The organism is Burkholderia multivorans ATCC BAA-247, from assembly GCF_000959525.1.
Classification (GTDB): domain Bacteria; phylum Pseudomonadota; class Gammaproteobacteria; order Burkholderiales; family Burkholderiaceae; genus Burkholderia; species Burkholderia multivorans.
In genome coordinates, this window is record NZ_CP009832.1 from 169,517 (window position 1) to 225,493 (window position 55,977).

55 protein-coding genes (1 of these 55 running past the window's edge) are annotated in these 55,977 nt (G+C 67.6%); 26 read left to right on the forward strand and 29 right to left on the reverse strand.

The genetic code is table 11. From position 1 onward, the window contains the following. Positions 1-13: 13 nt before the first annotated feature. The 9 genes from fliR to NP80_RS13270 all read right to left on the reverse strand — a co-directional run bounded on the left by fliR (position 14) and on the right by NP80_RS13270 (position 5,780). On the reverse strand, positions 14-796 hold the full coding sequence (fliR, locus tag NP80_RS13230; protein ID WP_006411157.1) for a flagellar biosynthetic protein FliR: 783 nt from the start codon (positions 794-796) through the stop codon (positions 14-16). 23 nt (positions 797-819) lie between these two features. After that, complete coding sequence (gene fliQ / locus NP80_RS13235; protein ID WP_006401718.1) at positions 820-1,092, reverse strand: flagellar biosynthesis protein FliQ; 273 nt, start codon at positions 1,090-1,092, stop codon at positions 820-822. A gap of 16 nt (positions 1,093-1,108) precedes the next feature. Next, positions 1,109-1,870, reverse strand: a complete 762-nt coding sequence (gene fliP / locus NP80_RS13240; protein ID WP_006411163.1) for a flagellar type III secretion system pore protein FliP — start codon at positions 1,868-1,870, stop codon at positions 1,109-1,111. Between the two features lie 41 nt (positions 1,871-1,911). After that, positions 1,912-2,487 carry a flagellar biosynthetic protein FliO gene (fliO, locus tag NP80_RS13245; protein ID WP_045593756.1) on the reverse strand — a complete coding sequence of 192 codons (576 nt, stop codon included), beginning with the start codon at positions 2,485-2,487 and terminating at the stop codon, positions 1,912-1,914. Continuing rightward, a complete protein-coding gene (gene fliN, locus NP80_RS13250) occupies positions 2,484-2,963 on the reverse strand; it encodes a flagellar motor switch protein FliN (RefSeq protein WP_006407291.1) in 480 nt (159 codons plus the stop codon). The genes fliO and fliN overlap by 4 nt, the downstream gene beginning before the upstream one ends. Further along, entirely contained in the window at positions 2,956-3,954 is a 999-nt protein-coding gene (gene fliM, locus NP80_RS13255) for a flagellar motor switch protein FliM (RefSeq protein WP_006401714.1), read from the reverse strand. Before fliM ends, fliN begins: the two co-directional genes overlap by 8 nt. 22 nt (positions 3,955-3,976) lie before the next feature. Then, the gene (fliL, locus tag NP80_RS13260) at positions 3,977-4,507 is read right to left on the reverse strand and encodes a flagellar basal body-associated protein FliL (protein WP_045593759.1); all 531 of its coding nucleotides are present in this window, start codon (positions 4,505-4,507) and stop codon (positions 3,977-3,979) included. A 78-nt stretch (positions 4,508-4,585) separates the two neighbouring features. After that, positions 4,586-5,308 (reverse strand): LrgB family protein, encoded by a 723-nt coding sequence (locus NP80_RS13265; RefSeq protein ID WP_006401712.1) that lies wholly within the window; start codon positions 5,306-5,308, stop codon positions 4,586-4,588. 25 nt (positions 5,309-5,333) lie between these two features. Next, complete coding sequence (locus NP80_RS13270; protein ID WP_006401711.1) at positions 5,334-5,780, reverse strand: CidA/LrgA family protein; 447 nt, start codon at positions 5,778-5,780, stop codon at positions 5,334-5,336. A gap of 139 nt (positions 5,781-5,919) precedes the next feature. Between NP80_RS13270 and NP80_RS13275 the strand changes: the two genes are divergently transcribed. Beyond that, positions 5,920-6,846, forward strand: coding sequence for a LysR family transcriptional regulator (locus NP80_RS13275; protein WP_006401710.1), 927 nt, complete (start codon positions 5,920-5,922; stop codon positions 6,844-6,846). Between the two features lie 88 nt (positions 6,847-6,934). Here NP80_RS13275 and NP80_RS13280 read toward each other — a convergent pair whose 3' ends face one another. Together NP80_RS13280 and NP80_RS13285 are read right to left on the reverse strand one after the other, a co-directional pair. Then, positions 6,935-8,497, reverse strand: a complete 1,563-nt coding sequence (locus NP80_RS13280) for a DHA2 family efflux MFS transporter permease subunit (RefSeq protein WP_006411160.1) — start codon at positions 8,495-8,497, stop codon at positions 6,935-6,937. Positions 8,498-8,657: 160 nt separating this feature from the next. Then, positions 8,658-9,146, reverse strand: coding sequence for a MarR family winged helix-turn-helix transcriptional regulator (locus NP80_RS13285; protein ID WP_006407293.1), 489 nt, complete (start codon positions 9,144-9,146; stop codon positions 8,658-8,660). Positions 9,147-9,309: 163 nt separating this feature from the next. Between NP80_RS13285 and NP80_RS13290 the strand changes: the two genes are divergently transcribed. Both NP80_RS13290 and NP80_RS13295 read left to right on the forward strand, forming a co-directional pair. Further along, on the forward strand, positions 9,310-9,594 hold the full coding sequence (locus tag NP80_RS13290; RefSeq protein WP_006407294.1) for a hypothetical protein: 285 nt from the start codon (positions 9,310-9,312) through the stop codon (positions 9,592-9,594). 195 nt (positions 9,595-9,789) lie between these two features. Beyond that, positions 9,790-11,373 carry an efflux transporter outer membrane subunit gene (locus NP80_RS13295; protein WP_006411159.1) on the forward strand — a complete coding sequence of 528 codons (1,584 nt, stop codon included), beginning with the start codon at positions 9,790-9,792 and terminating at the stop codon, positions 11,371-11,373. A gap of 45 nt (positions 11,374-11,418) precedes the next feature. On the opposite strand, the gene NP80_RS13300 is transcribed toward NP80_RS13295, so the two are convergent. The 8 genes from NP80_RS13300 to gspG are packed head-to-tail and all read right to left on the reverse strand — an operon-like array spanning position 11,419 to position 17,541. Then, positions 11,419-12,207 (reverse strand): type II secretion system protein N, encoded by a 789-nt coding sequence (locus NP80_RS13300; protein ID WP_035947673.1) that lies wholly within the window; start codon positions 12,205-12,207, stop codon positions 11,419-11,421. Positions 12,208-12,238: 31 nt separating this feature from the next. Further along, positions 12,239-12,745 (reverse strand): type II secretion system protein GspM, encoded by a 507-nt coding sequence (gene gspM / locus NP80_RS13305; protein ID WP_006411158.1) that lies wholly within the window; start codon positions 12,743-12,745, stop codon positions 12,239-12,241. Next, positions 12,742-14,148, reverse strand: a complete 1,407-nt coding sequence (gene gspL, locus NP80_RS13310; RefSeq protein WP_045593763.1) for a type II secretion system protein GspL — start codon at positions 14,146-14,148, stop codon at positions 12,742-12,744. Before gspL ends, gspM begins: the two co-directional genes overlap by 4 nt. 24 nt (positions 14,149-14,172) lie before the next feature. Beyond that, positions 14,173-15,297, reverse strand: a complete 1,125-nt coding sequence (gene gspK / locus NP80_RS13315) for a type II secretion system minor pseudopilin GspK (protein WP_035946965.1) — start codon at positions 15,295-15,297, stop codon at positions 14,173-14,175. A gap of 6 nt (positions 15,298-15,303) precedes the next feature. Further along, the gene (locus NP80_RS13320; RefSeq protein WP_088923770.1) at positions 15,304-15,999 is read right to left on the reverse strand and encodes a PulJ/GspJ family protein; all 696 of its coding nucleotides are present in this window, start codon (positions 15,997-15,999) and stop codon (positions 15,304-15,306) included. Next, complete coding sequence (gene gspI / locus NP80_RS13325; protein WP_006410300.1) at positions 15,977-16,420, reverse strand: type II secretion system minor pseudopilin GspI; 444 nt, start codon at positions 16,418-16,420, stop codon at positions 15,977-15,979. The genes NP80_RS13320 and gspI overlap by 23 nt, the downstream gene beginning before the upstream one ends. Then, positions 16,417-17,049: a GspH/FimT family pseudopilin gene (locus tag NP80_RS13330; protein ID WP_080596213.1), complete on the reverse strand. Its 633-nt coding sequence runs from the start codon at positions 17,047-17,049 to the stop codon at positions 16,417-16,419. The genes gspI and NP80_RS13330 overlap by 4 nt, the downstream gene beginning before the upstream one ends. Before the next feature lie 39 nt (positions 17,050-17,088). Then, the gene (gene gspG, locus NP80_RS13335) at positions 17,089-17,541 is read right to left on the reverse strand and encodes a type II secretion system major pseudopilin GspG (protein WP_035489561.1); all 453 of its coding nucleotides are present in this window, start codon (positions 17,539-17,541) and stop codon (positions 17,089-17,091) included. Positions 17,542-17,718: 177 nt separating this feature from the next. Between gspG and NP80_RS13340 the strand changes: the two genes are divergently transcribed. Next, positions 17,719-18,129 (forward strand): type II secretion system protein N, encoded by a 411-nt coding sequence (locus NP80_RS13340; protein ID WP_006401512.1) that lies wholly within the window; start codon positions 17,719-17,721, stop codon positions 18,127-18,129. Positions 18,130-18,157: 28 nt separating this feature from the next. On the opposite strand, the gene gspF is transcribed toward NP80_RS13340, so the two are convergent. From gspF to gspD, 3 genes are read right to left on the reverse strand one after another with little or no spacing between them, the layout of a single operon-like run. Next, positions 18,158-19,375 carry a type II secretion system inner membrane protein GspF gene (gspF, locus tag NP80_RS13345; protein ID WP_006401511.1) on the reverse strand — a complete coding sequence of 406 codons (1,218 nt, stop codon included), beginning with the start codon at positions 19,373-19,375 and terminating at the stop codon, positions 18,158-18,160. Between the two features lie 4 nt (positions 19,376-19,379). Continuing rightward, complete coding sequence (gene gspE, locus NP80_RS13350) at positions 19,380-20,867, reverse strand: type II secretion system ATPase GspE (protein WP_269756960.1); 1,488 nt, start codon at positions 20,865-20,867, stop codon at positions 19,380-19,382. A 5-nt stretch (positions 20,868-20,872) separates the two neighbouring features. Continuing rightward, positions 20,873-23,179 (reverse strand): type II secretion system secretin GspD, encoded by a 2,307-nt coding sequence (gene gspD / locus NP80_RS13355; RefSeq protein WP_006401509.1) that lies wholly within the window; start codon positions 23,177-23,179, stop codon positions 20,873-20,875. A gap of 377 nt (positions 23,180-23,556) precedes the next feature. Between gspD and NP80_RS13360 the strand changes: the two genes are divergently transcribed. Both NP80_RS13360 and NP80_RS13365 read left to right on the forward strand, forming a co-directional pair. Continuing rightward, positions 23,557-24,003, forward strand: coding sequence for a lytic transglycosylase domain-containing protein (locus NP80_RS13360; RefSeq protein WP_006401507.1), 447 nt, complete (start codon positions 23,557-23,559; stop codon positions 24,001-24,003). Between the two features lie 163 nt (positions 24,004-24,166). Beyond that, positions 24,167-25,468: a GTP-binding protein gene (locus NP80_RS13365; protein WP_012212456.1), complete on the forward strand. Its 1,302-nt coding sequence runs from the start codon at positions 24,167-24,169 to the stop codon at positions 25,466-25,468. Positions 25,469-25,583: 115 nt separating this feature from the next. Here NP80_RS13365 and NP80_RS13370 read toward each other — a convergent pair whose 3' ends face one another. Then, the gene (locus tag NP80_RS13370; RefSeq protein WP_006401505.1) at positions 25,584-25,862 is read right to left on the reverse strand and encodes an HU family DNA-binding protein; all 279 of its coding nucleotides are present in this window, start codon (positions 25,860-25,862) and stop codon (positions 25,584-25,586) included. Positions 25,863-26,251: 389 nt separating this feature from the next. Here NP80_RS13370 and mnmC point away from each other — a divergent pair, with 389 nt between their 5' ends. From mnmC to NP80_RS13405, 7 genes are all read left to right on the forward strand, one after another. Beyond that, positions 26,252-28,225, forward strand: coding sequence for a bifunctional tRNA (5-methylaminomethyl-2-thiouridine)(34)-methyltransferase MnmC2/FAD-dependent 5-carboxymethylaminomethyl-2-thiouridine(34) oxidoreductase MnmC1 (gene mnmC, locus NP80_RS13375; RefSeq protein ID WP_006408071.1), 1,974 nt, complete (start codon positions 26,252-26,254; stop codon positions 28,223-28,225). A gap of 674 nt (positions 28,226-28,899) precedes the next feature. Beyond that, entirely contained in the window at positions 28,900-30,114 is a 1,215-nt protein-coding gene (locus tag NP80_RS13380) for a cation:proton antiporter (protein ID WP_006408072.1), read from the forward strand. Positions 30,115-30,130: 16 nt separating this feature from the next. Further along, the gene (locus NP80_RS13385; protein WP_006408073.1) at positions 30,131-31,246 is read left to right on the forward strand and encodes a YbdK family carboxylate-amine ligase; all 1,116 of its coding nucleotides are present in this window, start codon (positions 30,131-30,133) and stop codon (positions 31,244-31,246) included. Between the two features lie 510 nt (positions 31,247-31,756). Further along, on the forward strand, positions 31,757-32,395 hold the full coding sequence (locus tag NP80_RS13390) for a MarR family winged helix-turn-helix transcriptional regulator (protein ID WP_006408074.1): 639 nt from the start codon (positions 31,757-31,759) through the stop codon (positions 32,393-32,395). 28 nt (positions 32,396-32,423) lie between these two features. After that, positions 32,424-33,134, forward strand: a complete 711-nt coding sequence (locus tag NP80_RS13395) for a glutamine amidotransferase (RefSeq protein WP_035489573.1) — start codon at positions 32,424-32,426, stop codon at positions 33,132-33,134. A gap of 176 nt (positions 33,135-33,310) precedes the next feature. Next, complete coding sequence (locus tag NP80_RS13400) at positions 33,311-34,423, forward strand: NADH:flavin oxidoreductase/NADH oxidase (protein ID WP_006408076.1); 1,113 nt, start codon at positions 33,311-33,313, stop codon at positions 34,421-34,423. Positions 34,424-34,628: 205 nt separating this feature from the next. Continuing rightward, complete coding sequence (locus NP80_RS13405) at positions 34,629-35,162, forward strand: SET domain-containing protein (protein ID WP_006410299.1); 534 nt, start codon at positions 34,629-34,631, stop codon at positions 35,160-35,162. Between the two features lie 43 nt (positions 35,163-35,205). Here NP80_RS13405 and NP80_RS13410 read toward each other — a convergent pair whose 3' ends face one another. Next, entirely contained in the window at positions 35,206-36,687 is a 1,482-nt protein-coding gene (locus NP80_RS13410) for a sensor histidine kinase (RefSeq protein WP_035489558.1), read from the reverse strand. Positions 36,688-36,805: 118 nt separating this feature from the next. Then, complete coding sequence (locus NP80_RS13415) at positions 36,806-37,498, reverse strand: response regulator (protein WP_006401494.1); 693 nt, start codon at positions 37,496-37,498, stop codon at positions 36,806-36,808. A 123-nt stretch (positions 37,499-37,621) separates the two neighbouring features. On the opposite strand from NP80_RS13415, the gene NP80_RS13420 reads away from it, so the two are divergent. Further along, the gene (locus NP80_RS13420) at positions 37,622-37,852 is read left to right on the forward strand and encodes a DUF3717 domain-containing protein (protein WP_006401493.1); all 231 of its coding nucleotides are present in this window, start codon (positions 37,622-37,624) and stop codon (positions 37,850-37,852) included. Positions 37,853-37,960: 108 nt separating this feature from the next. On the opposite strand, the gene NP80_RS13425 is transcribed toward NP80_RS13420, so the two are convergent. Together NP80_RS13425 and phhA are read right to left on the reverse strand one after the other, a co-directional pair. Next, positions 37,961-38,269: a 4a-hydroxytetrahydrobiopterin dehydratase gene (locus NP80_RS13425; protein ID WP_006408080.1), complete on the reverse strand. Its 309-nt coding sequence runs from the start codon at positions 38,267-38,269 to the stop codon at positions 37,961-37,963. 151 nt (positions 38,270-38,420) lie between these two features. Beyond that, the gene (gene phhA / locus NP80_RS13430) at positions 38,421-39,314 is read right to left on the reverse strand and encodes a phenylalanine 4-monooxygenase (protein ID WP_006414047.1); all 894 of its coding nucleotides are present in this window, start codon (positions 39,312-39,314) and stop codon (positions 38,421-38,423) included. A 139-nt stretch (positions 39,315-39,453) separates the two neighbouring features. On the opposite strand from phhA, the gene NP80_RS13435 reads away from it, so the two are divergent. After that, positions 39,454-39,939, forward strand: a complete 486-nt coding sequence (locus NP80_RS13435) for an Lrp/AsnC family transcriptional regulator (protein WP_006408082.1) — start codon at positions 39,454-39,456, stop codon at positions 39,937-39,939. Positions 39,940-40,015: 76 nt separating this feature from the next. On the opposite strand, the gene NP80_RS13440 is transcribed toward NP80_RS13435, so the two are convergent. Together NP80_RS13440 and NP80_RS13445 are read right to left on the reverse strand one after the other, a co-directional pair. Beyond that, positions 40,016-40,549, reverse strand: coding sequence for a class IV adenylate cyclase (locus NP80_RS13440; protein WP_006408083.1), 534 nt, complete (start codon positions 40,547-40,549; stop codon positions 40,016-40,018). 136 nt (positions 40,550-40,685) lie between these two features. Continuing rightward, entirely contained in the window at positions 40,686-41,585 is a 900-nt protein-coding gene (locus tag NP80_RS13445; protein WP_006401488.1) for a LysR family transcriptional regulator, read from the reverse strand. A 295-nt stretch (positions 41,586-41,880) separates the two neighbouring features. Between NP80_RS13445 and NP80_RS13450 the strand changes: the two genes are divergently transcribed. From NP80_RS13450 to mnmG, 11 genes are all read left to right on the forward strand, one after another. Continuing rightward, positions 41,881-43,569: a GMC family oxidoreductase gene (locus NP80_RS13450; protein WP_172488700.1), complete on the forward strand. Its 1,689-nt coding sequence runs from the start codon at positions 41,881-41,883 to the stop codon at positions 43,567-43,569. A 434-nt stretch (positions 43,570-44,003) separates the two neighbouring features. Continuing rightward, positions 44,004-44,783, forward strand: coding sequence for an ABC transporter ATP-binding protein (locus NP80_RS13460; RefSeq protein WP_006401484.1), 780 nt, complete (start codon positions 44,004-44,006; stop codon positions 44,781-44,783). Then, positions 44,780-45,535: an ABC transporter ATP-binding protein gene (locus NP80_RS13465; RefSeq protein ID WP_006411523.1), complete on the forward strand. Its 756-nt coding sequence runs from the start codon at positions 44,780-44,782 to the stop codon at positions 45,533-45,535. Before NP80_RS13460 ends, NP80_RS13465 begins: the two co-directional genes overlap by 4 nt. Before the next feature lie 76 nt (positions 45,536-45,611). Then, complete coding sequence (locus NP80_RS13470) at positions 45,612-46,811, forward strand: ABC transporter substrate-binding protein (protein WP_006401482.1); 1,200 nt, start codon at positions 45,612-45,614, stop codon at positions 46,809-46,811. Between the two features lie 132 nt (positions 46,812-46,943). Beyond that, complete coding sequence (locus NP80_RS13475) at positions 46,944-47,828, forward strand: branched-chain amino acid ABC transporter permease (RefSeq protein WP_006401481.1); 885 nt, start codon at positions 46,944-46,946, stop codon at positions 47,826-47,828. Beyond that, a complete protein-coding gene (locus NP80_RS13480; protein WP_006408087.1) occupies positions 47,828-48,802 on the forward strand; it encodes a branched-chain amino acid ABC transporter permease in 975 nt (324 codons plus the stop codon). Before NP80_RS13475 ends, NP80_RS13480 begins: the two co-directional genes overlap by 1 nt. Before the next feature lie 1,109 nt (positions 48,803-49,911). After that, positions 49,912-51,069 carry an ABC transporter substrate-binding protein gene (locus NP80_RS13485; protein WP_006411129.1) on the forward strand — a complete coding sequence of 386 codons (1,158 nt, stop codon included), beginning with the start codon at positions 49,912-49,914 and terminating at the stop codon, positions 51,067-51,069. Positions 51,070-51,258: 189 nt separating this feature from the next. Further along, positions 51,259-52,314, forward strand: a complete 1,056-nt coding sequence (locus NP80_RS13490; RefSeq protein WP_006411131.1) for a branched-chain amino acid ABC transporter permease — start codon at positions 51,259-51,261, stop codon at positions 52,312-52,314. A 4-nt stretch (positions 52,315-52,318) separates the two neighbouring features. After that, positions 52,319-54,103 carry a branched-chain amino acid ABC transporter ATP-binding protein/permease gene (locus NP80_RS13495; protein WP_006411130.1) on the forward strand — a complete coding sequence of 595 codons (1,785 nt, stop codon included), beginning with the start codon at positions 52,319-52,321 and terminating at the stop codon, positions 54,101-54,103. Beyond that, the gene (locus tag NP80_RS13500; protein WP_006411128.1) at positions 54,103-54,858 is read left to right on the forward strand and encodes an ABC transporter ATP-binding protein; all 756 of its coding nucleotides are present in this window, start codon (positions 54,103-54,105) and stop codon (positions 54,856-54,858) included. Before NP80_RS13495 ends, NP80_RS13500 begins: the two co-directional genes overlap by 1 nt. A gap of 340 nt (positions 54,859-55,198) precedes the next feature. Beyond that, a protein-coding gene (gene mnmG / locus NP80_RS13505) for a tRNA uridine-5-carboxymethylaminomethyl(34) synthesis enzyme MnmG (protein ID WP_006408094.1) crosses the window boundary here: on the forward strand, positions 55,199-55,977 show its start. The gene runs 1,192 nt beyond the window's last position; only the first 779 of its 1,971 coding nucleotides appear in the window; its start codon is at positions 55,199-55,201; the stop codon falls past the right edge of the window.

Here is a 55,977-nt window from a genome sequence, read left to right on the forward strand (position 1 = left end):
GCCCCTCACCGCCTCAACGCCACCCCAGCACGACGCGCCCAATCGCGTCGAGCCCCATGTCGAACAGCCGCGACACGAACGGCACGAGGTTCGGCACCATCAGTTGCACGAGCAACAGCCCGACCAGCATCGTGACCGGAAAGCCGACCTGGAACACGCCGATCTGCGGCGCCGCACGGTTCAGAATCCCGAGCGCCAGGTTCGCGATCAAGAGCGCCGCGACGACCGGCAGCGCGAGCAGCAGCCCCATCCCGAACACGGTCGCGCCGAACGCCGCGAGCGTGCGCCAGCCCGGCGCGTGCAGCAGATCGGCCGATACCGGCAGCGACTGGAACGACGCGGTCAACGCGGCCAGCACCTGCAGATGCCCGTCCACCGCGAGAAACGCGAGCATCGCGACCGCGTTCAGAAACCGGCCCATCACGGGCGTCGCGCCGCTCGAATGCGGATCGAAGAAGGTCGCGAAGCCAAGCCCCATCGACAGCCCGATGAAGTCGCCGGCCGCCTCGACGGCCGCGAACACGATCTGCATCGTGAACCCCATCGCGGTGCCGATCAGAAACTGCGTGACGACGATCCAGATACCCTGCGCGGAAAACACGGTGACGGCCGGCATCGGCCCGAGCGTCGGCGCGACGATCAGCGCCATGAACGCGGCGACGCCGATCTTCACGCGCGCGGGCACCGACGCGTGTCCGACCACCGGCGCGGTCGCGACGAGCGCGAGCATCCGCACGAACGGCCACAGGAACGCGGTCAGCCAGCCGTTGAGCTGCGCATACGTAACGGAAAACATCGGAACCGGCCGCCGCGCGCCGCTCAGCCGGCGCCGAGCGTCGCGACGTGCAGGAGCGTCTGCCGCAGGTAGTCGAGCATCGTCGTCAGCATCCACGGGCCGGCGATCACCAGCGTCGCGGCGACCGCGAGCAGCTTCGGAATGAACGACAGCGTCGCTTCGTTGATCTGCGTCGCGGCCTGGAACAGGCTCACGACGAGGCCGACCGCGAGCGCGACCAGCAGCAGCGGGGCGGCGAGCAGCAGGCCGACCATCATCGCCTGGTGCGCGAGCGTCATTACCTGTTCGGGCGTCATTGCGGGCCTCCGTCGCTTACGTGAAGCTCTGCGCGAGCGAGCCGATCAGCAGCTGCCAGCCGTCGACCAGCACGAACAGCATCAGCTTGAACGGCAGCGACACGGTCGACGGCGACACCATCATCATCCCCATCGACATCAGCACGCTCGCGACGACCATGTCGATGATCAGGAACGGGATGAAGATCGTGAAGCCGATCTGGAAGCCCGTCTTCAGCTCGCTCGTCACGAACGCGGGCACCAGCAGCGACAGCGGCACGTCCTCGGGCCCCTGCATCGGCGCGGCCTTCGAGATCTTCGCGAACAGCGCGAGATCGGTCTCGCGCGTCTGCTTCAGCATGAAGCCCTTGAACGGCGCGACGCCGCGCTGCACGGCCTGTTCCATCGGCAGCGTGCCGTCCGAGAACGGTTTGTAGCCGTCGGTGTACGCGCGGTCGAGCACCGGCGACATCACGAAGAACGTGAGGAACAGCGCGAGGCCGACGAGCACCTGGTTCGGCGGCGTCGTCGCGGTGCCGAGCGCCTGGCGCAGCAGCGACAGCACGATGATGATGCGCGTGAAGCCCGTCATCATCAGCACCATCGCCGGCAGGAACGACAGCATCGTGAGCAGCAGCATCGTCTGCACGCTCAGCGAATAGGTCGTGCCGCCGTTCGGGCCCGGGCTCGCGTTGAACGCGGGCAGGCCGGCCGCCTGCGCGCACGCAAGCGCGGGGGCGAGGCCGAGAAGCAGCGCAGGCGCGATGCGCGCGGCGCGGCGCAGGAAGACGTGGTTCATCGGATTACAGAAAGAGGGAACAGCGACGGCACGCGCGCATGTCAGCGCTCCTTGCCGCGGCCGAGGCGCTTCGCGGCTTCGCCGGCGAGCGCGTCACGAAAGCGCGCACCGAACGATGCGCCGTTGACGGACAGCTCGCCGCTGCCGGGCGCAGCGCGTCCGGACGGCGCGACGCCGGCGGGGGCGTCCACCGGCACGGCCGCCACGGAGCCGGCCGGCAGCGTATGCAGCAGCCGCACGTTGCCCGGCGCGACGCCGAGCACGAGCCACGTATCGCCGATCTCGACGATCGTCGCGCTTTCCTTCGCGCCGACCGCGACGCTCGATACGACCTTCAGCGGGCCGCCGCGCCGTGCCGGCTGGAAGCCGAAGCGGCGCGCGAGCCAGGCGCAGCCGAACACGAGGCCGATCACGACCGCGAGCCCGACGAGCGTCTGCAGCACCGCGCCGACGCCGAGCGACGGCGCGGCCGAACCGACCACCACACTCGACGCGATCGCGCCCGCGTGATTGACGGCGTTCAGATCGGCGCCGCACGCCGGCATGCCGACGGCCGACGCCGCACAGGCGGCCGCGGCCGCGAACGCAGCGCGGCGGCCGGACGGCGCGACGCTCATCGATTCAGCTTCCGGATGCGTTCGGACGGCGTGATGATGTCGGTCAGCCGGATCCCGAACTTGTCGTTGACGACGACGACCTCGCCCTGCGCGATCAGGCAGCCGTTCACGAGCACGTCCATCGGCTCGCCGGCGAGCCCGTCGAGCTCGACGACCGAGCCCTGCGCGAGCTGCAGCAGGTTGCGGATCGCGATCTTGGTGCGGCCGAGCTCCACGGTCATCTTGACCGGGATATCGAGAATCATCTCGATGTCGTTGTGCGTCGAGCTGGCCGCGGCCTTCGACAGCGGCTGGAACACGCCCGCGCCCGTGGCGCCGGCCTGCACCGGCTGCTGGTTCTGCTCGGCGAGCGCCGCGGCCCAGTCGTCCATTGCCGGATCGGCGTCGGCCGCCTGCTGCGCGCCCGCGGAGTCCGCCAGCGCGGCATCGGCGAGCGCCTGCGGGTCGAGTTCCGGCGTCGGGTTCAGCTCAGTCATATCCACCTTCCTTCATCGTGTCGCTCGCGCTGATCATCTTCTGCACGCGCAGCGCATATTGGCCATTGAAAATCCCGTAGCCGCATTCCATCACCGGCACGCCGTCGACCTTCGCGGTGATCGTGTCCGCGATGTCGAGCGGCAGCACGTCGCCCGCGCGCAGGTTCAGGATCTTCTCGAAGGTCGTCGGGATCTCGGCGAGATCCGCGGTCAGCTCGACTTCGGCGGCCTGCACCTGCTGCGACAGCACGCGTACCCAGCGGCGGTCGACTTCGAGCGCCTCGCCCTGGATCGGCGAGCTCAGCACGTCGCGGATCGGCTCGATCATCGAATAGGGCATGCAGATGTGCAGCGTGCCGCCGGTCGGCCCGAACTCGATCGAGAACTGCGTGACGATCACGATCTCGTTCGGCGTCGCGACGTTCGCGAACTGCGTGTGCATTTCCGAGCGGACGAATTCGAACTGCAGCGGCCGCACGCTCTTCCACGCGACCGTGTAGTGCTCGAACACGAGGTTCAGCAGCTTGCCGATGATGCGCTGCTCGGTCGCGGTGAAGTCGCGCCCCTCGACGCGCGTATGAAAGCGCCCGTCGCCGCCGAACAGGTTATCGACGACGAAGAACACGAGGTTCGGATCGAACACGAACAGCGACGTGCCGCGCAGCGGCTTCACGTGCACGAGGTTCAGGTTCGTCGGGATCGGCAGGTTGCGTGTGAATTCGCTGTACTTCTGCACCTTCACCTGGCTGACGGAGATTTCCGCCGTACGCCGCATGAAGTTGAAGATGCCGATCCGCAGCAGGCGCGCGAAACGGTCGTTGATGATCTCGAGGCCGGGCATCCGGCCGCGGACGATCCGCTCCTGCGTCGCGATGTTGTACGGGCGCACGCCCGCCGTGTCGCGCTCTTCGTCGACCGTGTCGGATTCGCCCGTGACGCCTTTGAGGAGGGCATCGACCTCCTCCTGCGACATGAATTCTTCGTGGCCCATGCGCGCTCCTTTCGCGGCCGCGTTACTGGACGACGAATTCGGTAAACAGCACGTCGTCGACCTTCGTGCGCTGGTTGCCGGGCTGCGTCGGCTCCTCGATCAGGTTGCGCAGCTGCTGCGCGAGCGCCTGCTTGCCGTCGGGCGTCGCGATGTCCTCGGGATGCTTGTTCGACAGCGCGAGCAGCACGCGGCTGCGGATCTCCGGCATCCGGGCGGTCAGCTGCTCCTGCGCCTTCGGGTCGGTGAGCTTGAGCGACAGCCCGACGCGCAGGTAATGCTGGACGCCGTCGTCGGACTGCAGGTTCACGGTCAGCGGATCGAGCGGGAAGAACACGGGCGCGGCAAGCGGCGCCGGCTCGGCGCTCGCGTGGGTCGCGCCCTGCCGGCCCATGAACACGTACATGCCGGCCGCGGCAGCCGCGGCCGCGCCGAGCGCGATGACGGCGATCAGCGCGATGCGCTTGAACTTGCCGGACGAAGCCGGTTTGTCGGCGGGCGGATTTGCGGTCGTGGAGGCCATGTGAATGCGTGCGTGATGACTCGTAGCATGCATTGTTCGGCATCCGGGCCGCGCCCGATGGGCGGAAAAGAGGGGGGATTTGCGGCTATCTCAGCCGATTGTCGGCGCGCGTCAGATCGGCAGCCGCGACAGCAGCGGCGCGATCAGCACCATCGCGACGCCCGCGATCATCATCGTGAGGCTCGACACGACACCTTCCTCGCTGCCGATCTCGCGCGCCTTCGCGGTGCCGACGCCGTGCGCGGCCGCACCGAACAGCGCCCCACGCGCGAGTCGCGTGCGCATCGGCACGAGCGCGAGCACGATCTCGCCGAGCAGCATCCCGCAGATGCCGGTCGCGATCACGAACAGCGCGGTCAGGTCCTTCGGCGCGTGGATCTTGTCGGACACCGCGAGCGCGAACGGTGTCGACACCGAGCGCGTCATCAGCGAGCGCTGCAGCTCCGGCGACAGGTGCAGCAGCTTCGCGAGCAGCAGCGAGCCGCATACGCCCGCGCCGATCCCGACCGCGACGCCCACCGACAGCGACAGCCAGTGCCGGCGGATCAGGTCGCGATAGTCGTAGATCGGCACCGCGAACGCGATCGTCGCGGGGCCGAGCAGCCACATCAGCCAGCGCGTGTCGCGGAAATACACCGAATACGGAATGCCGGTCAGCAGCACGAGCAGCACCAGCACACCCGGCACGAACACGAGCGGCGAGAACAGCAGCGTCTTCTTGTACGCGTAGAGCCGCTTCGACGCGAAATACAGCGCGACGGTCAGCACGAAGCAGCCGAACGAGATCGCGGCGTTCACGCGATCGGCGGGCAGGTTCGACAACGCGGCAAACATGACGGGCTCCGGTTCGCTGAGGGCGTTACGCGCGTGCGCGGCGGCGTTCGGCGTACACGCGCTGCACGACGAAGCGGCGTTCGAGCCGTGCGGCGAGATCGACCGCCACGGCCACCGCGACCATCACGAACGCGGTGCCCGCGACGACGACCAGCGCGAGCCGCCAGCCGTCCTCGCGGAACAGGCCGCCGTACTGGACCGCCGCGACGGCCGCCGGCACGAAGAACAGCAGCATGTCGGACAGCAGCCAGTTCGCGCCGTCCTTCACCCACGTCGGCGCGACGCGGCCGGAGAACAGCAGCACGAGCAGCACCGCGAGGCCGATCACGCCGGACGGTACCGGCAGCCCGACCGCGCGCACGGCCCAATCGACCGCCAGCCACAGCACGCCGAGCGCGGCGGCCTGCAGCGCGATGCGTCCGGCATGCGCGGCACCGGCGGGACGGGCGGGAACGGCGGTCGGTCGATTCATGGCTGGGCTCACATACAGAAATTTCTAGGATGTCGCAAGTATAGGATTCCCTCATCCATAAATAAAATGACTTGTCTCTATTCTTATCATTCCGATTCGGAATTCATTCGTTCATTTGCACCATTTTGGGGAGTCGCCGATGGAATTGCGCGCGCTGCGGTACTTCATCGAGGTCGTCCGCCAACAGAGCTTCACCGCGGCCGCCGACAAGCTGTTCGTCACGCAGCCGACCATCAGCAAGATGGTGAAGGCGCTCGAGGACGAGATCGGATCGCCGCTGCTGCTGCGCGACGGCCGGCAGATGGTGCTGACGGACGCGGGGCGGATCGTGTTCCAGCGCGGGCAGGACGTGCTGGCCGCGCAGGCGCAACTGCAGTCGGAACTGAACGACCTCGGCACGCTCGGCCGCGGCGAGCTGACGATCGGCATTCCGCCGCTCGGCGGGTCGCTGTTCACGCCGATCATCGCCGCGTACAAACAGCGCTATCCGAACATCGAGCTGAAGCTGTTCGAGCAGGGCGCGCGGATGATCGAGGCGGCGCTGATGTCGGGCGAGCTGGAGCTCGGCGGGCTGCTCGAGCCGGTCGATCCGGCCACGTTCGAGCGGCTGCCGATGGTGCGCGCGCCGCTCTGGCTTGTCGCACCGCGCGAATCGCGCTGGGAGGACCACGCGGCCGTGCCGCTCGCGGATCTCGCGCGCGAATCGTTCGTCTTCTATGCGGAAAGCCTTGCGCTGCACGACGCGGTGCTCGACGCCTGCCGGCAGGTCGGCTTCACGCCGTCGATCGTGAGCCGCAGCGGGCACTGGGATTTCATGGCCGCGCTCGTGCATGCGGGCGTCGGCATCGCGCTGCTGCCGGAGCCGTACTGCCGGCGGCTCGATGCGGGGCAGTTCACGTGCCGGCCGATCGTCGAACCGGAGATCACGTGGGCGATCGCGCTCGGCTGGGTGAAGAAGGGCTATCTGTCGCACGCGGCGCGCGCGTGGCTCGAGGTCGCGCGCGCGACGCTGCCGATCGCGCCGGGCGACGATCTGGCGTTCGGCGGCTTGCGGGCGCGGGAGTGACGCGGTTCGATTTGGATTCGAACCGACTTTGGCCGAAGCGACGCCACCGTCCGGACGACACGGGACACGTCCCGCGGGCGATGGACCGTCAATGCCCCATCGCCGGCCCCGCGCCCTTCTTCGGCTTCGTGATCCACACGAGCGCCGCGAGCGCGACGAACACGATTGCCGACAGGTGGAAGAAGTCGTTGGTCGCCATCATGAAGCCCTGCTGCGTGACGATCTGGTTCAGTTGCGCATTCGCGGTCTGGCCGACGACGCCGAGCTGCGCCAGCGCGCCCCGATAGTCGGTCGTGTTCTGCGCATAGACGCTCACCGATTCGGCGAGCCGCGCGTGGTGGTAGATCGCGTCGTTCTCCCAGAACGTCGAGCTGACCGCGGTGCCGATCGCGCCCGACAGCGTACGCAGGAAGTTCGACAGGCCCGAGGCGCTCGCGAGCCGCTCGTCGGGGATGCTCGAGAGCGTGATCGTCGTCATCGGCACGAAGAAGCACGCGACGCCGATCCCTTGCACGAGCCGCGGCAGGATCACGTGGTTGAACGGCACGTCGAGCGTAAACGTCGAGTTCCATACCGATACGATCGCGAACACGATGAAGGCGAAGCTGGCGACCATCCGCAGGTCGAGCCGGTGCATGTTGCGGCCGATCAGCGGCGACAGCACGAGCGCGAGCAGCCCGACCGGCGCGGTCGCGAGGCCGGCCTTGCCGGCCGTGTAGCCCATCACGGTCTGCAGCCACAGCGGGAAGATCACGACCGAGCCGAAGAACGCCATGAAGCCGAACGAGATGATCAGCGCGCCGAGCGCGAAGTTGCGATCCTTGAACAGCGTGAGGTCGACCACCGGCTCCTTCTCGGTCGCTTCCCAGACGAGCATGAACGCGAGCGACACGACCGCGATCAGCGCCAGCGCGACGATGAACGACGAACTGAACCAGTCGCGGTCCTTGCCGAGGTCGAGCATCATCTGCAGGCACGACACGCCGATCACGAGCAGCGCGAGCCCGACCGCGTCGATCCGCTGTTTCGTCGTCTTGGTCTCGCGGCCGCGCAGCAGGAAGAACGCGCAGGTCGCGGAGAAAATCCCGATCGGCAGATTGATGTAGAAGATCCACGGCCATGTGTAGTTGTCGCTGATCCAGCCGCCGAGCAGCGGGCCGAAGATCGGCGCGACGATCACCGTCATCGCCCATAAGCCGAGCGCGAGCCCGCGCTTGGCGGGCGGATAGCTGCGCATCAGGATCGTCTGCGACAGCGGCACCATCGGCCCCGACACGAGGCCCTGCAGCAGCCGGAACGCGATCAGCGTCTCGAAGTTCGACGCGAGGCCGCAGAGCGCCGACGCGATCGTGAACGCGAGCACCGACAGCGTGAACAGCCGCACTTCGCCCACGCGCCGTGCGAGCCAGCCCGTCAGCGGCACCGCGATCGCGGACGCGACCGAGTACGACGAAATCACCCACGTGCCTTCGCTGGTCGCGACGCCGAGGCTGCCCGAAATCGTCGGCACCGCGACGTTCGCGATCGACGTGTCGAGCACTTCCATGAACGTGCCGAGCGCGAGCCCGACGGTGAGCAGCGCGAGGGCGCCGCCGGACAGCGGCGCCGGTTCGGCGGCGGGGGACGCGGCGGATGCCGTGGTGGCGGACATCGGAATCTCCTAGGATCGGCTCGCGCCCGCAGCGCAGCAACGCGCGGCGGGGCGGAGCGGCAGGCGGCGGAAGACGGGCATATGTCGCGTCATCTTCTGCCCAGACAGAGAAATAAGCGAACGTTTAATCGGAACAATCGAGCGCAAGCGACCCTCCGCGTCAGTCGTGCCCGTCGTCGGGCTTCGGACAGCCGGCCGGGCCGGGCCCGTTCTCGATGAAGCGCTGCAGCAGCCCGGTCAGCGTCGCGAGTTCGTCGGTGGAAAAGCCGGCGAGCTGCGCGTTCAGCGCGGTCGCGATCAGCGAGGGCAGCGCACGCGCGGCGTCGGCGCCACGCTCGGTCAGCGCCAGCTCGATCATGCGGCGGTCCTGCTCGCTGCGCGAACGCGCGACGAGTCCCTTGCGCTCGAGGCGATCGAGCATGCGCGTCATCGAGCCGCTGTCGTACGCCATCTTGCGCGACAGCTCGAACGGCGTGCGCGCATAGCCGCGCGACAGCAGCAGGATCACGCCGATCTGCTGCGCGGTGAGATCGAACGGCTCGAGCGCACGATCCATCCGCTCGAACAACACCTGACGCGCCTTCGTCAGGTAGTAGCCGAGACTGGTTTCCAGCTCGATGGAGTCGGGATCGTAGAGGCCGCCAGCCATGCGTTCGCGCGCAGCAAGAGTGCGTTTCAGGTCAAAACGCGCCCAGTATCTTGAAAATTGCTTGCATAGTCAATATTATTTCAGGCAACCAGTTACGACGTGCATGTTGCACTGCCGGAGACTATGTTCTGACCGATCCGCCCGCTTTGCCGGGCACCCGAGGATGTTCGCGATGCTGTTCCTGAAAAATGCCGCCGGCGCGCTGCGCCGCACCCTGACCGATACCGCTCATCACGTGTTCTCCGGGCCGCACCGCGGCTGGAAGATCGCACTGTACGTGGCGATGCTGGTCTTGCCGGGCGGCTCGCTCGCTGCGCTCGGGTTCGCATGGTTCGATCATCGGCGGCAGCGCAACGCGAAGGGCGCATCGCGCCGCACGCCCGGGCGCGCGGCAACGGAGCCGCCGTCATGGCGGCTCGCCGCCCAGCCGCTGCCCGTGCGCCGCTGACGCCGGTCCCGCAAGCGATCCGTAATGGCCGGTAAACCGGTCGCCCGCGCCGGTAACACATTCCTGTCGTCGCGCACCGTACCCTAACGGCTGCGCAGGCTCCCCGCCGTCAGTTACCATTTGTCCGCCAGCGGCATGACGTCCGCACCGCGCGGCGCCGCTCGCGGCCCGTTGCGCCCAGACAGGAAAAATACGATGCCGTACGCCCCACTCCCGCGCGCCCTCCGCCCGCTGAGCGCCGCCGTCGCCGTCGCGACGGCCGTGCTGCTCGCCGGCTGCGCCGTCGGGCCCGATTACCACCGCCCCGATACGTCGATTCCGGCCGCGTTCAAGGAAGCGCCCGCCGGCTGGAAAGTCGCACAGCCCGCCGACCGAGCCGATCGCGGCCCGTGGTGGACCGTCTACGACGATCCGCAGCTGAACGCGCTGATCGACAAGCTGAATGCGTCGAACCAGACGATCGCGCAATCGGCGGCCGCCTACCGCCAGGCGCGCGCGCTCGTCAGCGAGGCGCGCGCCGCGTATTTCCCGACCGTCGGCCTGAGCGCGTCCGGCTCGCGCGCGCGCACGCCGCGCTCGTCGTTCTCGTCGGGCACCTCGTCGTCGTTCGGCAGCAGCACGTCGGGATCGATCAGCAACAGCTACAGCGTCGGCCTCGATGCGAGCTGGGAACCCGATCTGTGGGGCAAGGTGAGCCGCACCGTCAGCGCACAGCGCGCCGGCGAAGCGGCGGCCGCGGCCGATCTCGCGAATGCGCGGCTGTCGCAGCAGGCGCTGCTCGCGCAGACCTACTTCCAGCTGCGCACGTCCGATGCGCTGCAGAAGCTGCTCGACGAAACCGTGCAGTCGTACCGGCAATCGCTGCAGCTCACGCAAAACCAGTATGCGCAGGGCGTCGCCGCGCGCGCGGACGTGATCCAGGCGCAGACGCAGCTGCAAAGCGCGCAGGCCGCCGCGATCGACAACGGCGTCGCGCGCGCGCAGTACGAGCATGCGATCGCGACGCTGATCGGCGAGCCCGCGTCGACGTTCTCGCTGCCGCCGATGCCGCTCGCGGCCGAGCCGCCCGTCACGCCGGTCGACGTGCCCTCCACGCTGCTCGAGCGCCGGCCCGACATCGCGGCGGCCGAACGCCGCGCGGCGGCCGCGAACGAGCAGATCGGCGTCGCGATCTCCGCGTTCTTCCCGACGCTCACGCTGTCGGCGAGCGGCGGTTTCGAAAGCTCGGTCTGGTCGCAGCTGTTCACGCTGCCGGCGCGTTTCTGGACCGTCGGCCCGCAGCTCGCGGCGACGCTGTTCGACGCGGGGCTGCGCGCCGCGCAAACGCAGGCCGCGCGCGCAACCTACGATCAGGACGTCGCCGCATACCGGCTCGCGGTGCTGAGCGCGTTCCAGGACGTCGAGGACAACCTCGCGTCGCAGCGGATTCTCGCGCAGGAAATCGACGTGCAGCGACAGGCGGTCGAGAGCGCCGAGCATGCGCTCGCGATCGTCACGAACCAGTACAAGGCCGGCACCGTCGCATATTTGAACGTGCTGACCGCGCAGACCACGGCCTTCACCGCGCGCCAGAAGCTCGCGACGATCACCGGGCAGCGGATGGTGTCGTCGGTCGCACTCGTGAAGGCGCTCGGCGGCGGCTGGAACGTGTCGGATATCGCGCGCGAGACGGGCGACATGGCGGCGCCGCCGGCCGTGCCGGCATCCGGTGCAGCCGCTGCGTCGGCCGTATCGGCCGTGTCGGCCGTGCCCGCGACCGGCACGCTCGCGCGCCAATAAGTCACCGCAATCGGCAGGCCGCGCCGCACCGCGTGCGGCGCTCGCTCAGCGCATCGCGCCGCCGTAGATCAACGACACCTGGCCGTTGCCGATCGGGCGGCCGAGCAGGTTCAGCAGGCCCGCAAGGTTCGCCTGCTGTTCGGGCGCCGCGTGCGCGGTGCCGCGAAACGCGCCGCTGCCGGGCCCGAACGTACCGTGCCCGTCGAGAAACAGCGGGCCCTGCGTCGTCGTCAGATCGAGATCGGCGCCCGTGCCTTTCGCCTGCAGCACCGCGCGGTACGAGCCGAGCGGCTTCACGCGCGACACGCGCGAACTCATCCCGTCGATCGTCACCGTCAGCTGGCCGAATGCATTGCGGCCGATCAGCCGCCAGTCGGTCCAGCCGAGCCGCACGTCGCCCTGCAGATCGAGCGTATTGAACGGCGTGCCGAGCCCCGCGAGCAGCGACGCGGGCACGGCCATCGCGCCGGCCGACAGCACGGCGCCGCGCCACGTCGCGTCGAGCGTCACGGGCTGCGGCATCGCATCGGTCTGGCGCAGACGCATCTGCACGCGCCCGGTCAGCAGCGGCCAGAAGCGCGTCGTCCATTCGACGCGGCCCGGCAGCAGCGTCGATGCGCTCTGGTCCGCGCCGGGCGCGAGCATCAGCGTGGCCGAACCGTGCCACAGCGAGCCGGCCGGATCGACGAGGTTGACATGACCGCCTGTCGCGCGCGCGAACTGCGGCGCGATCCACGCGGCCGGCGCGAGCGCGATCAGCGTGATTGCCGTCGCGAGCGCGCCGACCGCGACCCACGGCAGCACGGCGACGAGCCGCATCGTCCATCGGTTCATCGAGCGCCCGCCGCTTGCATTGCCGCTGTCCTCATTTCGGCATCGACGGCTGCATCACGGCCATCAGGTCGACCTGGCCGTCTTCCTTCAGCGCGCTTACGTGCGCCTCGCCGACCTGCGCCTTCAGTTGCCGGCGCACGTCGTCGAGCCACTGCGTCCACGCGGGGAACGACACGTTCTTCATCTGGATCTGCACGCCGTTGCCGACGATCTGCACCTGCGCGCCCGGCAGCCCGTGATCGGACAGCGACGCGGCGAGCGCATCCTTCAGCGCGAGACCGGTCGGCGCGACGCCCTGCGCGGCGGCCGTCAGCGACTTCGCTTCGTTCGCCTGCGCGGTCATCTGCGCGAGTTCGCGGCGCATCGTCGGCAGCTCGCGTTCGATGCGCGCGCGGCCTTCCTGCGCGGGCGACCACAGCACCGAATAGGCGATCGCGACGGCCAGCACGGCGCCGCCCCAGCCGAGCAGCGTCTTTTCGCGCGGCGTGCGCTCGCCCCAGAACTGGGTCAGCGCCTGAGTCAGTCGTTCGGTGTTCATGAGCGGCTCCGGATCGTCCATTTGCCCGTGTTGCTGTCGACTTCGCCGGCCAGCCCGTTGCGCGCGAGGCGTTGCGCGAAGTCGGGATCGACCTTGACCTCCGGCTTGAAGCCGACGTCGAGCCGCCGGTCGTGATAGTCGAGCGACGCGATGCCGTTCAGCGGCAGCGCACCCATCGAACGCGCGAGTCCGCTCGACAATGCGAGGAAGTCGTTCGGCGACAGCTCGCCGGCCGCGAGGCGCAACTGGTCGAGCTGCCGCTGCATCTGCGCGGGCGGATCGAGCACCGTCGTCGTCTTCGGGAAGGCAGACAGCAGCGTTTCGGTGATTTGCGCCGACAGCGCATCGCGTTCGCGCGACAGCTTCCACCAATGCAGATTCATCCCGATCACCGCGATGGCGAGCGTCGCCGCCGCGAGCGCGATCGGCAGGCGCAGGCGCTTCAGCGTCGCGCGGTCGAAACGCCACGGCTGCGACTCGAATTCGAACTGGCAGAGGTCGAAGCGCTCCGCGAGCGCCCGGCGCGCGAATGCGTCGAACGACAGCGGCATCGCGCCGGGCAGCAGCGGGGCGCCGCCCGCGCGGCCGGACGACGCGACGCGCGGTTCCGCACCGGGCTCGCCGAGCTCGTACAGCTCGACCGCGCCGCCGCCGGCGAGCGCGGCGAGCGTGCCGGGCGCGCGCGCGGCCGGTGCCGCAAAGCCTTCGCCGAGCGCGCCGCGCGCGATCGCGAGTTCGAGCCGCGGCGCGCTCGCGGCGAGCGGCTGCGCGCCCGCTTCGACGAGCGCCGGTTCGACCGCCGTCGCGACACCGAGCACCGCGGCGACCGCGGCCGGACGCACGAGCGGCTCGGCCAACGGCGTGCCGGTCGGCGAAGCAAGCGGCAAGCCGTCGGCCGCGGCGGCGATATCGGGCGCGTCGTCGTCGGCCGGCGCGGCGGACGGCGCAGGCGCGGCCGCGAGCGGCGCGGGCAGGCAGCGCGTCGCGGGCACCGCGCGCAGCTGCCGGTGGCCGGCTGCCGTGAACGCGTCGCAAATCGCGCGGAACCACGCGCGATCGACGACGCCCAGCACGCGGCGCCCGTCCGGCAGCGCGACCGGATCGAGCGCGATATGGCAGCCGAGCGGATCCTGGATCAGCTGATCCTCGACGACGTTCGGCAGCGCCAGGCGCAGCTTCGGCCCTTTGAGCGGCGGCACGCTCGCGGCCAGCAGCAGCACGTCGCGCGCGGCGACGATCAGCACCGTCGCGCTCGCGCGCGGGAGCAGCGACAGCGCCGCGCGGCCCGCGCGCTGCACGTGGCCGGCCTTGTCGACGAGCATGAACGGCAGCTCCGGCCACTGCCATTCCTGCAACGGCACGGCAGGCTCGCGCGGCGGCAATGAAACAATCAACGTGCTCAAGGGCTCCTCTCCCGAATGGCGTCGTTATAGCTGATCGCGGATGCGCACGACCCGCGTCGAGTGCGTGGTCGGATCACGATACACGAGCGAGGTGCGATCGACCTCCGCGCGATCGTGCTGGATCCGGCCGTGCACGACGAAGTAGCTCGAATTGACGTCGATGAGGCTCGCATCGAGCTGTACGCCCGGCGCGCCCGCGCCGCGCAGCGCGAGCTGCACGTCGCCGACGTTGCGGAAAAACACGGTTTCGCGGCGCGATACGAGCGCCTGCGCGGACGCCACGCTCATGCCCGGCACCAGCGCGGCAATCACCTCGGCCGGCGCGGTGTTCATGTTCACGGGCGTCGCGGTCGGCAGCACGGTCACGAACGGGCGCAGCCGCGCGACCATCTCGGGCGTCACGCCGTCGACGTCGAGCAGGCTGTCGACGCTCGTCATCGTCAGCGGCGCGGGCCCGCGCTCGCCGTCGGCCAGGCCCGGCTCGTCGGTGAAGCCGCCCCCCTGCGCGTCGCCGCCCGTCACCGGCGCCGTCGGCGCCATGCCGCCGCCGGGCAGCGTCGGCAACTGAAAGCGCGTCGCCGAATGCACGAGCCCCGCGCGCACCTGCAGCGCGATCCGCTTCGCGAACGCGCCGTCGTAGCCGAGCGTCGTCAGCAGCCGCTGGAACGCCGCGAGCTGCGCGACGTTCAGCTGCAGCACGCCGGGCGCCGGCGACGCGATCAGGTTGCGCAGGTTGAACTTCGCCTGCGCATCCTCGATCGAGCCGGAGATATAGGTGTCGTCGCCGCCCTGGTTCGGCGCGCCGATCCGGCCGAGAAAATCCGACAGCTTCGTCTTCGCGATCGGCACCGCCCAGATCCCGCCGAGATACGTGATGCCGGGCGCCGTGTCGCCTTCCGAGCGCAGGATCATCCGCGTCCAGTCGAGTGCGCCGCGCGCGACCCACTGCGCCTGCGCGAGCATCCGCTGATTTTCGATGCGGCGCACCTGCACCTGCTGGCGCCACAGCATGCCGGACACGAGAATCGCCGCCAGCGCGACGACCAGCAGCGCCGTGATGATCGCCGCACCGCGCTCGCCGCGCGGCAAGCCGTGCGCGCGTCGGCAAGCGCGGCGCTCCGGCATCGAAAGGTGAGGGCGCGTTCGCATCGTGCGTCACTCCCCGACGAGAAATACGCGCGTGATCGGCACGCGCAGCGACGTCGCGCCGATGCTGACCTGCAGCCCCGTGACCGCGCGCGGCGGCGGCGCGTTGCCGATCTGCGGCACCTTCAGCGCATCGTTGTTCTGCGCGAGCGCGTCGTTCGCCGCCTGCACGCTGGTCGTCCAGCCGACGCGCGGCACGTAGAGCTTCGCGTCGATCGCACCGACGCCGCCCATCAGGGCGACTGCGCTCCAGCCGTCGACGCTGCTGTCCTTCAGGAGCGCGTGCAGCCGGTTCGCGTCGTCGAGCGGCGGCGACGCATAGCGCACGACGCGCCCGCCGGCGATCCGGTAGCGCACGACCTGCAGCCGCGGCGCGGCGCCCGGCACGTCGAGTGCGCGAATGATCTGCAGCGTGTTGCCGGCCACGCCGATCGCCGGCTGACCGGCTTCGTCGTCGGTCGCGGCGAGCCGCGCGTCGATGCGCATCTGATCGAACATCTGCGCGAACACGCGTTCGTCTTCCATCGCGGACGCCACCTTGTCGCGGCCGCGCATGATCTGGTCGAGCCCGCGCCACGCGAGCACGGCGACGACGGCGAGAATCGCGATCGCGATCATCAGCTCGATCAGCGTGAAGCCGCGTGCGCGGGCCGCGCGGGCGAACGGGCGCGGCATCGGCGCGTCAGAGCGAACGGCTGGTTTCATTCGCGACCACCGTGACCATCTGCGCGAGCACGCCGGAGCGGCCCGGCATGCTGACCGACACCTCGACGCGCCGGAACACCGGATTCGGCGTCGCGCTGACGCGCTGCGTGCACACGAGCGGCACGTTGCCCTGCGAGCAGTCGAAGTTCTGTTCGCCGATCTGCGGCCACGCATGCGCGAGCCGCAGCTGCGCGAGCGCGTTGTCGGCGCTCCAGCCGGCGAGCAGCCGCCGATGCAGTTCCGATGCGCCGGTCGCCATCGTGCCGACCGCGCGAATCGATGCCGCGAGCGCAACCGCGATGATCGCGAGCGCGACCAGCACCTCGATCATCGTGAAGCCGCGCGCCGCGCCGCGCATGCGCAGGGCGCCGGCAATGCGCGGCGAGCGGGCAGGGCTGCGCATGCGACCACGCATCGTCATTGCACCTCGTAGCGGCCGTTGCCGGTGCCCACGATCGTCGCGCTGCCGACGGCCGAATGCAGCGTCACGCGCACCGGCGTGTCGATGCTTTCGGTGCCGAATACGACGCGGCTCGCGCGCGTGTCGGAACCGGGGTAGTCGATGTCCGCGCCCGTCACGCCGCCGTCCCAGTCGCGCGGGCGCAGCAGGTCGTCGTGCAGCGTGCGCCAGCCGTCGGACGAACTGACGTCGAAACGGAAACCGTGCGCGGTCGGTTGCCACGCGATCGGCCGCGCGCGCACCTGCGCTTCGTCGCCGGCCGTTTCGAACAGCAGCGCGAGCCGCTGTGCTTCCTCGCGCAGGTCGGTGCGCGGATTGCGCGTCAGCGACAGCGACGCGAGCGACACCAGCAGGCCCGCGATCACGAGCACGACGAGCATCTCGAGCAGCGTGAAGCCGCGCGCGGCGCGACGGCGATGCTGCGTACACTGCCGTCCGAAGGCAGTGCCCGCCGCGCACGGCCCGATCGCCCGCGTTTGCCTGCGGCGAGATCCCGGCTCACCCGCCGCACACGCCCGAACGGGCGATGCCGCCGCGCGGCGCAGGCCGCCGTGGCAGGCGCAGCGGTGGGTCGTACGAAGTGCGAGCATGAAGCGCGGGAGAGAAGGATCGGACCGGTCGGCGGCGGCTTACTGCCACGAGCCGATATCGGTATCGTTGGCGTCGCCGCCTTCCTTGCCGTCGGCGCCGTAGCTGAACACGTCGATTTCGCCGTGCACGCCCGGGTTCAGATACTTGTACGGATTGCCCCACGGATCGTTCGGCAGCCGTTCGAGATAGCCGCCGTCCTTCCAGTTGTTCGGAATCGGATCGGTGGACGGCTTCTGGATCAGCGCGTTCAGGCCCTGTTCCTGCGTCGGATAGCGGCCGTTGTCGAGACGGTACAGCTTCAGCGCCTGCATGATGGTGCCGATGTCCTGCTTCGCGGCGATGCGGCGCGCCTCGTCGGGGCGGCTCATGATCTTCGGCACGATCAGCGCGGCAAGGATCCCGAGGATCGCGACCACCACCATGATCTCGATCAGCGTGAAACCGCGCTGACGGCGCACGGCTCCATTGCGGCGAGTGATCCACGTTTGCATGACTGACTACCTCTTTCCAAAAAATATCGTCGATTGAACAACGCGCCCGTGGCATCCGGACGATCGCCTGACGGCCACCTTCCACGATCCGCGGGAGCGGAGCACGCATTGTAAGGCGCGCATCGTCGAGGGCTTTCACTCAACGCAAATTTCACATAGATCCGTACAATAGCGCGCATGAACGCGCTCTCGATCCGGATCCTTTCCCTCGCCCTCTTCGCGGCGCTGTGCGCGACGGCCACGTACTGGGTCGTCACGCTGTCGGCCCGCGAAGCGCCGCTGCCCGCAGCCGCCGCGCGGCCGCCGATCCGCACCGAGGACGCCGCGGCGCTGTTCGGCGGACAGCTCGAACGCAATCCCGTGCAGGACATCCACCTGTTCGGCATCCTCGCGCTGCAGCACGGCGGCGCGGCGATCGTCGGCGTCGGCGGCGAACCGCCGCGCGCGGTGTCGCTCGGCGCGGAACTCACGCCCGGCGCGAAGCTCGCCGAAGTCCGCAACCGCTCGATCGTCGTCGAACGCAACGGCGCGCGCGCGGAAATCCAGCTTCCGGCCAACACGCCGTCCCCCGCGATCTACATGCGCTGAAGCGCGGCGGCGACGGCCGCTGCCGCCGTCACTGCACCATGTTGTTCAGCTCGATGATCGGCAGCATCACCGCGAGCACGATCACGAGCACGATCCCGCCCATCGCGAGAATCAGCAGCGGCTCGAGCAGGCTCGTCAGAAACATCGTGCGGCGCTCGAGCTCGCGCGCTTCGCCGTCGGCCGCACGGTCGAGCATCGTCGTCACGTCGCCGGTCGCCTCGCCGGAGCGGATCAAATGCACGAGCACCGGCGGAAACGTCTTCACGTTATTCAGCGCGCGCGACAGCGCCGAGCCTTCGCGCACGCGCACGATCGCGTCGTCGATGTTCGCGCGCATCGCGCGGTTGCTGAGCGTCTCGCCGGCCGCCTGCAGCGCGCGCAGGATCGGCACGCCGGCCGCGGTCAGAATGCCGAGCGTGCTTGCGAAGCGCACCGTGTTGTAGCCGCGCACGAGCTTGCCCGCGAGCGGCGCGGTCAGCAGCCAGCGATCGAATGCGAGCCGCGGCCCCGCGCGCGACAGCGTCGCCTTCACGAACCACACGACGAGCGCGACCGCGATCAGGATCGCCCACCACCAGTGCCGCACGAATCCGGACAGCGCCATCATCACGATCGTCAGGAGCGGCAGCTGCTGCTTCGTGCTCGCGAACACGTTGACGACCTGCGGCACCACGTAGCTCAGCAGGAACGTGACGATCCCGAACGCGATCACCGTGACGATCGCCGGATAGGTGAACGCGAGCAGGATCTTCTGCTTCAGCGCGTTGCGCTGCTCGATGTAGTCGGCGAGCCGCGACAGCACGATCCCGAGCTTGCCCGTATGCTCGCCGGCCGAGACCAGCGCGCGATAGATTTCCGGAAAATCGCGCGGATGCTGGCTCAGCGCGTTCGCGAGCGAATGACCGCCGAGCACTTCCGCGCGGATCGCGGCCATCAGTTCGCGGATGTAGTCGCGCTCGGACTGCTCGGTCAGCACGCCGAGCGCTTCGTCGAGCGGCAGGCCGGCGATCAGCAGGCTCGCGAGCTGGCGCGTGAGGATCGCCTGCTCGCGCTGCGACAGCTTGCGGCCGAGCGCGAGCCGCTGCGAACGCGCGCCGCGCGTCGCGCTTCCGGCCGGTTCGACGACGAGCGGCGTCAGCCCCTGCGTGCGCAGCTGTCCGCGTGCGGCGCGCGCGCTGTCGGCATCGACCACGCCCTTCTGCGTGCGGCCGGCCGCATCGATCGCTTCGAAACGGAATGCGGGCATCGCGCTATGCGCCTCCCGTCACGCGCAGCACTTCCTCCAGCGACGTCGCGCCGGCCGCGAGCCAGCGCTCCGCGTCGTCGCGCAGCGTGCGCATGCCCTGCGCGCGGCCGGCCGCGAGAATCTCCGCGTCGGCCGCGTTGCGGTGAATCAGCGTGCGAATCGCATCGTCGACGATCAGCAGCTCGTACACGCCGCGCCGGCCCGTGTAGCCCGAATGCCCGCACTTGTCGCAGCCGACCGGATGCCACACGCTGCGGCCGTCCTCGTGCCGCTCTTCCTTGCAGACCGGACAAAGCTGGCGCACGAGCCGCTGCGCGAGCACGCCGAGCAGCGACGACGCGAGCAAATACGGCTCGACGCCCATGTCGGTCAGACGCGTGACGGCCGACGCCGCATCGTTCGTGTGCAGCGTCGCGAGTACGAGGTGGCCCGTGAGCGAGGCCTGCACCGCGATCTGCGCGGTTTCGAGGTCGCGGATTTCGCCGATCATGATCACGTCCGGGTCCTGACGCAGGATCGAGCGCAGCGCGCGCGCGAACGTCATCCCGATCCGCTCGTTGACCTGCGTCTGGCCGATGCCCGACAGGTCGTATTCGATCGGATCCTCGACGGTCATGATGTTGGTCGTCGCGGTTTCGAGCCGCGACATCGACGCGTACAGCGTCGTCGTCTTCCCGGAGCCGGTCGGCCCGGTCACGAGCACGATGCCGTGCGGACGCGAGATCAGCTTGTCGAACTGCACGAGCGTGTCGCGGCCCATCCCGAGCGCTTCGAGGTTCAGCCGCTGCGCGTCCTTCTCGAGCAGACGCAGCACCGCGCGTTCGCCGTGGCCGGTCGGCAGCGTCGACACGCGCACGTCGACCGGCCGGCCGCCGACGCGCAGCGTGATGCGGCCGTCCTGCGGCAGACGTTTTTCCGCGATGTCGAGCTGCGCCATGATCTTGATGCGCGAGATCAGCGCGCCGTGCAGCGCCTTCTTCGGCCGCACGACGTCGCGCAGCGTGCCGTCGACGCGAAAGCGCACGACCGACGCGTTCTCGAACGGTTCGATATGGATGTCCGACGCCTGTTCGCGCGCGGCCTGCGTGAGCAGCGCGTTGATCATCCGGATGATCGGCGCGTCGTCCTCCGATTCGAGTAGATCCTCGACTTCCGGGATGTCCTGCATCAGCCGCGACAGATCGACTTCGCCTTCCACCTCGCCGACGATCTGCGCGGCGCTGCCGTCCTGCCGCGCATACGCGTGGTTGATCGCCTGCGCGAGCTCGTCGGCCGGCACACGCTGCACGACGATCGAGCCGAAATTGCGTGCGATCTCGGCCAGCGCGGCGTCGTTCGTGCGATCGCTGATCCACACCTCGAGCGTGTCGTCGAGCTGGTGCGCGATCAGCACCTGGCCGTTCTTCGCGAAGCCGTACGGCAGCAGCCGCGCGGCGAGCGGCGAGGGCGGCTGCCGTTCGCCGGGCGCGCCGTCGTGGGCAGAGGACAGCAGGTCGCTCACTGCGACGCCCCCGGCGCGGTCAGCGGCTGCTGCGGCACCGTCTGCGCCGGCACGCCCTGCGACTGCGCGGGCGCCTGCTCGGCGGCCGGCGGCGCGATCTGGCGCTGCATCTGCTGGCGACGCATCTTGTCGAGATCGAACAGGTTGCCCGCGGCCGTGCCGCCCTGGCTCGGGCCGAGCGGCATCGGCGGCACGACGGGGTCGTCCTTGTCGCGGATCACGTTGTTGTCCGACTTGTACGCGCCCGTCACGCCCTGGATGTAGTCGTAGCGGTTCGAGGTGACGGCCTGCGCCGTATCGCGATCGGCGATGATCACCGGGCGCAGGAACACCATCAGGTTGGTCTTCTTGCGCTGCTTGCTTTCGGAGCGGAACAGCTGGCCGATCCACGGGATGTCGCCGAGCAGCGGCACCTTGCTGTTGGACACGTTGTACGCGTCCTGCATCAGGCCGCCGAGCACGATCACTTCGCCGTTGTCCGCGAGAATCGTCGACTGGATCGAGCGCTTCGTGAACGACGGGCCCGTCTGCGCGTTCGTCGTCGCGGTGTCGACCGCGGAATCTTCGGTGTAGAGCTGCAGCTTCAGGATCCCGCCGTCGGTGATCTGCGGCTTCACGTGCAGCGTCAGGCCGACGTCGCGGCGATCGTAGGTGTTGAACGCGTTGCTCGTCGTGCCGCTCGTCAGGTTCGAATACGAACCGGTCGGAATCGGCACGTTCTCGCCGACGACGATCTTCGCTTCCTCGTTGTCGAGCGTGATCAGGTTCGGCGTCGACAGCACGTTCGCGTCGCTGACGCCCGCGAAATACTGCAGCAGCGCGCCGAGGCCCTGCACGCCGAACATGTTGTGCAGCCAGCCGATGTTGAGGCCCTGGTTCAGGTTCGCGAGATTGGCGGGCAGCCCGACGCCGGTGGCGGTGCCCGTGCTGCTGTTCACCGAGCCCGTCGTCAGGTTGATGATGCTGTTGCCGGCGACGCTGCCGGCCGTCGCCGCGAGGTTCGTGCCGGCGAGCAGCGCGCCGCTCGCGACCTGCCACTGGATCCCGAGCTGGCCGGCCGTCGTCGAATTCAGTTCGACGATCAGCGCTTCGATATAGACCTGCGCGCGACGCTTGTCGAGCTGGTCGATCACCGCGCGCAGGTTCCGGTACACGGGATCGGACGCGGTGATGATCAGCGAGTTGGTCGCCGCATCGGCCTGGATCATCCCGCCCGGCTGGTTGTCGTCGTTCTTGTCCTTGTCGCCGCCGAGCAGCCCCGCGTTGCCGAGGCCGCCGCTGCCCGACGCGCCGCTGCCGTACGACGACGAAGACGTCCCGCCGAGCCCGCCGGACGGCAGCGGCGGCGTGCCGGCCGTGCCGGTCGAGAAGTTGCCGCTCGAGGACGAGCCGTTCTGGTTGAAGCTGTTCGCATCGTTCGACGACGCCGACGAGCCGGTGTCGTTGCCGCCCTTGCCGAGCATGCCGCGCAGCGTCTTCGCGAGCTTCACCGCATCGGCGTTGCGCAGCGGCACGACGTGCATGTTGCCGGGCACTGCGCTCGGCGCGTCGAGCTGCTGCACGAGCCGCTTCGCGGCCGCGAGCCGCGACGCATTCGAGGCGCGCAGCAGCAGCGAGTTGGTGCGCGGATCGGCCGTGACCGAGACCTTCAGCGTCGCGTCGCTGTTGCCGATCGCGCCGGGGTCGAGCATCTTCTGCAGCTGCGACGCGAGGTCGATCGCGTTCGCGTTGCGCAGCGGCACGACCTGCACCTGCGCGCCCGCCGCGCTGTCGACGCCCGCGATGATCTGCGCGATGCGGCGCACGTTGTCCGCATAGTCGGTAACGACGATCGAGTTGTTCGCCGGATACGCGGTCACGGTGTTGTTCGGCGAGATCAGCGGCCGCAGCACCGGCAGCAGGTTGTTCGCCGATTCGTTGTGCAGTTCGAACACCTGCGTGATGACCTGGTCGCCGCGTGCGCGCGGCACGTTGCCGACGTAGGTCGGCACGCCCTGCAGTTTCGCGTCGGCTTCGGGCACGACCTTCAGCACGCCGTGATCCTGTACGAGCGCGAAGCCCTGCATGCGCAGCGCGGACTGCAGCGTCTTCAGCGCCTGATCTTCGGGCACCGAGCGTTCGGCGACGAGGTTCAGCTGCCCCTTGACGCGCGGGTCGACGATGATGGTCTTGCCGGTGGCGGCGCCGATCGCCTTCGCGACCTGGTCGATATCCGCATTGACGAAATTGAGCGTGACCTGAGCGTAGGCAGCCTGCGAACCGATGATGCCGGCGATGATCAGCGTCGTGGCGACGCGCCGCATAACGAAGCGATTTCTTGTCATGGATGAATGGGGCGATGCCGGCTCAGGCCACTTCCGGCGGTAGTGCTGGGATCCAAATCCGAAAAAGGCGACATTAGCAGTTTTTCATGTCCGAAATATCACATTGATCCGAGGACTGTCTCACATACGACAGGCGCCCGGCGGCCCGTATGCGATATGTAAGGTCGCACGCGCACCGCGTCGGCTGTCGCCGGCCGGCGATCCGGAGAGGCCTCGGGCCGGCACGCGATAGCCGTCATGCCGGGCTGTCGCACAGTCACGAACTGCCGGTATGATACGGGCGGCGCGTTTCTCGTCGCACGAATGACGGGCACGGGTTTTCCCGACCCCGCGCATTTTCTTTCCGCTTTCGCCCCATGAAAAGACGGTTCGCTTCGCTCGTGTGGATCGCCGCCGGCGCGTGGTTCGCCAGCGCGAACGCGCACGCCGATTGTTTCGACGAGGCTGCCCGCTACCAGAAGGTCAATCCGCTGATCCTGCGTGCGATCGCCTGGCAGGAGTCGCGCAACCGCCCGAGCGCACTGAACAAGAACACGAACGGGTCCGTCGATTACGGGCTCATGCAGATCAATTCGGTCCATCTGTCGACGCTGTCGCGCTACGGCATCGATCGCGACACGCTGATGGAGCCGTGCAAGAACGTCTATATCGCCGCGTGGCATCTGCGGCAGAAAATGAACCGCTACGGCAACACGTGGCAGGCCGTCGGCGCCTATCATTCGGAAACGCCGGCACTGCGCGACAAGTACGCGCGGCAGATCGCGGCGATCCTCGCGCAGTGGAAGCTGCTGCCGCCGCAATAGCGGTGCGCCGCACGCGGGGCCGATCGCGCCCCGGCCGTCGCGCGCGCGTTTGATGCACAATGCGGGCTTACGCTGCGGCTTCGCGCGTGCGAACGGCCCGGCCGCTCGTGCCGCGCAGCGGCGCCGCGGCCGCTTTTTCACTTTTCCGTTGGTGCGTACCGCAATGAAACAGCCGTTGCCCGTCACCGTGCTGTCCGGCTTCCTCGGCGCCGGCAAGACCACGCTGCTCAACCATATCCTCGCGAACCGCGCGGGCCTGAAAGTCGCCGTGATCGTCAACGACCTCGCGGCGGTCAACATCGACGCGTCGATCGTGCGCGACGCGCAGGCGCTGTCGCATGTCGAGGAACGGCTCGTCGAGATGTCGAACGGCTGCATCTGCTGCACGCTGCGCGACGATCTGCTCGTCGAGATCCGCCAGCTCGCGGCGGAAGGCCGCTTCGACGCGATCGTGATCGAATCGACCGGTATCGCGGAGCCGATGCCGATCGCCGAGACCTTCACGTTCGTCGACGACGACGGCACGTCGCTCGGCGACACCGCACGGCTCGACACGCTCGTCACGGTCGTCGACGCATTCAATTTCCTGCGCGACTACGGCTCGGACGATGCACTCGCGACGCGCGGCATCGCCGCCTCCGAAGACGACGATCGCACGCTCGTCGAGCTGCTGATCGAGCAGATCGAATTCTGCGACGTGCTCGTGATCAACAAGGCCGACCTCGTCAGCGCGGACGAACTCGCGCGGCTGCAGCACATTCTCGCGCGGCTCAATCCGCGCGCGCATCAGGTCGTGTCGACGTTCGGCAACGTGCCGCTCGACGCGGTGCTGAACACCGGCCGCTTCGATTTCGACGAAGCGGCGAATGCGCCCGGCTGGCTCGCGTCGCTCGATCGCGATCATGCGTACTGCGACGATCCCGACTGCGACGCGCATCATCATGCGCACGTGCACGGCGAAGCGGACGAATTCGGCATCGCGAATTTCGTTTACCGCGCGCGCCGGCCGTTTCATCCGGCGCGACTCTGGGCGCTGCTCCATCAGCAATGGCCGGGCGTGCTGCGCAGCAAGGGCTTCTTCTGGCTCGCGACGCGCAACGACATCGCCGGCTCGCTGTCGCAGGCGGGCGGCGTGTGCCGGCACGGTCCGGCGGGGCTCTGGTGGGCCGCGCAGGATCGCGCGGAATGGCCGGACGACGACGAACTGCTCGCCGAAATTCGCACTGAATGGGAAGGCGATTTCGACGACCGCTCGATCGGCGATCGCCGTCAGGAACTCGTGCTGATCGGCATCGCGCTCGACGCCGACGCATGGCGCGCGAAGCTCGACGCCTGCCTGCTGACCGATGCGGAATTCGCGCTCGGCGCGGCCGGATGGGCCGCGTTCGACGACCCGTTCCCCGCATGGGACGTCGACGCGCACGACGACGAAGACCCCGGCGACGCGCAGATCGTGCGCCCGTAACAGCGATCGACGAACCGTAAAATCTTGTAAAGGTGTGACGGACTGTGGCAAAAATGCCGCGCGCGCCCAACAAAAAACCCGCCGAAAGGCGGGTTTTTTTCGAACAGGCGCTGGATTAACGCTTGTTGACGGCGTCCTTGAACGCCTTGCCAGCCGTGAACTTGACCGTCTTGGCTGCCGGGATCTTGATGGTTTCGCCCGTCTTCGGGTTGCGGCCCGTACGTGCTGCGCGCTTGCCCGAACCGAAGCTGCCGAAGCCGATCAGCTGAACCGCATCACCCTTCGACACGGCTTTCTTGATGACTTCGAGCAGCGTGTCCAGCGTTTCGCCGGTTTGAGCCTTGCTGGCGCCCGTTTGGGCGGCGACGGCGTCGATCAGTTCCTGTTTGTTCATTAAGGTTCCTTTTTCAGGTTAGGTTGACACGAACAGCGCGAACGCGCCGATTATACGTGCGCGAACCGTGCCGTCGAGAGTCAGACTCTGACGGCACAGCGCCGAATCCTGGCCCGCGCGACGCGCCTACCGGCTACGCCGGCGGCCACCCCGCGGTACGGCGTTGCTATGATAGCGCAGCGCAAACCCAATAACGACAAGGGTTTCAAAGATTTTCATCGGTATTTCGCCGAATCGATCGTCGATTGCCCGTTTTTTGACCAGCGCCAACCGGACAGGATACGCAGCCCGCTGTGCGCCTGCGTCGCGCCGTTGGATTTTGCCAACGGCCGATCGGCACGTGCGCCGCAATCCCTTGCCAGGCTTGGCTGTCACGATTTTTGTTTCGCATGCCCGACCGACTCGTCCCTGCCACGCTCGCGTTCCGCGACGACGGCACCCTCGTCTCGCCCGCGTACGGCGACATCTATCACAGTGCCGCGGGCGCGATCGCGCAGGCCAACCACGTGTTCGTCGCGGGCAACGGGCTGCCCGCGCGCTGGCAGCAGCGCCGCACGTTTACGATCGTCGAGACGGGCTTCGGCACTGGCTGCAACTTCCTCGCCACGTGGGCCGCGTGGCGCGACGATCCCGCACGCTGCGAGCGTCTCCATTTCGTGTCGGTCGAAAAACATCCGTTCTCGCGCGAAGACCTGCGTCGCGCCGCTGCGCATATCGTTGCGAACACAACGATCTCGGCGAACGTCGATGAGCTCGCCGATGCATGGCCGCCGCTCGTGCCGGGCCTGCATCGACTCGAATTCGACGCAGGCCGCGTCGTGCTCACGCTCGTGTTCGGCGATGCGCTCGAGCGGCTGCCGACACTCGTCGCACGCGCCGATGCGTTTTATCTCGACGGCTTTGCGCCGTCGAAGAACGCGGATCTCTGGTCGATCGACGTGTTTCGCGCGCTTGCGCGCATGGCCGACGAGCGCGCGACGTTCGCGACGTATTCGAGTTCCGGCGTCGTGAAACGCGCGCTCGACGAAGCGGGTTTCGCGTATCGCAAGGTCGACGGTTTCGCCGGCAAGCGCGCGATGCTGGTCGGCGAATATGCGCCGCGTTGGCGCATGCGCCGGCACGAACCGCCGCGCGCATGGCCGAACGCCTCCGCGCGCCGTGCGCTCGTGATCGGCGCCGGCGTCGCCGGCTGTGCGGTGGTCGAGCGGCTCGCCGCGCGCGGCTGGAACGTGACGCTGATCGAACGGCACGAACGAATCGCGAGCGAAGCGTCCGGCAATCCGGCCGGCGTGTTCCATCCGCTGATGACGCGCGACGACAACGTCGCGAGCCGTCTTACGCGCGCCGGTTTTCTCTACGCGGTCGCGCGCTGGCGAGCACTCGAAAAGGGCGGTCACGCGTTTGCGCGCAGCACGCGCGGCATGGTTCATCTCGCCGAATCGGCGGACGACTTCGCGCGCATGCGCGATGCATTCGATGCGCTCGGCGCACCGTCCGACTACGCGAAGCTGCTCGACACGGACGCCGCGCGCGCCTATCTGGATCTGCCGGTCGCGCATGGCGGGCTGCTGTTTCCGCACGGCGGCGCGGTGTGGCCGGCCGCACTGGCCGACGCGCAATGCGCGGCCGCCGGTGATCGCGTGCAACGGCTGACGCGCACCGAAGTCGCGCGGCTCGAACGAAACGGCGACGAGTGGCATGCGCTCGACGCGCACGGACGCACGCTCGCGCAGGCGCCGGTCGTCGTACTCGCGAATGCCGGCGATGCGGTGCGGCTTGCCGGGCTGCGGCACGTCGCGCTGCAACCCGTGCGCGGGCAGCTGACGCTGCTGCCGGCAGGCAGCGCATCGCCGCTGCCGTGCCCGGCGATCGGCGACGGCTACGCAGTGCCGCTCGACGACGGCACGCTGCTGATCGGTGCGACGTTCGAACCGGACGACGTGGATCCGGCGATACGCGTGGCCGGCCATGCGGAAAACCTCGAGCGCGTGCGGCGCCTGCTGCCGGGACTGATCGACGACGTGCCCGCGCTCGACACGCTGCGCGGCCGCGTCGCGTTCCGCTGGGTCGCCGGCGACCGGCTGCCGCTGATCGGCCCGCTCGCCGACGAAGCGCAGGCGGTCGCCAACGCCCGCGCGCTGAGCGGTGCCAAAGCCCGCGACCTGCCACGCATGCCGGGGCTCTACGGCGCATTCGGCTACGGCTCGCGCGGTCTCGTCTGGGCCGCGCTCGGCGCCGAGCTCATCGCCTCGCAGCTCGACGGCGAGCCCTGGCCGATCGAGCGCGAACTCGCAGAAGCGGTCGATCCCGCCCGTTTCCTGATCCGCGCATTGCGCGCACGCCAGGTGAGCGCCGCCGACTGATCCGGCGCACCGTTTCCTCACAGTTTCCCGATTTTCCCGCGCAAAGTTATCCACGCGATGCTGTGGATAACCGCGCGAAATCCATGCTCGGTTCGTGTGCAATCACAGTGGACGTAAACGGGGTAACTCGGCAGGTCGCGCACTGGGTCCAAAAGTTGCTCATCTCAAACTACTGTGCACGAACACGCTGTGCAACCGGTTATGTTTTCAACAAGCCGTTGATCCGGCAGCGTAAACGGAGGTTATCCACAGAACTGCGAGCACCTTGTTAACTTCTACTACGTATATATACAGATAAACCTTTTAAACCAAAGACCTGTGCTCCGCACAGCGTTTCGGGTTCGATCGAATGGGTTCCAGAGTGAAAAAGCTGTGGCACAATCGGTTTCCTTCGCGTTCGTCCGGCCAGGCGCCGGACATGCTTCAACGGAACGGTCCGCACAGTTTCGAATCTGAGTCTTCGAGGCAGCGCAGTCCGTTCACACATCAGGCCGACAATCCAGATCGGCAGACCTGAGCGACATATCCGCCGAATGGCGGTACAGGCGGACCCCATGTCCCGCCGTCGTGAACCACAACAATCACATTCGGGGCGATACCCAGCCGGCGCGCACTCATTCCTGACGCTTGACCCCGCGTCGCTGGCGGTTGCTTCCAAAGGAGAAGTCACCACGATGAAGTCGGCGTTCTCATTTCTGCCCAACTGGCCGCTTACGCCGGATGCCGTGTTCTGGGCCGGGCTCGCGCTGTTCGCGGCCGGGCTGTGCGGCGAGCTCTGCTATCGCGCGTGGCGGCTGCCGCGCATTACCGGTTATGCGGTGATCGGTCTCATCGCCGGTTCGTTCGGTTTCGGCGTGATCGATTCGAGCACGGACGAAACGTCGCGGCTGTTGATCAACGTCGCACTCGGGCTGCTGCTGTTCGAACTCGGCAGCCGCCTCGACCTGCGGTGGATCCGCCGCAATCCGTGGCTCATTGCGTCCAGCCTCGCCGAAGCGACGCTGACGTTCGTGCTCGTGCTGTTCGTGATGCTTGCGCTCGGCGTGTCGGGCATGGTCGCGCTCGTGCTGTCGGCGATCGCGATCGCGACGTCGCCGTCGATGGTGATCCAGCTGAAGACCGAGCTCCGCGCGGAAGGGCAGGTGTCGCAGCGGCTGATCACGCTGACCGCGCTGAACAGCGTCTACGCAATCGTGCTGACCAAGCTCGTCACGAGCTGGCTGCATCAGGAAGCGTACGGCAACGTGTTCGCCACGATCCTGCAGCCTGTCTATCTGCTCGTCGGTTCGTTCATCGTCGCGTATCTGGTCGCGCGTTCGTGCAATTACCTGTTCCGCCACATGACATCGACGATGCGCGACGAGCATTCGTTCGTCGCGCTGTTCGGCCTCGTCATGCTCGCGATCGCGGTCGCGCAGGCGCTAAAGCTGTCGACGCTGCTCACGCTGCTGCTCGCGGGGATCATCGTCAAAAACCTCGAAGCGCGCCCCCAGCTGTGGCCCGAGCATTTCGGCACGGCCGGCTGGCTGCTCACGGTCGTGCTGTTCGTGCTCACGCTCACCTCGTTCACATGGGGCGACATCGCGCTCGGCGGCCTGTTCGCGATCGTGCTGATCGTCACGCGGCTCGTCGCGAAACTCGGCGGCGTCGTCGCGTTCGCGAAGCCGAGCGGGATCGGGATGAAGCAGGGCGTCGCGCTCGGCATCGCGCTGACGCCGATGTCCGCGCTGAGCTACCTGCTCGTCGACGATACCTACCAGCTCTACCCGAACTTCGATCCGCATCTGCGCGCGATCGTGATGTGCACGATCGTGATCCTGCAGCTCGTCAGCCCGTTCGTCGTCTACCGATGCTTGTCGGCGGTCGGCGAGCGCAGCGACGGCAACTGATTCCGGAACTCCTGCCATGGCACTCGAAACCTTCGTCAATTCCGAGCCGTTCACGTTCGGCGTCGAACTCGAAATCCAGGTCGTCAACACGCACAACTACGACCTCACCAAGGCCGCATCGGACCTGATGCGGCTGATCCAGGGCGAGTCCTTTCCGGGCAACATCACGCCGGAAATCACCGAGAGCATGATCGAGCTGTCGACCGGCATCTGCCATACGCACGAGCAGGCGCTCGGCGAGCTGCACGCGATCCGCGACGTGCTCGTGAAGGCGGCCGACCAGCTCAACGTCGGGCTGGCCGGCGGCGGTACGCACGCGTTCCAGCAATGGAGCGACCGGCAGATCTACGACGCGCCGCGCTTCCAGTATCTGTCCGAGCTGTACGGCTATCTCGCGAAGCAGTTCACGGTGTTCGGCCAGCACGTGCACATCGGCTGCCCCGATCCGGACAGCGCGCTGTTCCTGCTGCATTCGATGTCGCGCTTCATTCCGCACTTCATCGCGCTGTCGGCGTCGTCGCCGTTCGTGCAGAACGTCGACACCGGCTTCCATTCCGCGCGGCTCAATTCGGTGTTCGCGTTTCCGCTGTCGGGCCGCGCGCCGTTCGCGCTCACGTGGCACGACTTCGAGGAATACTTCACGAAGATGGTGAACACGGGCGTCGTGAACTCGATGAAGGATTTCTACTGGGACATCCGCCCGAAGCCCGGCTATGGAACGATCGAAGTGCGCGTGATGGATACGCCGCTGTCGGTCGATCGCGCCGCTGCGATCGCGTGCTACATCCAGACGCTCGCGCGCTATCTGCTGCTCGATCGTCCGCTGACGCTCACCGAGGACGACTATCTCGTCTACACGTTCAACCGTTTCGAAGCGTGCCGCTTCGGGCTCGAAGGCACGTGCGTGAATCCTCAGACCGGCGAGCGCCGCACGATCGCCGAAGACATCCTCGACACGCTCGACCGGATCGCGCCGCATGCGGCCGAGCTCGGCTCGCGCGCGGCGCTCGACGAGATCGGCGCGCTCGCGAAAGCGCGCGTGAACGACGCATCGTGGCTGCGAACCGTCTTCAAGCAGGAAAAATCGCTGAACGAAACCGTTCGCCAGCAGTGCCTGCGTTGGCGCGAATGAAAAAATGTTTTGCAGTTTGCGGACTCGACTGCGTCGCGATTCGCTGAATGCGAACCGGCGCGCGTCGAGCCGGCAACTGTTGCCGGTTCTGCCGCCATGCTGTGGATAACCGGATATTCCGCTGCAAAGTCAAAGGTCTGTGGAATGGATAACCCGGTGGATCGCCGTACCTCGCGCGATCGCCGGCGCGCGCCGCTCGATGGCCGCGCGACACGTGCCACCGGCACGCCGCATTGGCCGCACAATGAAAAAACGCAGTTATCCCGTGATTTTCCACAGTGCGAAGGGGATAACTTAGCTGTGCGATTTTCCGCTCTCGCTTAGAATGTCGGCTTTGCGGACACCGGAAGCACCGCGCGTCTTACCGGTCGCCGCGGACGCGACCGCCGCGTGTGCCTCGCGACGGCCGTGCCGGACGGATTCGACGATCCGGTCCGCCCCTGAGACAGAGATTCGATCTCCACACTACGGCCGCTCGGCAAGTCCGGGCGGCGGCAAAGCGAAAAGACTATGAGCGAAGGCGTTTACGGGAATCAGGCTGCGGGACGTGTGACCCACAGCCTGCTGCGGTTGAGTACGGCCATGCGGAGCGAGGCATGGGATTGGGCGGAAGGCGCCGGCCTCACGCCGACGCAGGGCGAAATCCTCGTGCTGCTGTTGCAACGCAAGGGCCCGATGCGGCTCGGCGAAATCGCGCGCGAGACGCAGCTCACCGCGGCTACCACGAGCGATGCGGTCAGCACGCTCGAGATGAAGGGGCTCGTCGAGAAGCGCCGCGCGCTCGACGACGGCCGCGCGCTTGCCGTGCGCCTGTCGGCACGCGGCCGCACGGCCGCGAAGAAGGCGCTGCAATGGCCGGAATTCCTGACGAAGGCGGTCGGCAAGCTCGGTGCGGACGAGCAGGGCGCGTTGTACCGCGCGCTGCTGAAGACGCTGCGCGAGCTGCAGGTCGCCGGCGCGACGCCGCCGCAGCGCATGTGCCTCACGTGCGTGCATTTCCAGCCGTCGAAGCCGTCGAAGAAGGCCGTGCATCACTGCGCATCGTTCGGTACGCCGCTCGCGGACGGCGATCTGCGTCTCGACTGTTCGATGCACGAAGAAGCCGACGTGGCCACGCAGAAAAAGACCTGGAAGATTTTCGCAGGCTGACGTCCGTCGATCGACCGGGAGGCCGATGATGAACGCTGAAGTCGTGGCGATCCGCCACGTGCATTTCGAGGATCTCGGCAGTTTCGAGCAGGTGCTCGGCGAGCGCGGCCGGCGTGTGCGCTACGTCGACGTCGGCTCGTCCCGCGTCGAGGTGCTCGATGCGCTCGAACCGTCGCTGCTCGTCGTGCTCGGCGGCCCGCTCAGCGTCTACGACGACGCGCAGTATCCGACGATCGCGCCGCTCGCGGCGCTCGTGAAGCAGCGGATCGATGCCACGCTGCCGATTCTCGGCATCTGCCTCGGTGCACAGTTCATCGCCCGCGCGCTCGGCGCGCGCGTCTATCCGGCCGCGCAGGTCGAACTCGGCTGGTCGCCGCTGACGCTGACCGACGCCGGCCGCGCATCGCCGCTGCGTCATCTCGACGGCGCGACGACGTCGATGCTCCACTGGCACGGCGATACGTTCGATCTGCCGGGCGGTGCGATTCATCTCGCCTCGACGCCGGCCTGCCGGCATCAGGCGTTCTCGTGGGGCCAGCATGTGCTCGCGCTGCAATGCCATCCGGAGATCCGTGCGGATCGCTTCGAACCCTGGCTGATCGCGAACGCGGGCGAGATCGCATCGACGCCCGGTATCGACGCGCGACAGCTGCGCGACGATACCGCGCAGCACGGGCCGACGCTCGAAATCGCGGCGCGCACGATGTTCGGCGAATGGCTCGACAGCGTCGGGCTCTGAGCGGCACGGTGCCGCTCGCGCCGCTGCAGCGATCGCATGCTGACCGTCGGGCCCGCAAGCGGCGCGCCGGTCGTCCCCTGTTCCTGACCAATCGCTTACTGCCGTTGCCGCCGTCTGCAGGCTTCGGTCGTGCGTGCTACGCTCGTGCGCTCTTCCATTTCTCGAGAGCGGCCACCATGACTGCGCTGTTTTCACCGTTCACGCTGCGCGGCGTGACCCTACCGAACCGGATCGTGATTTCGCCGATGTGCCAGTATTCCGCGGAGCGCGGCGAAGCGACCGACTGGCACATGATTCACCTCGGCCATCTCGCGCTGTCCGGCGCGGCGCTGCTTTGCATCGAGGCGACCGCGGTCGAACCCGACGGCCGCATCACGCACGGCGACCTCGGCCTCTGGGACGACGCGACCGAAGCGGCGCTGAAGCCCGTCCTCGCCGCGATCCGCCGCTACTCGCCGATTCGCGTCGCGATGCAGCTGTCGCATGCGGGACGCAAGGCGTCGAGCGAGGTGCCGTGGAAAGGCGGGCAACTGGTGCCCGTCGCCGATGGCGGCTGGCTGCCGCACGCGCCGTCGGCCGTTCCGCACAAGGACGGCGAGACGCCGCCGCTCGCGCTCGACGCGGCCGGGCTGAACCGCGTCCGCGAGGCATTCGCTGCGTCCGCGAAACGTGCGGCGCGGCTCGGCATCGACGCGATCGAGGTGCATGCGGCGCACGGCTATCTGCTGCATCAGTTCCTGTCGCCGCTCGCGAACCGGCGCACCGACGAATACGGCGGCTCGCGCGAAAACCGGATGCGCTTCCCGCTCGAGATCTTCGACATCGTGCGTGCCGCGTTTCCGGAGGATCGGCCGGTCGGCGTGCGCGTGTCCGCCACCGACTGGGTCGAAGGCGGCTGGGAGCTCGAGGACACGATCGCGTTCGCGCACGAACTGAAGCGCCGCGGCTGCGACTGGATCGACGTGTCGTCGGGCGGCGTATCGCCGTTGCAGAAGATTCCGCTGTCGCCCGGCTATCAGGTGCCGTTCGCGCAGGCCGTGAAGCGCGCGGTCGACATGCCGACGATCGCGGTCGGCCTCATCAACGAGCCCGCGCATGCGAACCGGTTGATCGAAGCGGGCGATGCGGACTTCGTCGCGATGGCGCGTGCGATGCTGTACGACCCGCGCTGGCCGTGGCACGCGGCTGCCGAACTCGGCGCGCAGGTGTCGGCGCCGCCGCAGTACTGGCGCTCGCAGCCGCGCGAATACAAGGCGCTGTTCGGCGACATCGCATTCGGCCAGCGCTGAGCGACACGCGGCATCGCAAGCGATGTTGAACGAAGCAATCGCGAACGTGTAGGATGCGGGTGATTCGCCGCATGCCCCGACGCGGCACCGACCGGTGCCGCGTTTTCGTTTCCGGCCCGACCGATGCCGGCGGCCGTGCAGCGGCGACGTCGGGCCGCGATCGCGGCTGTCTTCCATTCAAGTCGTCTTCACGAGGATTCGTTCGATGAGTTCACGCAGGATCGCGGTGCGCCGCTCGGGAGTACACGGCAAGGGCGTATTCGCCGTGGCGCCGATCAAGGCCGGCGAGCGCGTAGTGGAATACAAGGGCGAGCGAATTTCGTGGAAGGAAGCGCTGCGCCGCCATCCGCACGATCCGAACGAACCGAACCACACGTTCTATTTCGCGCTCGAAGAGGGCGGCGTGATCGACGGCAAGGTCAACGGCAACAGCGCGCGCTGGATCAACCATTCGTGCGCGCCGAACTGCGAAGCGGAAGAAGTCGGCGGGCGCGTGTATATCCACGCGCTGCGCGACATCGAGCCGGAAGAAGAGCTGTTCTACGACTACGGTCTCGTGATCGACGCGAAGCTGACGAAAAAGCTGAAGCGCGAATATGCATGCCACTGCGGCACCGATGCGTGCCGCGGCACGCTGCTCGCCACGTCGGACGAGAGCGGCAAGAAGAAAAAGAAGAAGGACGGCAAGTCCGACGCGTCCGCGAAGGACAAGTCGAAGGACAAGAAAAAGAAGAAGTAGGCAAGTGCGCGGCGCCTGCATGCGCCGCGCCTGCATCGGTCGCTCAGTGCGTCGGTGCGGCGGCCGGCGTCGCGCTGACCGGCTTCGCCGCGCGTGCCGCGAGCGGCACCTTCACGACGAAGCGCGAACCGCCTTCCGGTGCATCCTCGTAGGACACCGTGCCGCCGTGCATCGCCACGATGTCGTGGACGATCGCGAGACCGAGCCCCGCTCCCGTTTCGACGCCGTTGCCGTTGTGCGCATCGCCGCGGAAGAAGCGCTTGAACAGGTCGGCCTGCTGGTTCGCCGGCACGCCGGGGCCGTTGTCCTCGACGACGATTTCCGCGGCCGGCTGGCCGTCGTCGAGCGTGCCGCGCGCGACGTTCACCGTGATCCGCGCGCCGCTCGGCCGGGCGAGCGGTACATATTTCAGCGCGTTGTCGAGCAGGTTCGCGATCACTTCACGCAGCAGCACCGGATTGCCGCGCACCGGCAGCGTCTCGTCCTCGCCGGGATCGTCGCTGCGCTGGAAGCCGAGATCGACATGCGCGGCGAGCGCGCGCGGCACCCATTCGGCACCGGTCTCGAATGCCATCGCCGCGAGGTCGACATCGACGAAGCGTGCGGCCTGTTCGCCGGGCTCCGCGCGCGCGAGCGACAGCAGCTGATTCGAGAGCCGCACCGCGCGGTCGGCCGCCGCGCGCAGCTCGCGCAACGCGGCATACGTCTGCTGCGTATCGCGCGCGACCGCGGCCTGCTCCGCGTGCAGTTTCACGGCCGTGAGCGGTGTGCGTAGCTGGTGTGCGGCGTCGGCGATGAACTTGCGCTGCGCGTCGAGGGCGGTCTTCAGGCGGCCGAGCAGCGCGTTCATCGCGCTCGTCAGCGGCCGGATTTCGAGCGGCACGTCGGTTTCGTCGACCGGCTCGAGCGACGTATGCGTCTGCCGGTTCAGCGAATCGGCGAGATGCGTGAGCGGGCCGAGCTGCTGGTTGACGACGCGCCACACGATCCCCCAGCCCGCGAGCAGCAGCAGCAGCAGCGGCATCATGATCGCGACGAGGAATTCCGCCGCGATGCGGTAGCGGTGCCGCACCGGCTGCGCGACTTCGACGACCATCGGCTTGCCGCCTTCGACGTTGTCGACGCGCACCTGCGCCACGCGTACCGCGCGGTTGTCGTATTCCGCTTCGAACACGTATGCATGATGCATGCGCCGCACGTTGATGCCCTGCAGCGGCAGCTTCGGATCGCCGGCGAGTTCCTGCTCGCCGTCGCTGATCCGGTAGATCAGCGCTTCGGCCGGATCGGAGAACATCGCCTGCGCGAGCGGCGGCACCGTAAACGGCGCGTCGGGGCCGGCGATCTGGATCTGTTTCGAGATGGCGGTCGCGAGATCGGCGAGCGAGCGGTCGATCACGTGCTGCGTGTATTGCCACGCGAGCCAGTACGCAATCAGGCCGCTCATCAGCGCGAGCATCGACAGCGGCGCGGCGAGGCGCCGCAGCAGCGAGCGGCGCAGGCTGGTCACAGCCGGATCAGAAGACATGTCGACGGGCAAATGAATGAGCGCCGCTCACGCGGAGCGGCGCGGTCGTGCGCCGGACGGCGACGCCGCGCGGCGAGCCGGCCGCCGACGCACGACGCGCCGGCGACGGCGGTGCCGCTCAGACGCTGGCCGTCTGGCGGATTTCCTGCAGCAGGTAGCCGAAGCCGCGCACGGTCACGATTTCGACGCGGCACTGTTCGAGTTTCTTGCGCACGCGGTGCACGTAGACTTCGATCGCGGTGTCGCCGAGATCGCCGCCGAAGTGCGTGAGGTGATCCTGCAGCTGCGCCTTGCTGACGACACGGCCGTGACGCAGCAGCAGCATTTCGAGCACCGCGAATTCGCGCGGCGACAGTTCGAGCGGCTTGTCGTCGTTGAAGATGCGGCGATCGACGCCCGACAGGCGGACGCCGCCGAGCGACACTTCCGGACGCGGCATGTCGCTGTGCGGGCCGCTGCGGCGCATCACCGCGCGGATCCGCGCTTCGAGCTCGGCCGGTTCGAACGGCTTCAGCATGTAGTCGTCGGCGCCGGAATTCAGGCCCTGGATGCGGTCGTTCAGTTCGTCGCGCGCGGTCAGCACGATGACGGGCGTGTGGCGGTTGGTCTGGCGAAAGCGCGTGAGCAGCGTCATTCCGTCGATGCCCGGCAGGCCGAGGTCGAGGATTACGAGTTCGTGGCGGTTTTGTGCCAGCGCCTGTTCGGCAAAGATGCCGTCGTGCACCATGTCGACGGTGAAGCCAGCCTGTTCGAGGCTGCTCTGGATACCGCGTGCGATGGGGCGGTCGTCTTCGATCAGAAGGAGTCGCATGAAGTTCGCTCAAGTACAATGGGTTGGCGGTTCAGGCACGCGGACAGCACGACGCCGTTTCCACAGGGCCGCCGCATCGCGTGACAATCAAGCATGGCGGCCAGCGCACGATGACAACCAATCATGTCCGATATTTCGATCCACGATCTCGAAGCCGCGATCAATTTCTGGCGCGCCCGCTCGCCGTCGAGCGGCGACGAACTCAAACTCTGCGAAGAGGCCAGCGCGCTCTCCAAGCCGTATGCGCTGCTGATTGTACAGCGCGAAAGCGCGCTGCAACTGGAAGGTTTGGACCCCAAGGCGCGGAAAGCGTACGAGACTTACGTGCGCCTTAAGGACGGCTTGGAAAGCTGAAGGCTTTCGCTGAGTACATCCTAGAAAACGTTCATGCAAATGAAAAGTTGACGCGCCGCGCGCCGAAAAAGCGCGCGGCGCGTTCGCTCGTGGTCGGGCCGCGCGCGCTCAGCTCGCCGGACGCGCCTGTGCGGCGACCGCGTCGATGAAGAGGGCCAGTTCGATGTCGCGTTGGGTGAGACCGTCGGCGTCGTGTGTCGACAGCGTCACGTCGACGCGGTTGTAGACGTTGAACCATTCCGGATGATGATTCATTTCCTGTGCCTTGATTGCAACGCGCGTCATGAAGCCGAACGCTTCGTTGAAATCGGCGAAGCGCAGGCTGCGCTGGATCGCATCGCGGCCCGGCACCGCCGACCACTGCGGCAGGCGTTCGAGTCGCGTCTTGCGTTCTTCTGATGTGAGCTTGTGGACCATGTTGCACCTCGTTCGGTAACGGCGCTCGCGCGCGGCATGCGCCGCGCGGCGGGGCCTGCACCGGTCATTCTTTCATAGTTGCGCGCCGCGCGTCGGCACGTGCGGCATGCGGCATGCGGTGTGCGGTGTGCGGGATGTGGCGTCCGTCACATTACGCGTCGGCGTCGTCGGGCCAGCCTTCGCCGGTGCCGCGATGCAGCACGCGGTCGGTATCGAGCACCGCGCCGGCGTCGAACTCCGGCAGTCCCGCGAGGCGCGCGGCAAGCGCGCGGCCGTCGAGCTCCGCCAGCGCGAACAGCTGCGCGAAGTCGTCGATCACGAAGTAGGTCTTCTGGAACGTATCGATCCGGTAACGCGTGCGCATCACGCGCTCGAGATCGAAGCCGAGCCGGTTCGGCGCCGCGCTTTCGACGCTGTACAGGCTCTCGCCCTTGCTCGACACGATGCCGGCGCCGTAGATCGATAGCCCGCCGGGGCCGCGCCCGTCGCGGATCAGTCCGAATTCGACCGTATACCAGTAGAGCCGCGCGAGGCGCGCGAGCGCCGCTTCGTCGTCCGCGACCGCGAGCGCGATGCGGCCGTATGCCTGCATGTAGTCGGCAAAAACGGGCTCGATCAGCAGCGGCACGTGGCCGAACAGGTCGTGGAAGCAGTCGGGCTCCTGCAGGTAGTCGAGCTGATCGGGGCGACGCATCCACCAGGTAACCGGAAAGCGCCGGTTCGCGAGGTGTTCGAAGAACACGCGATCGGGCACGAGGCCCGGTACCGCGACGATCTGCCAGCCCGTTGCGGGCATCAGCTGACGGTTCACGTCCGCGAACGACGGCACGCGATCGGCCGGCAGGTCGATCTTGCCGAGCCCGGCGACGAACGCGTCGCATGCGCGCCCGCGCAGCAGCGCCGACTGGCGCGCATAGAGCTGCTGCCACACCGCGTGGTCGACGCGGCCGTAACGCTGCAGCGGCTGGTCGATGGTGAAATCGGCGCGGGTTTCGAGGCCCGCATCGAACTGCTCCTGCAGTTTCGCGGTGACGACGGTGGACATGAGACGCTCGGCATGCTGGGGTTTCGGATGCATGCAAGTGTAGAGCGGGGTACGCGCGGGTTGGGCGCAAAATTGGCGCATATTCGAGATGTAATGCGATAATCGCGCATTGAATTGTCGAATCATGCGGAGAATGGACATGCTGGAACTCGATCACTTCGATCTCGCACTGCTGGACGTGCTGCAGCGCTTCGGCCGCGCGACGCATCAGCAGCTCGGCGAGGAAGTGCCGCTATCGCCGTCGCAGATCGGCCGCCGGCTGCAGCGGCTGGAGGCCGCCGGCGTGATCGAGGGGTATCGCGTGATGCTGCGGCCCGAAAAACTCGGGCTCGGCGTGACCGCGTTCACGAGCCTGAAGCTCAAGCATCACGGCGATTCGATCATCGAGCAGTTCCAGCAGCAGATCGACGTGTTGCCCGAAGTGCTCGAATGTCACGCGGTGGTCGGCGATGCCGACTATCTGCTGCGGATCGTCGCGCCGGATCTGAACGCGCTGTCGCAGTTCGTGATGAAGAAGCTGATGCGTGTGCCGGGCGTCGACAGCGTGCGTTCGAACATCGTGCTGACGACGTTCAAGCGCAACGGCGCGCTGCCGCTCGCGCATCTGGCGCCCGGCGCGGCCTGACGGGCGCGCGGCGTCCGCAGACGCCGCGCGTTTGTACCGCGCGTGCGCATGCCGCGCATAGGCACGCCGCGCACGATCACACGGCCGTTTCGCGCTCGGCCGCGTTCAGCAGGTCGACATAGGCGAGCGCGACGAGATCGTCATGCGCGACGCCGAGCTTCGCGAACACGTCGTGCGCTTCCGCTTCGCCGCCTGCTTCGTCGTCGTCGGGGCCGAGCACGACTTCGAGCTCGATGAAGTCGCCGAGGCCGTCGACGCGATCGAGGTGAATGCGCGTGCGGCCGGCCAGATACACGTGACGCTCCTTCGTGACGATGCCGCGCGTCGTCAGCGCGGTCGCGAGCAGTGCGTGCATCGCGTCCGGGTTCGTCACCGGGCTGCGCGTGTAGTACGACGCCTTCGGGCCGTCTCGATCGTCGCGCTGGTAGAAGATCAGCTCGGCCGGCGTGCCGTCGTCGAAGCGGCGCAGCTTGAGCCGGCCGCGCGGCACGTCGTAGAAGAAATCCTGCTGGCGGTAGAACAGCGGCGCTTCGGTCGCCAGGGCGGCCGCGCGTTCGCGCAGACGGTCGAATTCGCGGGCACGGGCTTTGATCTCGATGTTGCGGGCCATGCGGACCTCCTTCGGTCGACGACGATGTACGGATGTGCGAACGCACAATCTAGCAAAAAGGCTGCGACGGCGACGTGAAGCCCGCCGCGCCGAATCGCAGCGTGCGGCGCGCGGCGGCCCGCATCATCAATGGCGCTCATATTGCCCACTGCGCTTCGATCAGCCTGAGCGCGGCCGCGATCGCCGGTTCGTCGCGTCGCTCGGCGAGCGTGACGAAGGTCAGCTCGGTCGGCACCGTCACGCGCTCGACGATCGTCAGCGCATGCGCGTGCGCTTCGGCGAGCGCGATCGCGTCGCGCGCGAGCGTCAGACCGATCCCCGATTTCACGAGGTCGAGCATCGACTGCTCCTGATCGACTTCGGCGACCTTCAGCGGCTGCACGCCGGCCTGCGCGAAGCGCCGCGACAGCAGTCGGTTGTGCGCCGACGCGGGCGGCGTCCAGATCCACGGCAGCGCGGCGAGCGCGCGCCAGTCGTGCGCGCGCTGCACGCGTTCCTTCCAGCCGGCCGGCGCGAGCACGCGGTACTGGAAATGCGTGAGCGTGACCGTATGGAACGGCGCACCGTCGCGCGGATCGTCGTCGCCGGGCCGGCCGATGTAGTAGCCGACATCGAGCGCCTGCGCGCGCACCTGGTCGAGCACCCAGCCCGACATCCCGTGCCGCAGCGCGGTCTCGATTTGCGGGTGGGTTTCGACGAGCGCGCGCAGAAAGCCGCCGAGCCGCAGAAATCCCGGATCGAGAATCGTGCCGATCCGCAGCCGGCCGCGCACCTCGTGGCGCAGCGCGGCTGCCGCGCGCTCGACGTCGGCGGCCGCCGCGAGCGCGCGTTCCGCGTGCGGCAGCAGCGTCTGGCCGTCGCGCGTGAGCGCGAGCCCGCGCGACGTGCGCGTGAACAGCGCGACGCCGAGCGTCTCCTGCAGATGCTTGATCTGCAGGCTCACAGCGGGCTGCGTCAGATGCAGCTGCGCGGCCGCGCGCGTCAGATTGCCTTCGCGGGCGACCGTCGCGAACGCGCGTAGCAGGGTGAGATCCATCGTCGTGATATGAGCGCCGCTTATAACGCAGTTGAGCATAACTCATTGGATCGGCGGGCGGCGCCGGGAGTACGCTTCATCGGTCGCGTCCCGCGACGCGTGACGGGCGCGAACGGCGCGAAGGCGATCGCGGCGTCGCGCCGTAGGTCGACGTGCAGCACGCCATGCACTGCAGGCGCCGCCGGCGGCGCGGACGCACTATGCTGAAAACGACGCGCGGAATCGCGCCGCGCGACGCGATAACAACATGCTTTGCATCGAATCGGCGTGCACGCCGATCGACAGGAGACACATCGTGAGTACGGAACGTACGCTCGAAGGCGAATTCGATTATGTGATCGTCGGCGCGGGCACGGCCGGCTGCGTGCTGGCCAACCGGCTGACCGAGGACCCGGACGTTCGCGTGCTGCTGCTCGAGGCGGGCGGCAAGGACGACTATCACTGGATTCATATCCCGGTCGGCTATCTGTATTGCATCGGCAATCCGCGCACCGACTGGCTGTACAAGACGCAGCCGGAAGCAGGGCTCAACGGCCGCGCGCTGTCGTATCCGCGCGGACGCGTGCTCGGCGGCTGTTCGTCGATCAACGGGATGATCTATATGCGCGGCCAGCGCGACGATTACGACCGCTGGGCGCGGGAAACCGGCGACGCCGGCTGGTCCTGGGACAGCGTGCTGCCGGTGTTCAAACGCAGCGAGGATCATCATGCCGGCGCGAGCGACGCGCACGGCGCGGGCGGCTACTGGCGCGTCGAGAAGCAGCGGCTGCGTTGGGAGATCCTCGAATCGTTCGCGCAGGCCGCGCAGCAGACGGGCATTCCGGCCACCGACGATTTCAATCGCGGCGACAACACGGGCGTCGGCTACTTCGAGGTGAACCAGAAGCGCGGCGTGCGCTGGAACACGTCGAAGGCATTCCTGCGGCCCGCGATGGCGCGCGCGAATCTGACCGTGATCACCGGCGCGCACGCGCAGCGCGTGATTTTCGAGGGGCGGCGTGCGGTCGGTGTCGAATATCGCGGGGGCGGCACCGAGTACGTCGCGCGTGCGCGCATCGAAGTGCTGCTCACGTCGGGTGCGGTGAATTCGCCGCAGCTGCTCGAGCTGTCCGGCGTCGGCGACGGCCGGCGGCTGCAGGCGCTCGGCATCGACGTCGTACACGATCTGCCGGGCGTCGGCGAAAACCTGCAGGACCACCTGCAGCTGCGCATGGCGTTTCGCGTGCAGGGCGTGCGCACGCTGAACACGCTGTCCGCGCGCTGGTGGGGCAAGCTGATGATCGGCGCCGAATATGCGCTGCTGCAGCGCGGGCCGATGTCGATGGCGCCGTCGCAGCTCGGCGCGTTCGCGAAATCCGATCCGGACGATCCGACGCTCGCGTCGCCCGATCTCGAGTATCACGTGCAGCCGCTGTCGCTCGACCGCTTCGGCGAGCCGCTGCACAGCTTCAATGCGTTCACGGCGTCCGTGTGTCATCTGCGGCCGACCTCGCGCGGCAGCGTGCATGTCGCGAGCGCCGATCCGCATGCGGCACCCGTGATCGCGCCGAACTATCTGTCGACCGACTACGACCGCCACGTCGCCGCCAACGCGCTGCGTCTCACGCGTCGCATCGCGTCCGCGCCGGCGCTCGCGCGCTACCGTCCCGAGGAAATCCTGCCGGGCGCGCGCTATCAGACCGAAGCCGAGCTGCAGGAAGCGGCCGGCGCGGTCGGCACGACGATCTTCCATCCGGTCGGCACGTGTCGCATGGGACGCGCGGACGATCCGCGCGCGGTCGTCGACAGCCGGCTGCGCGTGCGCGGTATCGCGGGGCTGCGCATCGTCGATGCGTCGGTGATGCCGTTCATCACGTCGGGCAACACGAATTCGCCGACGCTGATGATCGCCGAGCGCGCGAGCGACATCATCCGCGCGGACCGCCGTGCAGCACGCGACGCGGCCGCCTCGGTGCACACCGATGCGGCCGTGGCGCCCGCATGACGACACGCTGACGTGCGCGTGGGCATCCATTGCGCCGCGATCACGGACGCGCGTCGCGCCACGCGCTGCTTCGCGCTGCGAAACAACGCATGCTTGTGCACGCCGCGCGTGTGCTGCGCGGCACGATTCGTGCGCACCGTGCGTTCGCGCGCCTTTCGCGTGCATCGGATGCACGGGAACGGCGCGTGCAGCGGCGCGGACAGCGGCATGCGCAGCGGCGTGCGTATCGCGGCCATCCCTATAAGTGCAAATCCCGATGATTGCACTGCACCAACGGCGCGACAATGACGCGCAGCGTGCCTACGCGTCGGCGCGGGAGACCACCCTCGAGGCGTAACACGGCGCTCGGGGCAGCCCGTCGATCCGCTGACCTGTTTCGCGGCCGCTTGCGCGAACTTTCCCGGTGCTTCGCCTGACTTCGTACGGAAGGGAACATGATTCTCGGCGACACGATTCTGGAAACACGCGGACTCACCAAGGAATTCAGGGGCTTCACGGCCGTGAATGGCGTGAACCTGCGCGTGCGTCGCGGTGCCATTCACGCCTTGATCGGTCCGAACGGCGCCGGCAAGACGACCTGCTTCAACCTGCTGACGAAGTTCCTGACGCCGACGGCCGGCCAGATCGTCTTCAACGGCATCGATATCACCGACGAGCGGCCGGCCCAGGTCGCACGCCGCGGGATCATCCGCTCGTTCCAGATTTCGGCCGTGTTCCCGCATCTGACCGCGTTGCAGAACGTGCGCATCGGCCTGCAGCGCGCGCTCGGCACCGAATTCCATTTCTGGCGCAGCGAGCGCACGTTGAAGCGTCTCGACGATCGCGCGATGGATCTGCTCACGCAAGTCGGCCTCACCGATTTCGCGCACGTGCGCACCGTCGAGCTCGCGTACGGGCGCAAGCGCGCGCTCGAGATCGCGACGACGCTCGCGATGGAACCCGAACTGATGCTGCTCGACGAGCCCACGCAGGGGATGGGCCACGAGGACGTCGATCGCGTGACCGCACTGATCAAGAAGGTCGCGAGCGGCCGCACGATCCTGATGGTCGAGCACAACATGAACGTGATCGCCGGCATCTCGGACACGATCACGGTCCTGCAGCGCGGCGAGGTGCTCGCCGAGGGTTCGTATGCGGAGGTGTCGAAGAATCCGCTCGTCATCGAGGCTTACATGGGCAGCGCGGACGCGGCGCTCGCGGGGGCGCACGCATGAAGCACAGCGAACGGGAGGAACGCGAGTTGAGCGGTGTCGAAAGCGGCACGCCCGCGCTGGAAATCACGGGCCTCGAGGCCTGGTACGGGGAATCGCACATTCTGCATGGGGTCGACCTGACCGTTCATCGCGGCGAGGTCGTCACGCTGCTCGGCCGCAACGGCGCGGGCCGCACGACGACGCTGCGCGCGATCATGGGGCTCACGGGCCGCCGCAGCGGCTCGATCAAGGTCGCAGGCAACGAGACGATCGGTCTCGCGACGCACCGCATCGCGCATTTCGGTGTCGGCTATTGCCCGGAGGAGCGCGGGATCTTCTCGAGCCTGTCGTGCGAGGAGAACCTGATGCTGCCGCCGCTGATCGGCGCGCGCGAGAACGCGATGTCGCTCGACGACATCTACGCGATGTTCCCGAACCTGGCTTCGCGGCGGCAGAGCCAGGGCACGCGGCTGTCCGGCGGCGAGCAGCAGATGCTCGCGGTCGCGCGCATCCTGCGCACGGGCGCGAACCTGCTGCTGCTCGACGAGATCTCGGAAGGTCTTGCACCGGTGATCGTGCAGGCGCTCGCGCGCATGATCGTCGCGCTGAAGTCGCGCGGCTACACGATCGTGATGGTCGAACAGAATTTCCGCTTTGCCGCACCGCTCGCCGACCGCTTCTACGTGATGGAGCACGGCCGCATCGTCGAACATTTCCGCGCGTCGGAACTGGAAGGCAAGATGCCGGTCCTGCACGACCTGCTCGGGGTGTGACGCCGCCCCGTTTCCTTGCCGCCGGCCGTCGCGGCGCACGAACAACCACAACGCATCAGAACAACAGGAGACGTCAATGAAAATGAAGACCCTCGCCCACGCGTGTCTCGCACTCGCGACCGCCGCATTCACCGCCGGCGCCGCCCACGCGGCGGATACCGTGAAGATCGGCTTCATCACGGACATGTCGGGGCTTTACGCGGATATCGACGGGCAGGGCGGCCTCGAGGCGATCCGCATGGCGGTCGCCGACTTCGGCGGCAAGGTGCTCGGCAAGCCGATCGAGGTCGTCTATGCCGATCACCAGAACAAGGCCGACATCGCCGCGTCGAAGGCGCGCGAATGGATGGACCGCGGCGGTCTCGACCTGCTCGTCGGCGGCACGAACTCGGCGACCGCGCTGTCGATGAACCAGGTCGCGGCCGAGAAGAAGAAGGTCTACATCAACATCGGCGCGGGCGCCGACACGCTGACCAACGAACAGTGCACGCCGTACACCGTGCACTACGCGTACGACACGATGGCGCTCGCGAAAGGCACCGGTTCCGCGGTCGTGAAGCAGGGCGGCAAGACGTGGTTCTTCCTGACCGCCGACTACGCGTTCGGCAAGGCGCTCGAGAAGAACACGTCGGATGTCGTGAAGGCGAACGGCGGACAGGTGCTCGGCTCGGTGCGCCATCCGCTGTCCGCGTCGGACTTCTCGTCGTTCCTGCTGCAGGCGCAGTCGTCGAAGGCGCAGATCCTCGGCCTCGCGAATGCCGGCGGCGACACGATCAATTCGATCAAGGCGTCGAAGGAATTCGGCATCACGAAGACGATGAAGATCGCCGCGCTGCTGATGTTCATCGACGACGTGCACAGCCTCGGCCTCGAGACGACGCAGGGCCTCGTGCTGACCGACAGCTGGTACTGGAACCGCGACGCGGCGTCGCGCCAGTGGGCGCAGCGCTACTTCGGCAAGATGAAGAAGATGCCGTCGAGCCTGCAGGCGGCCGACTATTCCTCGGTGACGACGTACCTCAAGGCCGTGCAGGCGGCCGGCACGACCGACTCCGACAAGGTGATGGCCGAGCTGAAGAAGATGAAGATCAGCGACTTCTACGCGAAGGGCTACATCCGTCAGGACGGCAGCATGATCCACGACATGTATCTGATGGAGGTGAAGAAGCCGTCCGAGTCGAAGGAGCCCTGGGATTACTACAAGGTGCTCGCGACGATCCCGGGCGAACAGGCATTCGCGACCAAGCAGGAATCGCGCTGCGCGCTGTGGAAGTAGACGTGACGCGGCGGCGCGCCTAGCGCGCGCCGCGCCGCACCGGCGGCCGTCGCGGTACGTCCGCTGCGCCGCCGGCGCACGCGGCCCGATACGGTTGCGTGCGCAACGAAACTCATTCTGACGGCAAACTCGATGGAAATCTTTGGCATTCCGTTGCCGGCGATGCTGAGCCAGTTGCTGCTCGGGCTCGTCAACGGTTCGTTCTACGCGATCCTGAGCCTCGGGCTGGCGGTGATCTTCGGGCTGCTCAACGTGATCAACTTCGCGCATGGCGCACTGTTCATGCTGGGCGCGATGCTCGCCTGGATGGGCTTGTCGTACTTCGGGCTGCCGTACTGGGCGATGCTCGTGCTCGCGCCGCTGATCGTCGGTGCGTTCGGCATCGCGATCGAGCGCTCGATGCTGCGCTGGCTGTACAAGCTCGATCACCTGTACGGGCTGCTGCTGACATTCGGTCTCACGCTCGTCGTCGAAGGCGTGTTCCGCTCGATCTACGGCTCGTCGGGGCAGCCGTACGACGTGCCGTCGCAGCTGTCCGGCGCGACCAATCTCGGCTTCATGTTCCTGCCGAACTATCGTGCGTGGGTCGTCGTCGCGTCGCTCGCGGTGTGCCTCGCCACCTGGTTCGTGATCGAGAAGACGCGGCTCGGCGCCTACCTGCGTGCGGGCACCGAGAACCCGAAGCTCGTCGAGGCGTTCGGCGTGAACGTGCCGATGATGATCACGCTCACCTACGGCTTCGGCGTCGCGCTCGCCGCCTTCGCAGGCGTGCTCGCCGCGCCGGTGATCCAGGTGTCGCCGCTGATGGGCCAGCCGATGATCATCACCGTGTTCGCGGTGGTCGTGATCGGCGGGATGGGGTCGATTCTCGGCTCGATCGTCACGGGCCTGCTGCTCGGCGTGATCGAGGGCTTTACGCGCGTGTTCTATCCGGAAGCGTCCGCGACGGTCGTGTTCGTCATCATGGCGATCGTGCTGCTGATCCGCCCGGCCGGCCTGTTCGGCAAGGAAAAATGATGCAGAGAAAAGTGCTCTACGGCGTGCTGCTCGCCGCACTGCTCGTCGCGCCGTTCATCGGCGCGTATCCGGTCTTCGTGATGAAGGTGCTTGCGTTCGCGCTGTTCGCGGCCGCGTTCAACCTGCTGATCGGCTATACGGGGCTGCTGTCGTTCGGCCATGCGATGTTCCTCGCGACGGCCGGCTACGCGACCGGCTACTCGATGCAGACGCTCGGTTTCACGCCCGAGCTCGGCGTGCTGGCCGGCACCGCGATCGCGACGCTGCTCGGCCTCGTCGTCGGCCTGTTCGCGATTCGCCGGCAAGGCATCTATTTCGCGATGATCACGCTCGCGTTCGCGCAGATGGTGTACTTCATCTATCTGCAGGCGCCGTTCACGCACGGCGAGGACGGGCTGCAGGGCGTGCCGCGCGGCCGCCTGTTCGGGCTGCTCGACCTGTCGAACGACCTCGCGCTGTACTACGTCGTGCTCGTCGTGATCGTCGCCGCCTGTGCGTTCATCGTGCGGATCGTGCATTCGCCGTTCGGCCAGGTGCTCGTCGCGATCAAGGAGAACGAGGCGCGCGCGATCTCGCTCGGCTACGACACCGATCGCTTCAAGCTGCTCGCGTTCGTGCTGTCGGCGGGGCTCGCGGGGCTGGCCGGATCGCTGAAGGTGCTCGTGCTCGGCTTCGAGACGCTGTCCGATGCCTACTGGACGATGTCGGGCCTCGTCGTGCTGATGACGCTCGTCGGCGGCATGGGCACGCTGTTCGGGCCGCTGCTCGGCGCGGCGCTGATCGTCGCGCTCGAAGACCGGCTCGGCGACATCGGCGAGTGGCTGGCCTCGACGACGGGCATCGGCTGGTTCCATTCGCTCGGCGAATCGGCGACGATCGTCACCGGGCTGATCTTCATCGCCTGCGTGCTCGCGTTCCGGCGCGGGATCGTCGGCGAGATGATCGCGCGGATCAAGCCGCTCGGCGCGTCGTAGCGGCGTGCGGACGGCCGGCGGCGCCTTGATGCGAAGCACCATCCGGCATGCTTCGGAACGGCGCCGAAGCGGCCTCCGGCACGCGCCGCGCGGCAAAGTGGTGCCCCATTTTCGTGCGGCGATGCACCATAGGGGTAAATGCTAAGTTGCCGGCGGCCTTAAGCTTCTTTAAGCTTCGTTTCAGTTCTGATGCACCGCGAATCGAATTTGCAGGTGGAGAACGAGGAGACAATCGAGGCACAAAGTGCCCGGACCCCAAAGCGCTGTTGGACGGAATCCAACAGCGCTTTTTCATTTGCGCGCGGATTTTCACCGCATTTCAATGCGCGTGCAACGGCCGACTCGGCATGGCGGTTCGCATTCACCGCACCGCATTCGGGCGCGTATTCTTTGTCTTCCTTCGTATTTCCGTTTTCGCATACGCAGCGGCGTACGGCGCGCAGCCGCGCGCATACCGTCCGGGCTTACCCGGTTGGCGTGCGCAAAAGGCGTCCGTTACACTCAGCTTTCGCCGACCGAGCGGTCGGCGAAATCGGTCGGCAGTCCTCCTACAAGCAGAATGCAGAAGATGGAGTGCGGTTGAATGAGAAGCGCAGGACGATGGAGCGGGGCGAGCCGCGCGGCACGGGATGCGCGCGCGCCGGGCGGCATGCACGGGCAGGCCGCGCCGCGGTGTGGTCGCGGCAGCGCCGAGCCGCCCACGTGGCCGCGCCCGGGCCGCACGGCGTCGCGCGCGTCGGCAGGCGCCGAACTCGCGCGGTCCGGCCCGGCATCGCGTGGCGCTTTCTCGCGGTGCCGTCTCGCATGAGCCTGAGCCGTCGTTTTTCTGTTCCGGACAGTTGGCCCGTCGTTGCATTCGCACCGATCCTTTTCCCATATTTCGCGCTGCTTCATCCTGACGACATTGCGCTCGCGCACGGTAACGGGCGTCGTGCGTCGTTTTCAGGCGGATCCGCGCGATGTTGCCGGGCTCGTGGTGCACACGGTTTTTCGCGGGAAAACGAGTGTAGGCACCGCAATGCGAGATAGTTAAATTATTAACTTGTTTGAGGCCGGGAGTCGCCCGAGCGGCCCGCGGATTTTTCGAGCAGCGTTTGGAGACAACGAAAATGAAGATGAATCGATGGATGGAGGCTTTGCTTGCCGCGGGCCTCGCATGCGCGGCCGCGACGGCGTCGGCGCAGGTGAAGATCGGCGTGACGCTGTCGGCGACGGGGCCGGCCGCGTCGCTCGGGATTCCGGAAAAGAACACGATCGCGCTGCTGCCGAAGGAGATCGCCGGCAAGAGCGTGCAGTACATCGTGCTCGACGACGCATCCGACACGAGCCGCGCCGTGCAGAACGTGCGCAAGCTGATCGACGAGGATCATGTCGACGCGATCATCGGTTCGTCGGTCACGCCGAACTCGCTCGCCATGCTCGACCCCGTGTCGCAGGCGAAGACGCCGACCATTTCGCTCGCCGCGAGCGCGCAGATCATCTCGCCGATGGACGCGAAGCGCGCGTGGATGTTCAAGGTGCCGCAGAACGACCAGCTGATGGCCGATGCGATCGCCGGCTACATGGCCAAGCACGGCGTGAAGACGGTCGGCTTCATCGGCTTCGCCGACGCGTACGGCGACAGCTGGTACAACACGTTCAGCGCGGCCGCCCAGAAGAACGGCATCAAGATCGTGTCGAACGAGCGCTACAACCGCACCGACGCGTCGGTGATGGGGCAGGTGCTGAAGCTGGTCGGCTCGAACCCGGACGCGGTGCTGATCGCCGGCTCCGGCACGCCGGCGGCGCTGCCGGCGAAGACGCTGAAGGAGCGCGGCTACAAGGGCAAGGTGTATCAGACGCACGGCGTCGCGAACAACGACTTCCTGCGCGTATGCGGCAAGGATTGCGACGGCGAGCTCCTGCCGGCCGGTCCGGTGCTCGTGACCGATCAGCTGCCCGATTCGAACCCGGTGAAGAAGCCCGCGCTCGCGTACAAGGCCGCCTACGAGAAGGCGTACGGCGCCGGTTCGCTGTCGACCTTCGGCGGCCACGCGTGGGACGCAGGGCTGCTGCTGCAGCGCGCGATTCCGGACGCGCTGAAGAAGGGGCAGCCGGGCACCGAGGCCTTCCGCGAGGCGCTGCGCGCGTCGCTGGAAAGCGTGAAGGATCTGCCGGTGTCGCACGGCGTGATCAACATGACGCCGACCGATCACAACGGCTTCGATTCGCGCGCACGCGTGATGGTGCAGATCGTCGACGGCAAGTGGAAGTTGCAGGCCGAGTAAGTGTCACGTGAAATCGGCGTGCTCGAGCCGAGCGGGCCGCGCATGCCGTCGTCGCGCGCGAGCGGGTGCGTCGCGCGTCGTCGCACGAATCCTTCGGGGCGGCGCCACGATACGTGAGGCCGTGTCGCCGCGTACGCGCGCGCCGTCCCCGTCGCCGTTTCTCCGCAGCATTCTCGATACACGATACGTATGGATCTTTCGATTGCGGCGATCCTCGCGCAAGACGGCATCACGACCGGCGCCATTTACGCGTTGCTGTCGCTGGCGCTCGTGCTGGTGTTTTCCGTCACGCGCGTGATCTTCATTCCCCAGGGCGAGTTCGTCGCATACGGCGCGTTGACGCTCGCCGCGCTGCAGGCGCAGAAATTCCCCGCGACCTGCTGGCTGCTGTTTGTCATGGGCATCGCCTGCTTCCTGCTCGAAGTGGGCGGGCTGATCCGGCATCGCGAGCGGCGTCGTCCGCTCGGCCGCACGCTCGCGACGCTCGGCAGCCGCTACGTGCTGCTGCCGCTCGCGGTATTCGCCGTGACGCGCAGCTTTGCCGCCCAGCCGCTGCCGATGCTCGCGCAGATCGCGCTGACGCTCGCGATCGTCGTGCCGATGGGGCCGTTCGTGTACCGGCTCGTGTACCAGCCGATCGCCGAGGGCACGACGCTGCTGCTGCTGATCGTGTCGGTCGCCGTGCACTTCGCGATGGTCGGCCTCGGCCTCGTGATGTTCGGCGCCGAAGGTTCGCGCACGAACGCGTTCTCCGATGCGGCGCTGTCGATCGGCAGCATGACGGTGTCGGCGCAGAGCATCGTCGTGATCGTCACGGCGCTCGTGTTGATCGCGGCGCTGTACGTGTACTTCGGCCGCACGATCGCCGGCAAGGCGTTGCGCGCGACGTCGGTGAACCGGCTCGGCGCGCGCCTCGTCGGCATCGGCACGACGGAGGCGGGGCGGCTTGCGTTCACGTTCGCGGCCGGACTCGGCGTGCTGTCCGGCATTCTCGTCGGCCCGCTGACGACCATCTACTACGACTCAGGCTTCCTGATCGGCCTGAAGGGTTTCGTCGGCGCGATCATCGGCGGGCTCGTCAGCTATCCGCTCGCGGCGGCCGGCTCGCTGCTGGTCGGTGTGCTCGAATCGTATTCGTCGTTCTGGGCGAGTTCGTACAAGGAGGTGATCGTGTTCACGCTGATCATTCCGGTGCTGCTGTGGCGCAGCTTCGCGACGCCGCATGCGGAAGAGGAAGAGGAGTGACGCGATGAAGACGATGCTGCGCAACAAGACGTTCTGGGCGTTTCTCGTCGTGCTGTTCGCGTTGCCGGTGCTGCCCGGCGCGCTGCACGTGCCCGAATACTGGATCACGCTGCTCAACTACATCGGGCTCTATGCGATCGTCGCGATCGGGCTCGTGCTGCTGACGGGCGTCGGCGGCATGACGAGCTTCGGGCAGGCCGCGTTCGTCGGCGTCGGCGCCTATGCGACCGCATTCCTGACCACGCGCTACGGCGTGTCGCCGTGGCTTGCGCTGATCGTCGGCGTCGCGCTGACGGCGCTCGTCGCGCTCGTGCTCGGCGCCGTCACGATGCGGCTCTCGGGACACTTCCTGCCGCTCGGCACGATCGCGTGGGGCCTCGCGCTGTTCTATCTGTTCGGCAATCTCGAGGTGCTCGGCAAATACGACGGGATCAACGGCATTCCGGCGCTGAGCCTGTTCGGGCTCGAACTCGACAGCGGCCGCAGCCTGTATTTCCTGATCTGGGCAGTCGTGCTCGCGGCGATCGTATCGGTGCAGAACCTGCTGAACAGCCGGCCAGGGCGCGCGATTCGCGCGCTGCGCGGCGGCGGCGTGATGGCCGAGGCGATGGGCGTGAACACGGCGTGGATGCGCGTCGTGATCTTCGTCTACGCGGCGGTGCTCGCCGCGGTGTCCGGCTTTCTGTACGCGCATCTGCAGCGGGCCGTGAACCCGACGCCGTTCGGGCTGAACCACGGCATCGAATTCCTGTTCATGGCGGTCGTCGGCGGCGTGTCGCATGTCTGGGGCGCCGTGCTCGGCGCGGCGATCCTCACCGTGCTGCAGGACTACCTGCAGACGCTGCTGCCGAAGCTGCTCGGCTCCGAAGGCAACTTCGAAATCATCGTGTTCGGCGTACTCATGGTGCTGCTGCTGCAGTATGCGCGGCAGGGCGTGTGGCCGTTCGTTGCCCGACTGTTCCCGCGCGGGCCGCGTGCGCACGTGCCCGAGCACGCCGATCCGCTGCCGCAGCGCGCGAAACCGGTGGCCGGCGAGCCGCTGCTCGTCGTCGACAACGCACGCAAGCAATTCGGTGGGCTCGTGGCCGTCAACGACGTCAGCTTCGACGTGAAAGCGGGGCAGATCGTTGGGCTGATCGGCCCGAACGGCGCCGGCAAGTCGACGACGTTCAACCTCGTGACCGGCGTGCTGCAGCCGACCGGCGGCACGATCACGTTCCGCGGCGAACGGATCGACGGGCTCACGTCGCGACAGATCGTGCAGCGCGGGATCGGCCGCACGTTCCAGCACGTGAAGCTGCTGCCCGGAATGACGGTGCTCGAGAACGTCGCGATCGGCGCCCATCTGCGCGGGCATACGGGCGTATGGCGCAGCATTGCGCGGCTCAATGCGCACGAGGAAGCGCAGCTACTCGCCGAGGCTGCGCGGCAGATCCGCCGTGTGGGCCTCGAACAGCATATGTACGAAGAAGCGGGGAGCCTCGCGCTCGGTCAACAGCGAATTCTCGAAATCGCGCGCGCGCTGTGCTGCGACCCGACGCTGCTGCTGCTCGACGAGCCGGCGGCCGGCCTCCGTTACCGGGAAAAGCAGCAGCTCGCCGAGTTGCTGCGCCGGCTGAAGGCCGAAGGCATGAGCGTGTTGCTCGTCGAACACGACATGGACTTCGTGATGAACCTGACCGACCGGCTCGTCGTCATGGAATTCGGCACGCGCATCGCCGAAGGGCTGCCGCAGGACGTGCAGCAGGATCCGGCGGTACTTGAAGCGTATCTGGGCGGGGTGGAGTGATGACGGACACGACGATGCCGATTCTCGAAGTGCGCGGGCTGGCGGTCCGGTACGGCAAGGTGGAGGCGCTGCACGGCGCGGCGATCAAGGTCGGGGCGGGCCAGATCGTCAGCGTGATCGGCCCGAACGGCGCCGGAAAATCGACGCTGCTGAACGCAATCATGGGCGCGCTACCGGTGACCGGCCATGCGTCCGGTGCGGTCCTCTATCGCGGCGGGGACGTCGACGCGCTGCCGGTCGAGCAGCGTGTCGCGCGCGGGATGTGCCTCGTGCCGGAGAAGCGCGAGCTGTTCGGCACGATGACGGTGGAAGACAACCTCGTGCTCGGCGCCTATCGCCGCAAGCAGGCCGGCGAAGCGAACTTTCTCGACCAGCTCGACCCGGTGTTCGCGCTGTTTCCGCGATTGAAGGAGCGGCGCAGGCAGGCGGCCGGTACGCTGTCGGGCGGCGAGCGGCAGATGCTCGCGGTCGGGCGCGCGCTGATGGGCAAGCCGGACCTGCTGATGCTCGACGAGCCGAGCCTCGGGCTTGCGCCGCTGATCGTGAAGGAGATCTTTCATATCATCAGCGCGTTGCGCGGCACAGGCGTCGCGACGCTGCTGATCGAGCAGAACGCGCGTGCGGCGCTGCAGATTTCGGATTACGGCTACGTGCTGGAAACCGGCGAATTTGCGCTTGAAGGGCCGGCGTCCGAACTTGCACAGAATCCGCGCGTGATCGAAACGTACCTGGGGCTCGCAAGGAAGACGGCCTGATCGAACCGCTGGCAGCGGGAAACGAACGGCGTGTTTCACGTGAAACACGCCGTTTTTGTTTGCGGTCGGGCGACGTTGGGAAGGGCGGGCACAAAAGCAGGATCGGGTTGGGGACAACTTCAGGGCGATCGAGCGCGGACGCTGTGAAGCAGCGAGCGGCTCGGAGGCCCGCCGTGATCCGCCGCAGCGGCACGGTTTTCCAGGCGCATCGACGAAAAAATCGTCGAAACGTACGGACCCTACCATTCGGACGGCCGTCGGGCGAAAAGCGAACCCGCTATAATTCGCCCCATACATTTCTCAGATAGGTTCGTGCGCGGTCCTGCGTACGGAATCCACCATGCTTTATCCCACAGAATTTGACGTCATCGTCGTCGGCGGCGGTCATGCCGGCACGGAAGCCGCGTTGGCGTCCGCCCGAATGGGCGCGAAGACGCTGCTGCTGACCCACAACATCGAAACGCTCGGGCAGATGAGCTGCAATCCGTCGATCGGCGGCATCGGCAAGGGCCATCTGGTCAAGGAAGTCGATGCGCTGGGCGGCGCGATGGCGGCCGCCACCGACGAAGCGGGGATCCAGTTCCGGATCCTCAATTCGTCGAAAGGCCCGGCCGTACGCGCGACACGCGCCCAGGCGGACCGCATCCTGTACAAGGCGGCGATCCGTCGCCGCCTCGAGAATCAGCCCAATCTGTGGCTGTTCCAGCAGGCGGTCGACGACCTGATGGTCGAGGGCGATCGCGTGGTCGGCGCTGTCACGCAAATCGGCATCCGGTTCCGCGCGCGCGCGGTCGTGCTGACGGCCGGTACGTTCCTGGACGGCAAGATCCACGTCGGCCTGAACAACTATACGGGCGGTCGCGCGGGCGACCCGGCCGCCGTGTCGCTGTCTGCGCGCTTGAAGGAGCTGAAGCTGCCGCAAGGGCGGCTGAAGACCGGAACGCCGCCGCGTATCGACGGCCGCACGATCGATTTCTCGAAGCTCGAAGAGCAGCCGGGCGATCTCGATCCGATTCCGGTGTTCTCGTTCCTCGGCCGTGCCGAGCAGCATCCGCAGCAGCTGCCGTGCTGGGTCACGCACACGAACGAGCGCACGCACGACATCATTCGCGGCGGCCT

Bases quoted from the DNA above. Each gene is read 5' to 3' on its own strand.
- NP80_RS13410 (WP_035489558.1), bottom strand. From the start codon at position 36,687: ATGTCTTCTGATCCGGCTGTGACCAGCCTGCGCCGCTCGCTGCTGCGG.
- fliM (WP_006401714.1), bottom strand. From the start codon at position 3,954: ATGGGCCACGAAGAATTCATGTCGCAGGAGGAGGTCGATGCCCTCCTC.
- NP80_RS13440 (WP_006408083.1), bottom strand. From the start codon at position 40,549: ATGGCCCGCAACATCGAGATCAAAGCCCGTGCCCGCGAATTCGACCGT.
- gspM (WP_006411158.1), bottom strand. From the start codon at position 12,745: ATGAACACCGAACGACTGACTCAGGCGCTGACCCAGTTCTGGGGCGAG.
- NP80_RS13340 (WP_006401512.1), top strand. From the start codon at position 17,719: ATGAACGCGCTCTCGATCCGGATCCTTTCCCTCGCCCTCTTCGCGGCG.
- fliR (WP_006411157.1), bottom strand. From the start codon at position 796: ATGTTTTCCGTTACGTATGCGCAGCTCAACGGCTGGCTGACCGCGTTC.
- NP80_RS13500 (WP_006411128.1), top strand. From the start codon at position 54,103: ATGACGGACACGACGATGCCGATTCTCGAAGTGCGCGGGCTGGCGGTC.
- NP80_RS13465 (WP_006411523.1), top strand. From the start codon at position 44,780: ATGAAGCACAGCGAACGGGAGGAACGCGAGTTGAGCGGTGTCGAAAGC.
- NP80_RS13395 (WP_035489573.1), top strand. From the start codon at position 32,424: ATGAACGCTGAAGTCGTGGCGATCCGCCACGTGCATTTCGAGGATCTC.
- NP80_RS13480 (WP_006408087.1), top strand. From the start codon at position 47,828: ATGCAGAGAAAAGTGCTCTACGGCGTGCTGCTCGCCGCACTGCTCGTC.
- NP80_RS13365 (WP_012212456.1), top strand. From the start codon at position 24,167: ATGAAACAGCCGTTGCCCGTCACCGTGCTGTCCGGCTTCCTCGGCGCC.
- NP80_RS13370 (WP_006401505.1), bottom strand. From the start codon at position 25,862: ATGAACAAACAGGAACTGATCGACGCCGTCGCCGCCCAAACGGGCGCC.
- NP80_RS13400 (WP_006408076.1), top strand. From the start codon at position 33,311: ATGACTGCGCTGTTTTCACCGTTCACGCTGCGCGGCGTGACCCTACCG.
- NP80_RS13320 (WP_088923770.1), bottom strand. From the start codon at position 15,999: ATGAAACCAGCCGTTCGCTCTGACGCGCCGATGCCGCGCCCGTTCGCC.
- NP80_RS13295 (WP_006411159.1), top strand. From the start codon at position 9,790: ATGCCGTACGCCCCACTCCCGCGCGCCCTCCGCCCGCTGAGCGCCGCC.
- NP80_RS13470 (WP_006401482.1), top strand. From the start codon at position 45,612: ATGAAAATGAAGACCCTCGCCCACGCGTGTCTCGCACTCGCGACCGCC.
- NP80_RS13460 (WP_006401484.1), top strand. From the start codon at position 44,004: ATGATTCTCGGCGACACGATTCTGGAAACACGCGGACTCACCAAGGAA.
- NP80_RS13485 (WP_006411129.1), top strand. From the start codon at position 49,912: ATGAAGATGAATCGATGGATGGAGGCTTTGCTTGCCGCGGGCCTCGCA.
- NP80_RS13385 (WP_006408073.1), top strand. From the start codon at position 30,131: ATGGCACTCGAAACCTTCGTCAATTCCGAGCCGTTCACGTTCGGCGTC.
- NP80_RS13420 (WP_006401493.1), top strand. From the start codon at position 37,622: ATGTCCGATATTTCGATCCACGATCTCGAAGCCGCGATCAATTTCTGG.
- NP80_RS13415 (WP_006401494.1), bottom strand. From the start codon at position 37,498: ATGCGACTCCTTCTGATCGAAGACGACCGCCCCATCGCACGCGGTATC.
- mnmC (WP_006408071.1), top strand. From the start codon at position 26,252: ATGCCCGACCGACTCGTCCCTGCCACGCTCGCGTTCCGCGACGACGGC.
- fliO (WP_045593756.1), bottom strand. From the start codon at position 2,487: ATGAGCGTCGCGCCGTCCGGCCGCCGCGCTGCGTTCGCGGCCGCGGCC.
- NP80_RS13360 (WP_006401507.1), top strand. From the start codon at position 23,557: ATGAAAAGACGGTTCGCTTCGCTCGTGTGGATCGCCGCCGGCGCGTGG.
- NP80_RS13490 (WP_006411131.1), top strand. From the start codon at position 51,259: ATGGATCTTTCGATTGCGGCGATCCTCGCGCAAGACGGCATCACGACC.
- NP80_RS13435 (WP_006408082.1), top strand. From the start codon at position 39,454: ATGCTGGAACTCGATCACTTCGATCTCGCACTGCTGGACGTGCTGCAG.
- NP80_RS13405 (WP_006410299.1), top strand. From the start codon at position 34,629: ATGAGTTCACGCAGGATCGCGGTGCGCCGCTCGGGAGTACACGGCAAG.
- NP80_RS13290 (WP_006407294.1), top strand. From the start codon at position 9,310: ATGTTCGCGATGCTGTTCCTGAAAAATGCCGCCGGCGCGCTGCGCCGC.
- gspK (WP_035946965.1), bottom strand. From the start codon at position 15,297: ATGCGAACGCGCCCTCACCTTTCGATGCCGGAGCGCCGCGCTTGCCGA.
- gspF (WP_006401511.1), bottom strand. From the start codon at position 19,375: ATGCCCGCATTCCGTTTCGAAGCGATCGATGCGGCCGGCCGCACGCAG.
- NP80_RS13445 (WP_006401488.1), bottom strand. From the start codon at position 41,585: ATGGATCTCACCCTGCTACGCGCGTTCGCGACGGTCGCCCGCGAAGGC.
- NP80_RS13390 (WP_006408074.1), top strand. From the start codon at position 31,757: ATGAGCGAAGGCGTTTACGGGAATCAGGCTGCGGGACGTGTGACCCAC.
- NP80_RS13265 (WP_006401712.1), bottom strand. From the start codon at position 5,308: ATGTTTGCCGCGTTGTCGAACCTGCCCGCCGATCGCGTGAACGCCGCG.
- NP80_RS13285 (WP_006407293.1), bottom strand. From the start codon at position 9,146: ATGGCTGGCGGCCTCTACGATCCCGACTCCATCGAGCTGGAAACCAGT.
- fliL (WP_045593759.1), bottom strand. From the start codon at position 4,507: ATGCATGCTACGAGTCATCACGCACGCATTCACATGGCCTCCACGACC.
- NP80_RS13280 (WP_006411160.1), bottom strand. From the start codon at position 8,497: ATGTCCGCCACCACGGCATCCGCCGCGTCCCCCGCCGCCGAACCGGCG.
- gspI (WP_006410300.1), bottom strand. From the start codon at position 16,420: ATGACGATGCGTGGTCGCATGCGCAGCCCTGCCCGCTCGCCGCGCATT.
- NP80_RS13275 (WP_006401710.1), top strand. From the start codon at position 5,920: ATGGAATTGCGCGCGCTGCGGTACTTCATCGAGGTCGTCCGCCAACAG.
- phhA (WP_006414047.1), bottom strand. From the start codon at position 39,314: ATGTCCACCGTCGTCACCGCGAAACTGCAGGAGCAGTTCGATGCGGGC.
- NP80_RS13380 (WP_006408072.1), top strand. From the start codon at position 28,900: ATGAAGTCGGCGTTCTCATTTCTGCCCAACTGGCCGCTTACGCCGGAT.
- NP80_RS13475 (WP_006401481.1), top strand. From the start codon at position 46,944: ATGGAAATCTTTGGCATTCCGTTGCCGGCGATGCTGAGCCAGTTGCTG.
- NP80_RS13330 (WP_080596213.1), bottom strand. From the start codon at position 17,049: ATGCTCGCACTTCGTACGACCCACCGCTGCGCCTGCCACGGCGGCCTG.
- fliP (WP_006411163.1), bottom strand. From the start codon at position 1,870: ATGAACCACGTCTTCCTGCGCCGCGCCGCGCGCATCGCGCCTGCGCTG.
- NP80_RS13425 (WP_006408080.1), bottom strand. From the start codon at position 38,269: ATGGTCCACAAGCTCACATCAGAAGAACGCAAGACGCGACTCGAACGC.
- gspG (WP_035489561.1), bottom strand. From the start codon at position 17,541: ATGCAAACGTGGATCACTCGCCGCAATGGAGCCGTGCGCCGTCAGCGC.
- NP80_RS13495 (WP_006411130.1), top strand. From the start codon at position 52,319: ATGAAGACGATGCTGCGCAACAAGACGTTCTGGGCGTTTCTCGTCGTG.
- NP80_RS13300 (WP_035947673.1), bottom strand. From the start codon at position 12,207: ATGAACCGATGGACGATGCGGCTCGTCGCCGTGCTGCCGTGGGTCGCG.
- fliN (WP_006407291.1), bottom strand. From the start codon at position 2,963: ATGACTGAGCTGAACCCGACGCCGGAACTCGACCCGCAGGCGCTCGCC.
- fliQ (WP_006401718.1), bottom strand. From the start codon at position 1,092: ATGACGCCCGAACAGGTAATGACGCTCGCGCACCAGGCGATGATGGTC.
- NP80_RS13270 (WP_006401711.1), bottom strand. From the start codon at position 5,780: ATGAATCGACCGACCGCCGTTCCCGCCCGTCCCGCCGGTGCCGCGCAT.
- gspD (WP_006401509.1), bottom strand. From the start codon at position 23,179: ATGCGGCGCGTCGCCACGACGCTGATCATCGCCGGCATCATCGGTTCG.